Genomic DNA, 49,020 nt, shown 5'->3' on the forward strand with positions numbered 1-49,020 from the left:
AGAATCCGGAACCCATTTCGACTCCACACAATCACCTAACCCATGTCAGGTGTTTCCACGACCACTAGAAATCAAGCATTAGTAAAGCTTCTGTTCTTGCTTCTGCCGGAGCACTCCCTCGGCGTTCTTGCCCTCTCACGTCTTTTCTCATCTCCGATTCCTTCGCGCTCACCAGCGGAACACTATTGTCTTGGCGGTCGCTTTCCCATGAGCGCCAAGGGAGCGGGTTAAGAATTAGCGCGCTTACTCGATATGTCCAATCGTGTCGCGGATGCTTGTCACTCAAACCCGGGAGCAATGAAAAGCACTAACGTCGGTATTCACGAGCCCAGAATGGTTCCATATCGAGTCACACGTGTCCTTGATCCTGTGGAGGTGTTGGTCTGCCGGTTGCTAACCATCAGGAGCTTCCAAGTTGCCAACAAGCCCGGGAAACTCAAACAAACCTGCCAACGGTCAAATATTAAGAACCAGTGAGATTCGACCCGCCGGAAGAATCGGAGTCGCCTTCTTCATGAGCGATGTCGCCACCGGAGGAATTCATCCAGGAGCGTACGACCTTCTCCGCGCTGGAGTCGTCGTTTTCTACCTCTTCGACCATGTCAGAGAGGTCTTTTTGGGTAATGAACTTAGTCAGCGAGGCCACAGCCTGGCGCTCCTCACGGTCGAAAAGATCGTCTTGAAAGAGCACCACAAAATTCTCTGGCAATTCGGGCTCGGCATCCTCGCAGCCGCTAGCACCGGAAGGCTCGACCGTGGTGGTATCCGTGGGCAAGCTCGACATGAGCGCAATGTGGGTGCGGGCCAGGTAGTCCTCCCCGCCGGGCTCGGAAGCTTTCTGTGCCTTCTTGTAATCCTTAGAAATCGCCCGCGCCTCACCGGGGTTGAGGATATTGAGGAACGCGCCGGTGCAGCCTACATAGAAATTGCCGCCCGGATTCATGGAACGCCCACCCTTGGTGTCTTGGAAGATGTCTTCCTTAACAATAGACGCCTCGCGGCCCTGCCCCATCAGCTCCTGGCGGAAGATTTCCGCAAGGACAAGCTGGTCGGTCTCATTGGTATCCACCAAAATGCCAATGGGCTCGCTCTGGGGACTCTCGGCAAAGGGATTGGTATCGAACTGGGAAGAGCAGCCGGAAAGCAGCGTTGCGGACAGCACCACACCGACAATGGCGCGGGCGGGACGGGCAAAGCTGCGCATAGCGATACTCTTCTCCTTTTGGTTAGCGGCGCGTGAGCGTCTAGCTGATTCTACACCGAGGGTGTGTTTACCTCCTGTTGCGGCGTGACTAAGATGGCAAGAGTTATGTCTAGCGTTATTACTGAATCCGCCGTACGCGAGGCACTCTCCCGCGTCGAAGACCCCGAAATCGGCCGCCCCATCACCGAGCTCAACATGGTGAAGTCCGTTACCGTCACCGGTAATGACGTGGCCGTGGAAATTTACCTCACCATCGCTGGCTGCCCCATGAAGTCCACCATCGAGTCCAATACCCGCGCTGCGGTAGAGGATATCGAGGGCGTTGGAAACGTCACGGTGACGATGGAAGCCATGAGCGATGAGCAGCGTCGCGAGCTCAAGAAGAAGCTCCGCGGCGGCCAGGCCGAGCCGGAAATCCCATTTGCAAAGCCGGATTCCACCACTCGCGTTTTCGCGGTGGCCTCCGGCAAGGGCGGCGTAGGCAAATCCTCCATGACCGTCAACCTTGCCGCGGCATTGGTCCAGAAGGGCCTCAAGGTTGGCATCGTGGACGCCGATATCTACGGCCACTCCGTTCCTAACCTTCTGGGCTGCACCGACGGACCGACCGTGCTCGATGATGAGATGCTGCTGCCACCAATCTCTCATGGCATCAAGCACATTTCCATCGGACAGTTTGTGGAGGGCAATGCCCCGGTGGTCTGGCGCGGGCCCATGCTCCACCGCGCCCTTCAGCAATTCCTGGCTGACGTTTTCTGGGGCGACCTCGACGTCCTCCTCTTGGACCTGCCTCCGGGCACTGGCGACGTCGCCTTGTCCGTAGCCCAGCTCATCCCTAACGCAGAGCTGCTCATTGTCACCACTCCGCAGGCCGCGGCGGCCGAGGTGGCAGAGCGTGCCGGTTCCATCTCCCAGCAGACCCGCCAGCGCGTGGCCGGCGTAATTGAGAACATGGGCGCCATGGTGATGCCGGATGGCTCCACCATGGATGTCTTTGGCTCCGGCGGCGGACAGATTGTGGCCGATCGCCTAGGCGTCATCTTGGGCCACGAGGTGCCGCTGCTGGCCTCCGTACCGTTGGATCCCACTTTGCGCAGCGGTGGCGATGCCGGCACGCCGATTGTTCTCGATTCCCCCGAGTCCCCTGCCGCCCAACAGATCCAGGCGGTGGCCGATAAGCTGGCCATCCGCTCCGATTCCCTGGTGGGTAAAAACCTCAACTTGGGCGTGAACTAGCGCCCTAGGTTACATCGCCCCACAAGCCGCCGCCGGTGGATTCTTCCCCACTGCGTGGCGGCTTTTTCTCGGACGCGGGCTGCTCCATCGGCTGGGAGGCTTGGGGATGTTGCTGGGGCTCTGGCTTCGGCTGCTCGGCATAGATCTGGGAGTAGTCGAAGCTGGGGCGCTGCTGCTGCGGTTGGGACTGCGGCTGCTCCTCCGGCTCCTGTGGCGCGGTAGCGGTCTTGACGTTTTCTGCCATTTTCTTGGGGTTGAAATCGTCCCAGGCGGAATCGTCGCCGTCGAAAAGCGCCTTAGTAATAGCACCCTTCGGGCCGAGGCGCGTCCACTGTGCAGCTTGGGTGAGCGGGCCGCGGATATCATCGAATTCCGAGGTAATCGAGCCCATCTCGCCGTTGAGTTCCGCTTTGGCGTTATTGATGGCCTTGCGCGCCGCGTAGATGGCCGCGCGCACGTCCTTAATCACCTCGGGCATGCGCTCCGGGCCGATGACGATGATGCCCAAAACCACGATGACGAAAATCTCGGGCCAACCAATGGAAGAAAACACGGTTAAATACTAGTCCCTCACTCTTAGCCGCGCTGATTGTGCTTGATTGCGCGAACCATCATCTCCACCTTGTCCAAGAAATCCTGCTGCGGCCGGTGCACGGGCGTTGCCGCATCCGGTCCGGGCGCAACCTCTTCGGTGGCAATGCCCGCGAGCTTTGCCAGCAGGGATTGCGGCGCCTTGACCTTAGCGGAATCCGCGCAGTGGCGAACCCACTCTGAGGCATGGCGCTGCTGGTGCACATCCGCGCGGCACTCGGCGCAGTGCACCAGGTGGATGCGGACGCGGTGCATGAATTTCGGCTCCATCTCCCCGTCTACGAAGGCAACGACAGCCTCTGGGCCAAGGTGCCCGATGGTATCGCTGCGCCGCGCCTTAGCTTTCGCCTTATCGCGGGCCTTGGCCTGGGCGGCATCGAATCCGCCGCGCACGCTCAACGTGGATACGGTCCGGCGTCCTCGCAGCGAGTCCATCGACACCCTCCTCCACTAGTTGCTTGGCCTTCAGTGACACGGAAAGTCCCCGCCGGCGGCGGGGACTATGCAGTTTCTTTAGAGTTTAGCGCGCGATGGTTTAACGCGTGCGCAGCAGGATGCGGGTTTCCGCATTGGTTTGCGCTTCTTTTTCGAGCGCCGCACGCAGCTGCGAGCGGCCACGGTGAATGCGGGAGCGCACCGTACCCATCTTGACTCCGAGTGTCTCTGCAATCTCGTCATAGCTCATACCTACGACATCACATAGCACCACGGCCACGCGGAAATCGGGAGCCAGGCCATCGAGCGCGGATTGCAACGCCGGGTCCAGGTTGGCCACGGTATAGGCCTGCTCCGGGGTCATATCCGTGCCGGGCACGCGCTCATAATCCTCCGGCAGGGCCTCCATACGGATCTTGGAGCGATGGCGGACCATATCCAAGAAGAGGTTGGTGGTAATGCGGTGCAACCAGCCTTCAAACGTACCGGCCTGGTATTTATCCAGGGAACGGAAGACACGCATGAAGGTTTCCTGGGTCAGGTCCTCTGCATCGTGCTGGTTGCCGGAGAGGCGATACGCCAAGCGGTAGACGCCATCGGCGTGTTCGGCCACGAGGTCACCCCAGGCTGGCATGTCGGCTTCGCCGGCATCGAACGCCGCGGTACCGGTCAACTCCGCCTCAGGGGTGGCGGGCTGAAGGGATTCGGCATCGCGCTTCGTTGTTGTCATGCATGTCATCTTTCTATACTTCAAGGTGAAACTCCAGCCACAGTGCTGATAATTTCCTGTGAGTCCGTCACATTATCCCCACCCACCACAACCTCGCTGGCTAGGCGCGTTTTTGCCACATCGGCAGCCACTTTTCCCTATGGTTTATTACGTGACTACTACCGCATATGAAGCACTGCGTTCTTATATCGAGACCACCAGCGAGCCCTCCGCTGCCCTGCGTGGCGCGCGCGACCACGCCGAAGAGTACGGTCTGCCCGTTCCAGATGAATCAACGGGCCAGCTGCTCACCACGCTGACGGCCGCCTCGGCCGGCTCTACCGAACGCCCCCAGTCCGTGGCGATCACCCCGGCCGCCAATGTGGTAGGCCTCTACCTGCTTGCCGGCATGCCCGATAATGGCATCTTGACCTGCATCGACCCCGAGGCTGAACACCAGCGCAGCGCCAAGACCGCCTTCCGCGAGGCGGGCTATGCGCCCTCGCGCGGCCGCTTCCTGCCGTCCCGCCCACTCGAGGTCATGGGCCGTCTGGCTAATGACGCCTACCAGGTCATCTACGCCGACGTCGCCGCGCTCGAGCTCCCCGCCATCATCAAGGCCGCGTGGCCACTGCTGCACCAGGGCGGCACCCTGGTCTTGGCTAATTCTTTGCTCGATGGCACGCTTGCCGACGTCTCCCGGACCGACCGCGACACCGCCGCCGCCCGCGAAGCAGACGAGTACCTGCGCGAGCTCGAGGGCGCGAACGTCACCCGCTTGCCGCTGGGGTCCGGGCTCACCCTCGTAACGAAGCTCTAAACCTTCTGGTTTTTGCCGACGACGACCACGCCGCCGTCAGAAACCTTGAAGCGCTCCTCATCGCGCTCGCGGTCCACGCCGATAATTGCGCCATCGCTGACGACGACGTTCTTATCGAGAATCGCGCGGCGCACCACGGCACCCCGTCCGATGCGCACGCCTGGCAGGATGACCGATCCTTCGACCGTGGCGCCATCGGCCACGTGGACGTCAGACGCTAGCACGGAATTGCGCACCGTGCCGCCGGAGACGATGCAGCCCGGCGCCACCATCGAGGACTGCGCGATGCCATTTTGCACGAACTTCGCCGGCGGGAAATTGGAATCATCCGTGGAGTGAATCGGCCAATTCCGGTTATAGAGGTTGAAGATCGGGTGCACCGAAATCATGTCCATGTGCGCTTCATAGAAGGAATCGATGGTGCCCACGTCGCGCCAGTAGCCGTGATCGCGCTCGGTAGATCCCGGCACCTCATTGGCCATGAAGTCATAGACATGCGCCTGCCCGCGCTCCACAAAGTACGGAATAATATCGCCACCCATATCGTGGGCGGAGTCCTCGTTCTTTTCGTCCTCCAAGAGGGCGTCAATAAGCGCCTGCGCCGTAAAGACATAGTTGCCCATCGAGGCATAGCTCATATCCGGGTCATCCGGAGTGGCCGGTGGGTCCGCAGGCTTTTCCACGAACTCCGTGATGGTTCCCATGCCATCGGCCTGGATGCAACCAAAGGCCGTTGCCTCCGCGCGCGGCACGCGAATGCCGGCCACCGAACAATCCAGTCCCGCGGCGATGTGTTCTTCTACCATCTGCGCCGGATCCATGCGGTAAACGTGGTCCGCGCCGAAGACAATGACATAGTCCGGATTTTCGTCATAGATGAGGTTGAGCGACTGCACAATGGCATCCGCCGAGCCGTTGTACCAACGCTTACCGCGGCGCTGCTGGGCAGGCACCGAAGCAATGTATTGCGGCGTCGGCCCCGCCAAATTCCATGCCTGGGAAATGTGGCGGTCCAGGGAGTGGGACTTGTACTGGGTCAGCACCGCAATCTTGAGGTAGCCGGCATTGACCAGATTGGACAGGACAAAGTCAATGAGGCGGTAGGAACCTCCGAAAGGCACGGCGGGTTTGGCGCGGTCTTCGGTCAGGGGAAAAAGGCGCTTTCCCTCGCCGCCGGCGAGGACGATGGCTAGGACATTTGGCAGGCTTCTCACGTTTTCAAACCTATCCGCAAATCCCACATTTCGCAGCAGATATATGCACATTTCTACCCCCATCCCGTATTTCTGCACGCGGCACCAGAGATACGTATTCTGGGTGGGCATGAGAGCCGGAATCTTTTCCAAAGAATACCCGCCGGAAATCTACGGCGGAGCCGGAGTTCACGTAGCTGAACTCACCCGTTTCATGCGCGATATCATCGACGTCTCCGTGCACTGCATGGGCTCCCCGCGCGAAGAAAAGGACGTCTTTGTACACGGCGTAGACCCCGCACTCGAGGGTGCCAATGGCGCGCTTAAGACCTTGTCCACCGGGCTGCGCATGGCCAATGCCGCCTCTGACATCGACATCGCCCATTCCCACACCTGGTACACGGGACTCGCCGGCCACCTCTCCGCCCAGCTCTACGATATTCCGCATGTGGTCACCGCCCACTCGCTGGAGCCGCACCGCCCGTGGAAGCGCGAGCAGCTCGGCGGCGGCTATGACGTTTCCTCTTGGTCTGAGAAGAACGCCATGGAATATGCCGACGCCGTCATCGCCGTCTCTGCCGGCATGAAAGACTCCATCCTGGATGCCTACCCGCGCATCGACGCCTCCAAGGTCCACGTCGTCCTCAACGGCATCGACACCGAGCTGTGGCAGCCGCGAGAGGGGGATGTGTTGGACAAGCTGGGCGTCGATAAGCAACGCCCCATCGTTGCCTTCGTCGGCCGCATTACCCGGCAAAAAGGCGTGAAGCACCTGCTGCAGGCGGCGCAGAAATTCGACCCGGATATCCAGCTGGTGCTGTGTGCCGGCGCGCCCGATACGCCCGAAATCGCGGCGGAGACCGAGGCGCTGGTAGATGAGCTGCGCGCCCAGCGCGATGGCATTTTCTGGGTCAAGGACATGCTCCCGCGCAACGAGGTCCAGCAGATTTACTCCGGCGCAGATGTGTTTGTCTGCCCGTCCATCTACGAGCCGCTCGGCATCGTCAACCTGGAAGCTATGGCCTGCGGCACGGCCGTTGTCGCCTCCAACGTAGGCGGCATTCCAGAGGTTGTGGTCGATGGCGAGACCGGTGTACTGGTGCCTTACGACGCCACCGCTACCGCAGCCTTCGAAGCCGACCTCGCCGCCGCCGTCAATGACGTCGCCGCTGATAAAGAGCGCGCCGCCAATTTTGGCCGCGCCGGCCGCGAGCGCGCCATCCGCGATTTCTCTTGGGCTACCATTGCCGCCCAGACCGTCGATATCTACCGCAGCTTGATTTAAGGAAGGATAGCCGTGACAACTCACCGCCCCGAACTGCATTTTGTCCCCGAAGACGGCGTCCTCGACGCCCCTGCTGGAATCCTGCGCGACGGCGATACCTGGCACCTGTTCTACCAGTACCGCCCCACCGCGGACTCCCCTGCCCGCTGGGGACACACCTACTCCGAAGAGTCTCCCTTTGACTGGTTGGACTGCGACGATGCCCTCGCGCCCGTCGGCGGCGAGCTCTCCCTGCGTGCCGGTTCCGTAGCCCAAGGCCCGGACGATATCCACCTCTATTTCACTTCCGTGACTGCCGCCGGTATCGCGGTTCACCTCGCCCGCTACGCCGATGTGGACGAAATCTGCGAGGTCTCCGATGACCCTCAGGCGCTCGACCCCAATGTCGTCCGTTTTGGCGAGGTCGTAGGCAATACCCGCAACTTTGATCACTTCCGCTCCCCCTCCGTAGTGCCCGATTGGGCCTCCGAGGACCGCGATGACGGCCACGACGGCTGGCTCATGCTCGCGCTCACCGGCCACTCCGACGCCCCAGTTCCCGTCATCCTCGAATCCGCCGATGGCGTGTCTTGGCGCCTGCGCGGCAGCCTCAAGTTCGACGGCGACCCTGGCTTCCTAGAGGGCGAGGTCCCCGCTACCTCACCGATTCCCCCGGTCGTCTCCCCGCGCCTAGTCCGACTGCGCGATGAGGTTGACGGCAATATCTACGACGTCCTCTTTGTCACCTTGGAGCGCGGCGGCCGCGACGTCTCCGGCTACCTCGTCGGCCGCCTGGAAGGCACCACCTTTACCGTGGTCTCCGGCTTCCGCCGCGTGGACTTCGGCCACGATTTCTCCCGCCCGCGCAGTACCAACACCACCACCGGCACGCTCACCCCAGAGCAGCGCTACGAGCGCGCCGTCATCGTCGGCCTCCTCAACGGCAACGGCCGCGGCGACGACGCCACCAAGCACGCCTCTTGGGAGGCCGAAGGCTGGGCCAATGCCCTGTCCCTGCCCCGCCGAGTCACCCTCGAAGGCGGCGTCCTCTACCAAGCACCCGCCCCCGGCTTGCCCGATGCCGTCAAGCTCTCCGATTACGCCCGTTCCTGGACCGGCGTCATGGAGGTCCCTTCCGGTTCCTGCGTGACTGTCACGCTTCTCGACGGCGCCGGTGACCCCGCCGCCACCATCTGCCACTCCGGCGATGACATCAGCCTTGATCGCTCCATGAACAAGGCATTCGACCACTGTTTCGCCGATTCCGAGCCCGCCACCGCCACGCTTGCCGAAGGCGACTCCGATACCCTCACCATCATCCAAGACGGCTCCACCGTCGAGGTATTCGTCGACGGTGGCCTCATCGCGATGGCCTCTCGTGTCTACTTCGAAGGCGGCTGCTCCGGCCTGCGAGTCGAGACCTCCGGCGATGCCGTCATCGAACAGGACTGGCAGCGCTCCGGCTCCAAGCTCTAATCCCCCGGCTCTCAGCGCCGCCTCACCAGACCCCGTCCCTCCCCCGCCCTTCGCGCTCACCGGCGCGGCCGCCCACCGCGGTCCCGCCTCTCCTGGTGAGCGGCAAAGGCGGGGTTGCGCGTTTTCGGCCTCACTCCGCTGGGCCGCGTCTCCCCTCGCTCCCTCACGCGCGCCCTTCGCGCTCACGGGGAGGGGCTGGGGCGTCGGAAAGCGTGTGCCGGTGAGCGGCAAGGTCGAAAACCTCCCCTCGCGCTCACTGGGGAGACGAAAAGAACCGCCCCACGCGCTTCCGGTGAGCGCGAAGGGCGGTGGAGGCGGCTGTGGCCAGCCGGGGAGCTAGACGGCGCGGAGGCGATCCAAGCGGGCGCGGGCGGTGACCGTGAGCGTCGGGGGCAACGCGGCCATGCGCTCGGCGAGTTCGCCGGCACTGATGTGGCGCGCGGACGGGCTCATGCCCACCTGGGCGGCGACGGAGGCCTTATCAAGCTCGATGGGGAACGAGATATCGACCGGATCGGCCGCCTGCTCGAGGAAGCCCTCGGCCTGCTCATACATGCGCTCGACCTTGCCTTCTTCCACGCCGAGGATGCCGAGCGGCTCGCGCAGCTCGTCCAAGTGTCCGGCGCCGGGGGTCAAGACGATGACCTGGCCGCCCGGGGCGAGCACGCGCTGGAATTCGGCGGGATTGCGCGGGGCGAAGACGACGGAGATTGCGTCGACGGACTCATCCTGGATGGGAAGGCGCTCCCACACATCGGCCACGACGGCGCCGACGCGCGGGTGGCACTTAGCCAAGTGCTTCGCGGCGTGCGGGGAAATATCGAGGCCAACGCCACGGGCCTCCGCGATGGAGTCCAGAGTATGGGCCAGGTAGTAGCCGGTGCCGGCGCCCACCTCGAGCAGGGAGGCGGGCGTGGACTCGGCCAGGGAGGCGGAATCCAGTCCGTCCTGGACGGCCCCGGTTACGGCCTCAACGAAGGGCGCGAAGTGGCCCATGGCCAAATAGGTCTCGCGGGCGTTGACCATATCCATGTCATCGCCCTTGTGCTTGAGTCCGGCGCCGGCTGCGAGGGTGACGTAGCCCTGCTTGGCCACATCAAAAGAGTGGCCGGATTCCGAAACGAGGCGAGAGAAATCATCGGCACCAGAAAGCGCGGTGCCATCGTTGGGATCGGCCAGAATGTCGACGATATGAGAAAGCATGTACCTAGACTAGCTAGAAACCTCGGTCAACAGGGAACCGAGCTCGGCGGCCTCGTCCTTGCTCAGCTCGATGACGATGCGACCGCCGCCATCCGAGGGGATGCGCATGACAATTTTGCGGGACTCCTCTACTGCTTCCATTTCTCCGCCCGTCGTGCGCGGCTTCATTGCTGCCATAGTGAGTCTCCTTTAGTTAACTTCTTTTCCTTCCAGCTTAGACCTTTTCTGCGCGGAAGATAGTTGTTCTTCCAGTTGCGCGAGGAGATCGTCTACCTGGTCCTGGCGGTAGCCACGGGGAACTACCTCGAATTTCACCTGGTCAAGGCGGCCTTCGCGGAGGGCGGCGCGGTTATTTTCGCGCACCTTCTGCGGCTCGTCGAGCGGGTGCATGACCTCGCCGCGGCCAAAGATGGAGCCCCATACCCAAGTGCCGATGACGGTCAGGGCGATGAGGACGAGGAGGAGCATAATCCAAGACAGCATGGCTTAAACCTTACCTTTTAGCGGCGGGCGTTGAGCAACGGGCGCGATGACCCCGGCGCGGGCGAGCAGCGTGCGCGCGACTACCTCGGCCATCGGCGCCAGCTCGTGCAGCGGCCGGTTGCGGTGCACCCGCGTGCCCAGGTCTACCTGTGCGATTGTGCCCCGCTTGCCGACGTCCACCATTAGCCCCGCTTCCACCCCATACCCCTCCACGAAGGGCAGTTCTAGGGCGGTGGCGCGGCGCAGGGCGTATTCGCCGCCGAGGGGCTGATCAATGTGGGCGAGCTCGGGAAAGAACTGCTTGATGAGCGGCTTGGCGGTCAGTTCGGTCACGCGGCCACCGCCGGTGGGCTGGCCGTTGAGGCTGCGACGGTAGCGGGCTTTGACCATCTCCACCGCTGGGTCGGCGAAGGGCGCGGCCAAGGCCGAGACCATGCCGGGTGCGGCGGATTCGAGGTCGGCGTCGACAAAGACGACGATGTCTCCCTTCGCTGCGGCAACCCCGCGCCAAAGGGATTCGCCCTTACCGGGGCGCGGTTCCCCTGGGAGGATATCGCGCCAATTGCGCACATCTGCCCCGGCGGCGGCAGCGCGGGAGGCGGTGGCGTCGGTGGAGTCGGCGTCGATGACGAGCACCTCGAGCGGTTCATCGGCCAGGCAGGCGCGCACGACGTCCGCGACGGTGCCCTCCTCGTTGAGCGCTGGAATGATTACGGAGACGCTCATGCAAGGCCTCGCGTGGTCGCTAGCGGGGCGACCTCGCCTTGGATGGCGGCGGTCATGCGGATGACATCGGCGGTCTCGGCCACCTCGTGGACGCGGAAGGCGGCTACGCCGCGGGCGGCGGACCACGCGGTGGCGGCCAGGGTACCGGCCACGCGCTCGCCTACCCCGCGGTCAAGGGTCTCGCCCACGAAGTCCTTATTGGATAGCGCCATGAGCACCGGCCAACCGGTGGCGACGATCTCGTCGATACGCCGCAGGAGCTCGAGCCCATGGAAGGTGTTCTTGCCAAAGTCATGCGTCGGATCGATGAAGGTCAATTCCTCCGGGCAGCCGAGGGAGGCGGCGCGCTCGGCCAGTTGGGTGGTTTCCGCGATGACATCGGCCACCACGTCGTCGAAGTGGACGCGATGCGGCCTGGTGCGTGGGGTGATGCCGCCGGTGTGCGAGCACACGTAGCCCACGCGGTGGTGGCCGGCGACCTCGATGAGCTCGGGGTCCCAACCGGCCCAGGTGTCATTAACCAGGCCGGCGCCGGCTGCGATGGCGGCCTCTGCTACCTCGCTGCGCCAAGTATCGACGGAGATGAGCACGTCCGGGTGGCGCTCGTGCACCTTCTCGATGGTCGGCACCACGCGGTCGATTTCCTCCGCCGCGTCCACGGCCTTGCCGGGGCCAGCCTTCACACCGCCAATATCGACGATCGACGCACCCGCTGCGATCACCTCATCACAACGGCGCAGCGCCGGGTCGAGGTCAAAGGTTGCGCCCTTGTCATAGAAGGAATCCGGGGTGCGATTGACAATCGCCATCACACGCGCGAGGCTCAACGCGGCTCCCTGATGCGCTTATCGCTCATGACTTGGTGGCGCTGGATGATGTGGGAGAGGGCCTCATCGGGGTCGTCGGTAAGCAGGAAAAGCTCCCGGTCGCCCTCGTTGATATAGCCGCTGGCCGCGAGCGTGTTGTCCATCCATTCCAGCAGGCCGGACCAGTACTCAGTGCCCATGAGCACGATGGGGTAATTGGTCACCTTTCCGGTCTGCACCATGCACATGACCTCGAAGAACTCATCCATCGTGCCCATGCCACCAGGTAGGCAAATGAAGGCCTGCGAGTACTTCAAGAACATCGTCTTGCGAGCAAAGAAGTAGCGGAAATTCAGGCCCAGATCCACATACTCGTTAAGCCCCTGCTCGTGGGGCAGCTCGATGCCCAGGCCCACGGAGAGCCCGCCGGCCTCATGGGCGCCGCGGTTGGCTGCCTCCATGATGCCGGGGCCGCCGCCGGTGATGACGGCATAGGAGTGCTCGGCCAGCTTGCGGCCAACCTCGACGCCCAACTGGTAGCTCGCATCCTCCGGCGTGGTGCGCGCGGAGCCGAAGACGGTAACGGCCTTCGGCAGCTTGGAAAGCGCATCGAAGCCAGCGACGAACTCGCCTTGGATGCGCAGGACGCGCCACGGATCAGCATGCTGCCACTCATGGTCCGCGCCGGACTCCAAGAGCCGCTGATCAAAGGTGGAGGCCTGCTCGCCTTCGGTGCGCAGCAACATCGGGCCGCGCAGGGTGCGCATCTGCTCAGGGGTCATGGTCTATCCCTTCAGGTAGTTCAAGAGGGCGGTGGATACTTCGGTGATCTGCGCGGTAGGAACCTGCTCGTCCTTCTTATGCGCAAACCCAGGGTCACCAGCGCCAAAGTTTACGGCCGGGGTGCCCATTTCAGAGAAGCGGGCAACGTCGGTCCAGCCGTACTTGGCGCGAACGTTGCCCCCGACGGCGTCGATAAGCGCCTTGGCCGCCGGCTGGCCCAAACCGGGCTGGGCGGCTGGTGCGATGTCGTCGATCTCGATGGTGACGTCTTCTTCCTCGCCGATGATGGACTTCATGTATTCCAGCGCTTCGTCGCTCGTGCGATCTGGGGCGAAGCGAAAGTTTACAAACATCCATGCCTCATCCGGCAGCGTATTGGTGGCCACGCCGGACTCGAGGTGAACGATATTGAGGCCCTCGCGGTAGGTGCAGCCATCGATGGTGACATCGCGGGACTCATAGGCGGCGATGCGGCTCATGATGGGCGCGAGCTTGTGTGCTGCGTTGGAGCCGAGCCAGGCACGGGCCGAGTGTGCACGGGTGCCGTGGGCGGTCACGCGCAGGCGAATGGAGCCCTGGCAGCCGGCCTCCACCATGGCACCGGAGGGCTCGCCTAACAGGGCGAAGTCGCCCTCGAGCCACTCCGGGTGGTCTTTTTGCAGGTGGCCCAAGCCATTAAATTCAGTGGCCACTTCTTCGCCCTCGTAGGCGATGACGGTGAGGTCATGCTTTAGCTCGTCCGCTTCGTGCAGCTGGGCAAAGGCATTGAGGTAGACGGCCATGCCGGACTTCATGTCCACAGTGCCGCAGCCCCACATAATCTCTACCCCGTCTTCAGAGGTTTCCATGTGATGCGGTACATTTTCTGCCAACGGAACGGTATCAATGTGGCCGGCGAGTACTACTCGGGAATCTAGCCCGCGGTTCGTCCGGGCGCACACGGTATTGCCGTAGCGGGCAACCTCGACGTCCAATCCGCGCAGCGCTTCTTCGATGGCGTCTGCGATGGCCTCCTCATGGTGGGAGGGGCTCGGAATATCCACGAGCGCCTTGGTTAGTTCGATGGGGTCTGCATATAGATCTAAAGTCACAAAGCGCCATGCTAGCGCTCCGCGCAGCTCACCGCATTGTGTAAAGTTCACTTCACTGCAAATAATTCGTCCCCCGTAAGGTGATAACAATGGCCGAAGCCACTCAATTGAAATCCCGTCATCTCACGATGATGGGCCTTGGCTCTGCCGTAGGCGCCGGTCTCTTCCTCGGCGTGGGCCTCGGCATCCAGATTTCCGGCACCTCCGTCCTCATCTCCTATGCCGTAGCCGGCGCGCTCATCGCACTGGTGATGTGGATGCTCGGTGAGATGGCCGCCGCCCGCCCCTCTTTGGGGTCATTTTCCACCTACGCTGGCCAGGCCTACGGCCACTGGGCGCGCTTTACCATGGGGTGGATTTACTGGTTCATGCTGATCATGGTCATGGGCGCCGAAATCACCGGCGCGGCCGCCATCATTTCCAACTGGTTCGATATTGCCCCGTGGATTCCAGCGCTTATCGCCGTGGCCTTCTTCGCGGTGGTCAACTTCGCGGCCGTGGGCGGTTTTGGTGAGTTCGAGTTCTGGTTCGCCATCATCAAGGTCGGAGTCATCGTCGCCTTCCTCGTCATCGGCGCACTTATGGCGCTGGGCATCCTGCCGGGCATGGATGTCTCCTTGGCCGGTAGCAACTTCACCGATAATTTCCTGCCCAATGGCATGCCTGGATTCGCCGCCGGATTGCTGGCCGTCGCCTTTGCCTTTGGCGGCATCGAGCTGGTGACCATCGCGGCGGCCGAGTCCGAGGATCCGGCGCACAACGTCGCCACCGCGGTGCGCGCCATCATCGTGCGCATCATGGTTTTCTACATCGGCTCCATCGTGGTGATCACCATGGCACTGCCGTTTAGCTCCATCCAGGACGCCGATGTCGCGGCCGATTCCCCCTTCACCCTAGTGCTCGCGGCCGCCAAGATTCCCTTCGCGGCCGGCTTCATGGAAGCGATTATCGCCCTAGCACTGCTGTCTGCCTTCAACGCGCAGATTTACGCCACCTCCCGCTTGGTCTTTGACATGGCTAAGGACCACTGCGCCCCGGGATTCTTCCTCAAGCAAAACCGCGCGGGCTCCCCCATCAACGCCGTCATCTTGTCCATGGTCTTCGCCTTCGCTTCGGTGGGCCTGCAGTTCTGGAACCCGCCGGGGCTCCTGGCCTTCCTCTTCAACGCGGTCGGAGGGTGTTTGCTGGTCATCTGGTCCTTCATCGTGGCTTCCTTTATCAAGTTGCACCCCGTCTTGCGCGATAATGGCGAGCTGACCGAGATCCACGTACCCGGCTTCCCCTGGCTGCCGTGGGTCACGGCCGCGGCGCTGGGCGGACTAACCCTGCTCATGCTCTTTGATCCGGCCGCGCGCAACCAGGTCATCTCGGTGCTCATCCTCGCCGCGGTGCTCGTCATCTTGTCCTTTGTGCTTCCCACCGGCCAGCGCGCGGGGGCGCGGAAGTAGTTGCTAAGCTAGCGGGCATGACTTCTGCATCCGCACGTGGCCTAGCAACCATTACCCATGACGGCACCGTCTTGGACGTATGGTTCCCGGCCGTATACACCGATAAGAACGTAGAGACCACCGAGACCAAGCGCTTGGAAGAGGTTCCCCAGCAGTTCTCCGCACTGGCAGGCCCGGACGAGGAGCGTGGCGTGGCCCGCGTTGCCGTTGAGACCTCCATCAAGGATCTGGATGACGCCCCCGTCGATACCTACGATGCTTACCTGCGCTTGCACCTCCTGTCCCACCGCGCGGTCAAGCCGCACGGCCTGAATATGGATGGCATCTTCGGCCACCTCAATAATGTGGTCTGGACCAACTACGGTCCGTGCGCCGTATCCGATTTCCAGATGGTGCGCGGCCGCTTGGCCTCCCGCGGCCCGGTCGTTGTCTACTCCGTGGACAAGTTCCCCCGCATGGTGGACTACGTTGTGCCGTCCGGCGTCCGCATTGGTGACGCAGACCGCGTGCGTCTGGGTGCCCACCTGGCTGAGGGCACTACCGTTATGCACGAGGGCTTCGTCAACTTCAACGCCGGCACCCTGGGTGCCTCCATGGTGGAGGGCCGCATCTCCGCGGGCGTCGTCGTGGGCGATGGCTCCGATATCGGCGGCGGCGCGTCCATCATGGGCACCCTATCCGGCGGCGGCAAGGAGGTCATTTCCATTGGCGAGCGGTGCCTCCTCGGCGCCAACTCCGGCATTGGCATTTCGCTTGGCGACGACGCCGTGGTCGAAGCCGGCCTCTACGTCACCGCCGGCACCAAGGTAACCGTCTTTGGCAAGGTCGCGGAAGCACTGGGCGTCGACAATGGCGAGAACGTCAAGGGTTCTCAGCTCTCCGGTGCCTCCGGCATGCTGCTGCGCCGCAACTCCGTCTCCGGTGCGGTTGAGGCCGTGGAGTGGAAGGCCGAGGCCGTCGCGCTTAACGACGAGCTGCACAAGAATTAACACCCCCGATTCCTATAGCCCAATCGGGCAAAATAAGATGGAGGGGTGACTGATAACTCCTCCACCCTCGGTTCTGGCCTGAAGGTCCGCCACCTGACGATGATGGGGCTAGGCTCCACCATCGGTGCCGGACTTTTCTTGGGCACCGGCGTCGGCATTTCCGCCGCCGGCCCCGCCGTGCTCCTCGCCTACGTCATCGCCGGCTTTCTTGCCATTTTGGTGATGCAGATGCTGGGCGAGATGGGCACCGTTATCCCCGCCTCCGGCTCCTTTTCCGAATACGCCGAACACGGCATCGGCCGCTGGGCAGGCTTTACCCAGGGCTGGATTTATTGGCTAGCCACCGTCGCCGTCCTCGGCGCCGAAATCACCGGCGCGGCCGGCTTCATTGGCTCCTGGTTCAACGTCTCGCCGTGGATCCCCGCTGCCATCTGCGTGGTTCTCTTCGGCATCGTCAACCTGCTGCGCGTGCGCAGCTTCGGCGAATTCGAGTACTGGTTCGCGCTCATCAAGGTCGTTGTCATCGTGGCCTTTCTCATCATCGGCGCGCTGCTCATCCTGGGCCTCCTGCCCGGCCATTCCTTCATCGGTACCTCCGTCTTCCTTGAGGACGGCTTCATGCCCAATGGCCTCGGCGGCGTCGCGGCCGGCCTGCTCGCAGTAGCCTTCGCCTTCGGCGGCATCGAGGTGGTCGCCATCGCCTCTGCCGAATCCGAAGATCCCGAAAAATCCCTGGTCAACGCCGTGCGCTCCACCATCTTGCGCATCTCCGTGTTCTACTTGGGGTCCGTGCTCGTCATCACGTTCCTCCTGCCCTATTCCATCCTGGGCGGTGCCTCCACGGCCGCGGAATCCCCTTTCACCATGGTCCTCGAGCGCGCCGGCATCCCGGGCGCGGCCGGCATCATGGAGGTCGTCATCGTCCTCGCGCTGCTCTCTGCCTTCAACTCGCAGATTTACGCCTCCTCCCGCATGATGCATTCCCTAGCCTCCCGCGGCGGGGCCCCGCGCATCTTCACCACCACCAATAAGGACGGCGTTCCCACCACCGCCATCGCCCTCTCTGTCCTCCTCTCGGCCTTCATGGTGGTGCTCAACTACGCCGATACCGGCTGGCTCCTTACTTTCATGCTTAACGCCGCCGGCGCCTCCCTGCTCATCGTCTGGGTCTTCATCGCCGTCAGCCAGCTGCGCCTGCGCCGCCAGCTCGAGGCGCTCCACCCCCTCCCCATCCGCATGTGGGCCTTCCCCTACCTCACCTGGTTCGCCCTCGCCCTCTTTGCGGCCATCGCGGTGCTCATGCTTACCGACGCCACCGCCCGCACCCAACTCCTCTCCGCAGCCGCCATGTTCGTGGTGCTCGCCATCGCCGGCGTCATCAATTCCAAGGTTCGCGGCATCAACCCGACCTCAACGCTGCCCCTCACCTAGCCCCTCGCCCCTGGAGGCACGGCTCGCCCACTCCCCTTGGCCCCTCCCCGCCCTTCGCGCTCACCGGCACGAGGCGGGGTCTCTCTTTTTCGTCACCTGGTGAGCGCCTACGGCGAGCTCTGCCCACGCCCCTCCCGTCGCGCTCACGGGGAGCACAAATCAGGGCCACCCGAGGCCGCCGGTGAGCGCGAAGGGAAGTTATCCACAGCTATCCAGACCACGCAGCGGAAAATCGCCCCCAACCCCAGGGTTATCCACAGGATGCCGCGACGCGCATAGCTACAGCTCAACACGACCGCTTAGGTTAAGCCCCATGGGGGAATGGACTACCGCGGAACTGCGCGGCCAAGGTTTGAGCAAGGATGCGATTCGTCGCAAGGTTCGCGAGGGGAAGCTCTTTCGCGTGCACAGGGGGATTTATACCGATGAATGGACGCCCTGGGCGGTGGCGCGGGCGCTGGCGCATGGGCTCAGCCGCATCCATTTCACGGGAAAGACGGCGCAGGAGATTTACCTCGGCCGGCAGCTGACATTTCCTCTGGAAGCGGAGGGACCGCGTACTTTGAAGGGAAAGAACTTTCGCGTTTCGCACTCGCGCCTCAGGGCCACACACAAGGTCGATGGCCTACCTGTGGTGCAACCGCTATGGGCTGCACGCAGAATTTCGCGTGCGTGCAGGTCTTTATTGGAAGACTACTACCAAGGAAAGCACGGCCCCGGCCGCCTAGAAGAGGACCAGCGGCGAATGAGGCGCGTCCCGAAGCCTCTAAAAGAGACGATACGACACTCGGCTATAGGCGCAGATAGCCCGCCGGAACGCACACTAAGCAGGCAGCTGCGCGCAGAAGGAATCTACCCCAAGCACAATGTTCTCATCGCCGGCTACCGCTTTGACCTGAAGATTGGCAAGTTGCTGGTGGAAGTTGACGGCTGGGAATACCACAAGCACAGTGTGGCCTTTCAAGCTGACCGCTCCAAACAGAACGCGGCCGTAGCCCATGGTTATACCGTTTTGCGCTTTACTGCCGACGACATCAATTACCACCTCAGCGAAGCCATCCTGCTTATCAAAGCCACTATTGAGGTGCTAAAAGGCCGCAACCCTGAGCTTCCGATCTCAGCAGCTCAGCCCTATTGGAAGTGGCATCTATGTGTGAGACATTTGCCTTAATGACAACTATCCTTTACATTAGGACATGTAAGCAAGACACACAGTAAAGGAGTCCGGATGGCCGACCACCCCAACATGGTCCGCAAGTGGCGCCGCTGGGTCGAATTATCACAAGCCGAACTCGCTGAAAAAGCCGGCGTCTCCCGCCAGACCATTGCCAATATCGAACGGGGAAATTACTCCCCTTCCGTGCACCTCGCGCTGGACATTTGCCACGAACTAGGAAAAACCGTCGAAGAAATTTTTGGAGCTGAACAACATGATTAACGCCATCGCCAATTACTCCCTCAAGGAAATCGATCGCGCAACCCGCGATGAATTCGAACGCGACACGCTCTACAAGGCCTGCGTAATCGGAATGACCCCAATCCCGTTCCTCGAACTCGTCGTCGCCGCAGTTCTGGCCTGGGTCCTTCCGGGCCAGATGTCTATGCTGAGCTTCCTCGCGCTCGTGCCGTCCATCGTGGGCAACTCCATCGGTTCTGCTTGGATGCGCAAGCGCGTGGCCACCCCGCTGGTCAGCCGCAATTGGGCGGCTATCGCCGTCTACCTCATCCCACTAATTGTCATGTTCGCAGGAATTGCCTATAACGCCTATGCGCCTGCCGACGGCCACGACCCCGTTTCCTATCTCATCGGCGCCGCCGTCGGTATCACCACGGTGCTCATCCTCGCCCCCTTCATTCGTCGCCGCCAGCACCGCCGCGACCAAGCTCGCCTCGATGCCGAGCTAGAGGACTAGTCCCACTCCGGCACCTCACCCCGCCCTTCGCGCTCACCGCGGACGGCGGGTTTTCTCTGATTTCGTTCCCCGTGAGCGCGACCGGAAGGTACTGTGCCCTTCGCGCTCACGGGGAGAAAGAAAAATCTCCGCCAGCCTGCGCTGGTGAGCGCGAGGGGCGGAGAGGAAGGAAATACGGGACCTAGCTAGGCTGGCTCGGTTTCTTCGACAAGTTGAGGCGTCTTCGGCTGCGAGCGGAAGGTCCAAAGCTTGTTCAAAATAAAGTTAATCGGCATAGCGACAATGATAGAAATGGCCGATGCCCAGTACACCTTTGTACGCAAACCGGTCGAATCATCCAGAATGTCTGAGGGCAAGTGCAGCGGCGAAGTCGGATTCATTAACAGTGTCGCCACAACTTGACTTACGATAAAAGCTCCAATTCCAGCGAGAAGGAATGGGAAGAAACCGCGCAGCCAAGACACCTTCGCCACCGATCGGAAAGTCCACATGCGATTCAGCTGGTAGTTCCAAGTGTTGGCGACCAAGAACGCAATGGTCAAAAACACATGGTACCAACGGATATGGAAAACAGAGCCGAAGAGATTGATGAAGGGGTCATCCGCCTCGATGCCGCCAGACCACCAAGTAATCTTTCTGCACAAATAGACCACAAAGAGATTAACCGCGGTACCCGAGCCGCCAACAATGCCGAATTTGAGAAACTGCCCAAAATTGGACACAAAGCGCGCGACGCTGAGGTCTGCCATGGGCCGCCTTTCTAGCCAGTGATTAAATAACTACTCGATTGTAGTTCTTAAGGCCTGGGAACTGAAAAATTGACGCTCGGAATGTGATAGAGGATCTATAAAAGTTATAGCCTCATGGAGCAGCGCGAGCGGGGTTCGGAAGTCATAGAGGTCGAGCTTGCGCGGGGTGGGATAGGTATCGTCGCCAAGCAGTGGGTGGCCGAGGTGATTGAGCAGCACGCGCAACTGGTGGGTATGGCCGGTGCGCGGCCACATGGTCACCTCCCGGCCGGCGGCGCGCACATATGTGGAGGTCAGCGTACCTTCGGGGGCCACGAGCACCTGGCGCGACCCGCGGGGCTTGTGCATGCGCAGGGCAATTTCCTGGTCCACGAAAAGCGGCTGCTTGACGACGCCCCGATACTTCTTCACCGCACTCCCTTCCAGGAAGATACGCTGGTAGGCGGCGCGGGTTTCGGGATTGCGGGAGCAGATGACAAGGCCAGCGGTCAGGCGGTCCAAGCGGTGCAGGGGTACGATGTCGTCTTCGCCAAAATCCACGCGCAGGCGGGTTTGCAGCGTTTCGCGCTGGAGGCGACCGTTGGTGGTCGTGGGCAAGAAGTGCGGCTTATCGGCCACGATGAGGTCGCGGTCGGCATAGACCACGGAGTAGTCGAAAGGAATCGTGCGCTCCGGAGGAACGGAGGGGTGGTACCAGGCGGGCACGGGGTGTGAAAGTGCGGCGCCGGGCGGCAGCACCGTGCCGGGCGAAAAGGGAGAGTCGCCGGCACGGGCGGCGAAGTACTCCCCTTCCTCCGGCACGCGGCCGCGCAGGACCGTTTTGCGCGGCGAAATGCCCGCGCGGGCGGGAGGCCTGCCGGAATTAGGCACCGGCGAGGCGGTCGACGGCGGCATCGATGCGCTCATCGGTGCCATTGAGGCCGATACGCACATGCTTCTCGCCGGCCGGGCCGTAGAAGTCACCCGGGGCCGCGAGGATGCCGCGCTCAGCTAGCCAGTCGATGGTCTCGCGGCAATTCTCGCCCCGGGTGGCCCACAGGTACAGGCCGGCATCGGAGTGGTCGATAGTAAAGCCGGCGTCGACAAGCGCGTGCATAAGCACCGCACGGCGGGAGGCGTAGCGGTTGCGCTGGAGGACCTCGGTGTCGTCGTCGTTTAGCGCGGCGACCATGGCGGCCTGGATGGGACCTGGAACGATGAGGCCGGCGTGCTTGCGCAACTGGAGCAGCTCAGCAATGAGCTCGTTATCGCCGGCGAAGAAGCCGGCGCGGTAGGAGGCCATATTCGCGGTCTTGGACAGCGAATGCATGGCGATGAGCCCGGTGTTATCGCCATCGGTCACGCGCGGATCGAGGATGGATACCGGCGGGTTATCGTCGTTCCAGCCCAGGCTCATATAGCACTCGTCGGAGGCGATGATGGCGCCGGTCTCACGCGCCCACGCCACGATGTGGCGCAGCTCCTCCACGCCGAGGACGCGCCCGGTGGGATTGGACGGCGAGTTCAAAAAGACCAGGGAGGCATCCTGGAAATCGGAATCCGCGCGCAGCGGCTTAGCACCGGCGAGCAGGGCGCCCACCTCGTAGGTGGGATAGGCCACCGAAGGGAAGGCGACGGTCTCGCCGCGCATGCCCAAAAGCGTGGGCAGCCAGGCGATGGCCTCCTTGGTGCCGACCACCGGCAGGACGCGGTCCACCTGCATGTTATAGCGGCGGGTGAGCGCGGCGGCGATGGCCTCGCGCAGCTCCGGGGTGCCGGCGGTCTGCGGGTAACCAGGGTTCTGCGCGGCGGCGGTCAACGCGAGCTGCACGCCCGGGGACACAGGGTCAACGGGGTTGCCCACCGAGAGGTCAACGATTCCACCCGGGTGGGCCTGGGCCTTCTTCTTGGCGCCGGCCAGCGAATCCCAGGGGAAGTCTGGAAGCGTCTTTCCTAGCGGTGTGCGTGCCATGTCTTACTCCTGATTCTGTGGTGGAAGCGCGGCAATCATCGGGACGTCAAAGTCCTGTGGGCCGAGGGCCGCCGCGCCGCCTGGGGAGCCCAGGTCATCGAAGAAGGCGGCGTTGGCGTCGTTGTAGTCCAGCCACTCATCGGGCACGTCGTCCTCGTAGAAGATGGCCTCGACCGGGCAAGCCGGCTCGCAGGCGCCGCAGTCCACGCACTCATCCGGGTGGATGTAGAGCATGCGCTTGCCCTCGTAGATGCAGTCAACAGGGCATTCCTCAACGCAGCCGCGGTCCATTACGTCAACGCAAGGCTGTGCGATCGTATAAGTCATGGAGATTCCTTGAAGCTTCCTGATTTCTCGGATTTGGGGTGATTTATAGTATGTCACTTCTGCTTGAAAAATGGCCAAACGCCCCCGCCTATCCCGGCCAAAAGCAGGAGCAGGCTGAGAATATTATTGGCCAAGAGCATGTCTCCTGTCATCGGTACGAGGAGCATGAAGGCGAAAAAGCCCAGGCACCAAACGATGAGCGGGATGGCGCCCACCATCGGCGCGGGGCTCCATAGCCGGGCGGTGCGGGTGAGCACGGAGTTGAACCACCACGCAAGCAGGATGGTGATGGGAAAGGCCACGCTCGCACCGTTAGACAATGGAATGCGCGCGGTGAGGTAGATGACCTCGAGGAAGACCGACAACAACGCGCCGATGGCCAGCCACACTAGCCCGGTGACCTGCTCGCCGCGGCTAAAATCCGTACGCATTACAGGCCGCCCAGCAGATCATCGGCTGGATCGCCTTGGCCCAGCTGGAAGTACTCGGCGCGCAGCAGGGGCATGACCAGCAGGTTGGATAGTCCATAGGCTCCGGGCACGTGCTCGGGTTCGTGCAGCGCGGCCACGGCGGCCTCGGGGTTAGTGCAGGTGGTGGAGCCATCGGCCACCCAGATTTGGGAGGCGTGGGCGCGCATGGCGCAGCGCTTGGCGTCAAGGGCGGCGTCGGAAAGAGCGACGGTGACATCGGCGCCCTCGTTGGTGAAATTGTCCAAGTATTCCTGGCTGGGCTTAGTCCACCCGGCCGGCGCATCGAGGGTGTCCAGGCCGGCATAGTTGGCGGCGCGTTCAAAAATGCCGTACCAAATGCGCGTGCTTGGCGACGCCGCCTTCATCACCGCCTCATGCACCGCAATGTGGTCCGGGTGCCCGTAGCCACCATCGGGCCCGTAGGTCAAGATGGCGTGGGGCTGGATAGCCTCGAGCTCGTCGCTCAGGAAATCGGCAGCCTCCTCGATGCGATTGACCAGCGCACGCGGGTTCTCGTGCGAGGGAGAACCCGCCATACCGGAGTCATGGAAGTGGCCGAAACCGCCCAGCTGGATCCCCTTGACGCCCAGGGCATCGAGGGCATTGGCTAATTCGCGGGCGCGGAAACCGCCGAGCTGATCATGATCGGCCAGACCTTGGTAAGGCTCGCCGATGACCTCGCCGTCCTCGCCCAAGGTAAGCGTAATGACGATAACCTCGGCGCCGCGTGTGGCAAGAGTGGCCAGGGTGCCACCCATAAACAGGGTTTCATCATCCGGGTGGGCGTGCACTGCCACCACGCGGTAGCCGGTTAAGTCCTTAGTCTTCATCTATCCTCCAGCGGGGCGCGGTGATAAGACCCTCGTCCCAATCATCAATGCTTTGGCCGGGGCCTACAATACCCTCCCCGAGCGCGTGGATACGCGTCTCATCCACCAAAGGCACGTAGAGGGCCTCCTTAGAGTTCACATCGCGAATGCGTCCGAGCGCTTCCTTCGGGCTCAGGGCGCCGGACAAAATCTCCTCGCGGATTTCATCCGCGTTCTCCGGGCAGATTCCCGACAGGTCTCCGGCCAGCGGCTGCTTGTCATCACAGCTGAAGATATTTGCCGCGGCCACCGAGTTCAGGGAAATATCCTCCCACGTCACCACGGCATCCACCTCGCCTTCGGGCAGCAGCTTGGAGGTAATCGTGGTCAAGCGCTCGGACACCACCTCGGCGGCGATCCCGTGGGCTTCGAGGACGTCATAAAGCGTATTGGCCGCGGCCAAGGCCGTGGGGCTGGTGGGGTCTACCGCAAAGCGAATCGGCTTCTTACTAGCGCGGGTGCGCAGCGCAGTGAGATCCGTGTCCTTACTTATAGGATTATTCCCCGGCTCAAGGCTGGAAGCGCGGCCGGTGGCCAAGCGCGCGACCTGGTCCGTATCAATCAGCGAGGCCAATCCGCGGCGCGCTTCCTTTTCTTCCAGAGCTCCATCCGCGGTGGACATGTGCAGGCGCAGTTGGCGCGGGCGGGTCAGTGTCTTATCGGAAACATGCCCCAAAAGGCCCAGTGCCTCCTGCGAGGTTTGATCCGGGGTGAAGTCCGCGAAACCAATCTGCCCGGAGCGCAGCATATTAAGCGCCTGGGTGCTATCGTGCACCTCGCGCAGCTGAATGACGTCCACCTGGGCCGGATTAGCGCCCCAGAAGCGGTCGTTCCGGTTCAAGGTAATGACTCCACGGCCGCGGTCCACGCTGTCGACGAGGAAGCGCCCGGCCGATGCCGGAATCTTATCCGCCAAAGCCGAGCCAAAGTTATCGTCCTGCAGCAGGTGGGAAGGCAGCAAATTATGAAAAAGCAGGTGCCAATCTTTCACCTTCTGGGAAAAGTCCACGGTGACTACGCGGCCGCCATCGGAGGTATTGACGGCCGATATGGCGTGGTAGCCGGCGGGATCGCGCACACCGGCGGTGGTGGTCATCTGCTTCCACAGGTAGCTAAAGTCCGCACCGGAAATGGGGGTGCCATCGGACCATTGTGCGGGCGAGGCAATGACGTAGCGCACCCGCTGCGCCACGCCCTTAGGCGCGGTGACCTCAGAGGCGGATTCGAGGATATCGGCGTCCCTTTGCCCGTTGTGGAACGCTGAGGGCAGCACCAGTTCGGCAATCTGGTCGACCAGCTCGGAGTTATTGGCCACCAGATGCGGGTTCAATCCCGCGCGCAAGGGGTCCACGCCCACCGAGATGGTGGGGCGCTTGGCGGAGTCGGCATCCTGCGGCTGCTCTTCTTCCGGGGTAGGCGTGGTGGTGGTCTGATCTTCTTGCAGCACGGAGGCATTTTCCTCCACCACCGGTGGTGGGCCGGGGTTAGCCGCGCAGGCGCTAAGTATTGCAAGGCTGGCGGTGCTGAGTACCGCTGCGATTGCCGACGCCGCGCGCCTTGGTGAAGCCGGATTGTTTTTCATCGCGGACTACTTTAGTCCCTCTACCCCGCCGAAACGAAGATTATTGGCGCTAGACTCGGCCATAGACCGCAACTTTTAAGGAGTCCCCAATGCTCATCTGCCAAGAAATGTTCCTTCTACTGACCAAGGACAACGGCAAGCAGGAAGACTGGGTGTCCAATAATGAGGCCGCTCTGCGCGCCACCGTACTCACGGACCTGCTGCTGGGCGGGCACGTACAGCTCGGTGAGAAAAAGAAGGTAGAGACCACTCCACAGCGCCCAAAGCACCCCGTCTTGGCATGGGCTTGGGAGGAGCTGCAGCAGCACAAGGCCACCCGCATGCAGAGCCTCTTGGAGGCTTCGTGGTTTACCCCGCGGGAAATCATCGCCTTGGATTTCCACGCAAATGGACAGCTCGACGTGGAAAAGGCCAAATGGTGGCAGATAAGCGGCGACCGCTACATCATGACGGACCTAGAGCTAGAAAAGGAACTGCGCGAGCGGTTGGTTGCAGTCCTGGAGGCGCAGCGCCCAGCCACGGTCAATGACGCCATCATTCTAGATATCCTCCGCGAGGTCAGCGGTGCCTATACCCTGCTGAAAAACAATGCGGAGGGAATGAAGCGCCGCGAGATGCGGGCGCGCATTCAGGACATCAAAAAAGAGGTCGAGTACGACAAAACCGCCTCCTCTGCGGTCAAGGCCGTAGTTGAGGAGGCGGCAGCGGTTGCGGCGATGGTGGCCGCGTCAGCGGCAATCACCACCACCTAGGGTGCGGCTTTTTACTTATTCATCTGCTTCTTGCGAGCAGCAGCACGCTTGCGGTCGGTAGCGGAAAGCTCCACCTTGCGCACGCGCAGGACGTCTGGGGCGACCTCGACGCACTCGTCGTTGCCACAGAATTCCAGTGCCTCTTCCAGAGACAGGGTGTGTGCCTTAGCCAGGGTGACCGTGGCATCCGCGGTGGCGGAGCGCATATTGGTCAGCTTCTTTTCCTTGGTGATGTTGATGTCAATATCCTCATCGCGGTTATTGGCACCAACGACCATGCCCTCATAAGCCTCGGCGCCCGGCTCGACGAAGAAGTTGCCGCGGTCAGCCAGCTGCATCAGCGCGTACTGGGTGATCTGGCCGGTGCGGTCAGCCACCAGGGAACCGGTTGGGCGGGACTTGATCTCGCCGGCCCAGACATCCAGGCCGTCAGAAATGGAGTTTGCGATGCCGGCACCGCGGGTCTCCGTCATGAACTGGGTGCGGAAGCCGATGAGGCCGCGGGCAGGAACACGGAAGATCATGCGTACCCAGTCGCCCTCGCGCACGTCCATGGCCTGCATCTGGCCCTTGCGGGAGGCCAGCAGCTGGGTGATAGCACCCTGGTGCTCGGACGGGGCGTCAATGGTGAGGATCTCGTATGGCTCGTAGGTCTTGCCGTCGATTTCCTTGGTCACAACCTGCGGCTTGCCGATGGTCAGCTCAAAGCCTTCGCGGCGCATGGACTCAATAAGCACGGACAGCGCCATCTCGCCACGGCCCTGGACCTCCCAAGCATCGGGACGCTCGGTAGGCAGCACGCGCAGGGAAACGTTACCGATAAGCTCCTGCTCCAGACGGGCCTTGACCATACGTGCGGTGAGCTTATCGCCGCCGCCCTGGCCTGCCATCGGGGAGGTATTAACGCCGATGGTCATGGAGATGGCCGGCTCGTCTACGGTGATGCGCGGCAGGGCCTCTGGGTGCTCTGGATCGGCGATGGTGTCACCAATCATGACGTCAGAGATGCCGGAGATCGCCACGATGTCACCGGCGATGGCCTCCTCGGCCGGCTGGCGCTCGAAGCCGACGGTGCGCAGCAGCTCGGCGACCTTCACGGTCTTGGTGTGCTGGTTGCCATCCTCGTCGTAATGGATCCAGGCCACCTGCTGGCCCTTCTTGATGCGGCCGGCGTAGATGCGCAGCAGCGCGATACGGCCCAGGAAGTCGGAGGCGTCCAGGTTGGTCACGTGCGCCTGCAGTGGGGCGTCGACGGTAGCGGAAGGCTCTGGGAGGACGTTGTAGATGACGTCGAAAAGCGGCTGCAGATCCTCGCCCGCAGGGACGTTGCCATCGCCTGGGTTCTCGGTGGAGGCAACGCCGGCGCGGCCGGAAGCGTAGAGAACCGGAAGGTCCAGCAGCTCCTCGGCGGCGGCCGCAGCTTCCTCGTCCTCCAGGCCGGCGGCGATTTCCAGCAGCAGGTCCTGGGACTCGGAGACAACCTCGTCGATGCGGGCATCCGGGCGGTCAGTCTTGTTCACGCAGATGATAACCGGCAGCTTGGCTTCCAGTGCCTTGGTGAGCACGAAGCGGGTCTGCGGCAGCGGTCCCTCGGAGGCGTCGACGAGCAAGACGACGCCATCCACCATGGAAATACCGCGCTCGACCTCGCCGCCGAAGTCGGCGTGGCCCGGGGTGTCGATAACGTTGATAATCAGGTCTTGGCCGTCCTTGCCCAGGCCCTTGCGGTGGATGGCCGTATTCTTGGCCAGAATGGTAATGCCGCGCTCGCGCTCCTGATCATTGGAGTCCATGACGCGGTCCGTGTGTTCACCGTGGTCACCAAAGGCGCCGGACTGCTCCAGCATGCCGTTGACCAGGGTGGTCTTGCCATGGTCAACGTGCGCGACGATGGCAACATTACGGAACTCGGTATTACTCACTAGTGGGGTTCTCCTTCGGAGGATCTACAGCGCTTGCGCGCGCGAAATTGATCTTGAACGAGCTCCCACGATACCCCCTTAAAGGGCCAAGTGCAGCATTGGGGATGGCTTTACCCCGTAACGCACCGTATAGGGAGAGCGAAAACTCTTATAGATTGCCAAAATACTTGACACCGCCCTTGCCATCACTATCGTTACTGTAGGTAATATTGTTACAAATGTGACAACTGGGGTTTAACTCCCCTTCCCGAGACCGCACCCAAGGAATTGATAACGTGAGCCACGCCCGCACCACCTGGCGCCTGTCCGGCCGCACCGGTTATATCGCCGCTGCCACGGCCGCGCTCATCGGCCTCGCCTCTCCCCTCGTCGCCCCTGCGCAGGCATCCGCACCGGATCTTTCTTCCTTAGTACAGCAGGCATCCTCGCATAGCCCACTGGACGAGCTCGGCCGCCCCAATCAGGAAACCCAGGACCGCATCCGCGCTTTTGCGGCACAACCGTGGATTCCCGAGGATGTACGCAACGCTATCCTCTCGGGCCTCGCGTTCTTCGCCGGCGGCGGCGATGGCAAGGGCGGCGTAGCCATGCCAGAGGGCAATAACCCGAACTTCCGCCAGTTCTACTGGCCCACAGTCTCCGCACACTGCATTGGCGGCACCAGCGATGCCATGGGCTCGGCCATCGCCGTACCCGGCCCCACCGAAATGCCGGCACCGGGCGCAAAGTCCGGCGAAACCGTCTTTCTCTTCACCGCCCTCGGCACCCCACCGGCCGCACGCGAACAAGGCGGGATGAACGTGCAGTGGTTCAACCTTGACACCCTGCGCAGCGGCATCACCCCACTAAATAACAATGGCATCAATCAGGACGGCCCTACCACCTTGTCCGGCACCGCCCAGACTGGCGAGGGCACCGTCATCGCGCTGCTTTCTGGCGGCGTGAACACTCAGGAATCCCGCTGCAATTTTGCCCCCACCGCCGCCTTCCTTGAGGTGAAGTAGATGCCGGTGGATCTCCATCCGGTCAAGCGCGAGACCTTTAATACCGCCGAGTACACCAATACCGATCCCAAGGGATTCCTGCGCGAGGTCGACACGTACACCGAGACGGATTTCGGCCTCTACATGGCTCGCGGCGCCGATCACCCGCGCTTTGGTTACCTGGAATCGTGGCTGCTGCCCGATCTCAACCTGCGCGCCAATATCTTCCATTTCCGCCCCGGTGTAGACGTCCACCAGGACTTTTATATCGACGTGGCCGAAATCCAGCGCGATGGCGCGGTGTGGACCACCCGCGACCTTTATGTGGATCTAGTAGCCACGCGCGGCGAGCCCATTTCCGTGCTCGATATTGATGAACTCTCTGCCGCGACCTCTGCTGGCTTGATTTCCGCCGAGGACGCCGAGAAAGCAATCGACACCACACTTGCCGCGGTCGAGGGCATTACCCGCAGCGGTGATGATGCGATGGCTTGGTTGGCGCATCAGGGGATACACTTAACGTGGTCCGATAACATCACCCTAACCCCAGAAGGATAATTTATGGCCGGTGGCCTTTTTGCCCTGCTTGACGACGTCGCCCTGATCGCCCGCTCCGCTGCCTCCAGCGTTGACGATGTGGCCGCCCTTGCGGGCAAGACCTCCGTGAAGGCCGCAGGTGTGGTCGTCGATGATGCGGCCGTAACCCCGCAATATGTGGAGGGGATTAAGCCCCAGCGCGAGTTGCCGATGATCTGGCGCATCACCAAGGGCTCGCTTATCAATAAGCTCGTCATCATCTTGCCCATCGCGATGATCCTCTCTTGGATCGCGCCGTGGGCGCTTACTCCCATCTTGATGTGCGGCGGTACTTTCTTGTGCTTTGAAGGTGCGGAGAAGATCCTGCACCACGTTCTCCCCCACCGAGAGAAGGAAACTGAATCAGTCCAGGAAAAGGGCGCAGACGCCGAAGATAGCTTGGTCAAGTCCGCAATTACCACTGACCTCATCTTGTCTGCCGAGATCATGGTCATTTCCCTAAATGAGGTCATCAACGAGCCATTCTGGATGCGCCTGGGTGCCCTCATCTTCGTCGGTATCTTGCTGACCCTGGGTGTCTACGGCGCCGTAGGCCTCTTGGTCAAGATGGACGATATTGGCATGGCCCTTAATAAGCGCCACGATGGCAAGTCCACGGTGGGCAACGCCTTGGTCAAGGGCATGCCGATCGTTCTCGATATCATCGGCGTCATTGGTACCGCCGCCATGCTGTGGGTAGGCGGCCATATCGTGGTCAAGGGCCTGCACGAGTTCGGCATGGATCAGCCCCACGAATTCATCGCGTCCACGACCGAGAATATCTCCAATGGCGCCCTGGCATGGCTGGCAGATACCGGCATGTCCATGGTCTGCGGCCTGGTGCTTGGCGTAGTCGTTGCCACCATCGTGATGGCGGTTAAGGCCTCCTTTGGCAAGACTTCGGCCACTTCTGCCGAGCCGGCGGAAGCTTAACGCTCCGTAGCCCGGCTGCATAGCCGGCTACATAAATAGCATCAGCGAAACCGCCATCACGGCCATGCCGGCAATCAAACCGTAGATAGCGTGATGGTGCTCGCCGGTCTCCTCAGCGGTGGGCAATAGCTCATCCAGCGAGATGAAGACCATAATGCCGGCGATGGCGGCGAAACTAATGCCCATCGTCGCCGGCCCAATAACCGGCATGAGAAGGCCAAAGCCGATGAGCGCGCCGAGCGGCTCAGCCAGTCCAGACAAGGTGGCCCACCAAAAGGCCTTCTTGCGGGAGCCAGTGGCCTCGCGCAGCGGAACAGCCACCGCAATGCCTTCCGGAATATTGTGAATGGCGATGGCCACCGCCACCGGCACCGCAACTTCCTTAGATTCCAGACCGGATAAGAAGGTGGCGAATCCCTCAGGGAAATTGTGCAGGCCCAGCGCGCAGGCGGTAAATACGCCAGTTTTCATTAGCTTCTTGCGGCGGGCTTCTTCGGCCGTGGTGGCCGGCTCATGGGGATTAATCTCCTCCGGCACGAGCCGGTCAATGATGGCGATGACGGCGATGCCAGCAAAGAACGCCCCGACGGCGGCCCAGGTGCCGGTGGTTTCCTCGCCGAGGGCGTCGGAAAGCTGCGCAATGCCTTCCGGCAGGATCTCCATAAAGGAGACATACAGCATCACGCCGGCCGAAAGCCCCAGTGCAGCGGCCATAAAAGCCGGCCCCGGCTCGCGCCTTCCCACCGCCAAAGCGCCGCCAATCGAGGTCGATAGACCCGACAGCAGCACCAAGGCGAAGGCAAAGGCAAAGGTACTAAAAGTCATAGCTGGCACCCTACCAGCCAATAATTGTCAAGTATTAATTTTCTTCCTTATCTTCCGGTACCGGAGAGATGAACTCGCCATTCTTGATAGATGGATCGTTGTCCACATACTCGCCTGCCTCATAGTCATAGCCCACGGCGCGGCCCTCTTCGTCCGTGCGCGCGTACCAATCGGTCACCTCTGCTGCAGTGGAGTTAAAGTGCGCGCCCGTTGCGTAGTCGCCGTCTGTCGGCTCGATAGACAGGGCAAAGTTATCGCCATAATCGCGCACGCCCCGCACGATCGCATTAGAGACCGCTTCGTCCTCGTAGAAATGACGGATGGAGGCAGGATCATGGCGCAGCTCGCGCACCAACGCGATGCACATGAGCACGATGATGACCGCGAAGGGCAGGGCCGTCACCGTAATAAGATTCTGCAGGCCCTGCAGCGCATTGCGGCCGCCGGCAAGCAAAATGACCACAGCAATGCCGGCCATACATACCACCCAAAAGACCGTAACCACCGGGTTGGGCTTGGGGTTGCCGCGCTGGGTGAGCTGCGAGTTCACAATGGATGCGGAGTCAGCCGTGGTAATGAAGAAGACCACCAGCATGACGATGACGATGGGCGCCATCCACTCCGCTCCTGGGAAGTGGTCCAAGACCTTGAAGAAGATGTCTTCTGCCGCCGGCATGGAATCGATAGTGCCATCTGGGGCGATATCGCCATCGCGGCGCTGCAGCCAAATGGTGGTACCGCCCAGGATGGTATAAGCGGCAACAATGATGGCCGAGGGAATAAGCAGCACACCGAGCACGAACTGGCGGATGGTTCGCCCGCGCGAAATCTTGGCTACGAAGACGCCCACGAATGGCGACCAGGATACCCACCAGGCCCAGTAGAAGGTGGTCCAGGAGGACAGGAACGCAACCATGTCTTCCCCCTGGCCCATATTGGCAGAGAGCATCTGGGGCATTTCATCGAGATACTCAATCACCACGGCCGGCAGCATATTGGCCAAGAAGGCGGTCGGCCCCACGACGAAGAAGAACAGGGCCAGGGCCATGGCCAGCACCAGGTTGATATTAGAGAGCCACCGAATGCCCTTCGCCACGCCGGAGACGGCCGAGAAGATCGTTCCGATGGACAGGACCACGATGATTACCAGCGCCGCGGTGTTGCCGGTGGTAGACCAGCCGCTGACCAATTCCACGCCGCGGCCGATCTGCAGCGCACCAATACCAAGCGTGGCGGCGGTGCCGAAGAGAGTGGCAATAATGGCTAAGCCATCGATGATGCGCGCGGGCAGGGAATCAGAGGAGCGATTGCCAAAGAGCGGCATCAGGATGGAGCTCATCAGCGGCACGCGGCCGCGGCGGAAGGACACGTAGGCCACGCACAGGCCCACGATGGCATAAATCGCCCACGCATTAAGACCCCAGTGCATGGCTGCCTGCGCCATGGCCCCCAGCACCGCTTCATCGCTCGCGGCCTCATAGGCGCCCGGGCGCGGCGAAAGGTAGTAGCTCAGCGGCTCGAAGGGGCCGAAGAAAATAATGCCGATGCCAATGCCGGCACCAAAGAGCATCGCCGCCCAGCTCACCGTGGAAAATTCCGGCTTCTCCCCATCCAGGCCGAGCGGGATCTTGCCGTACTTTGAAAAGGCCAAGATGATGAGCAAAAACATCAGGAACGTCGCCAGGGCGGTAAAGATCCAGCCCAAGTTACGCATCACCCAATCGAGCGCTGTCGAAGAAGCATCGAAGACCTGCTCGGGCGCAATCACACCCCAGACTACGAAGGCGACGACCAGTCCGCCGACCACAAAGAGGATCGGTTTATCCACGCCGTACTTGACCTTCTGGTCCTCAATGGAGACGCCCGGTACCAGCGCGGGGTGGATATTATGCGGGTACATAATGTCCTTTAAGATGCGCTTGGCATTGCGGGTGCGCTTTTTGCTTTCCTCCGAATTATTCACCCCACGCACAGGGCGGGATGAGGAAGACGATGAAGAAGAGATGGTTCTACTCCTATTCTGTTTTCCGGGTGTCACTTTTAAGAGAGCTGTCTATACATTAATAAAAACTCGCAGGATATAAAGCTGGCGCCAGCCCTTCCCCCATATGCGTAAAATGAGCTACGCATTGTTTACCGGCCTTTAACCTTGGGAGTGACGTTCTATGGCGCTTTACCCGCTCGCGACTAGTTACTTCGGCGTGGAGCATGTTGCGGTCCTCGAGCACCCAGTGCTGGGCACCGCATTGAGTATCCCCGGCGTGGCAGAGCACGCTGCGCTTGTCGACGTCTCCCTAGAACCCGATACCTACACCAACGGCTGGCGCGTCCGCTCGGACTTCGGCTTCTTGGGGTTTCTGGACGAGGTCGAGGCGGCGGAGTATCCCGCCTTGGAGCGTTTAAAGGCCTCCTCCGCACAGCCGCAGACGATCGCCACCGTGGAAGTAGTAGACGGCGAGGTTGAGGTTGCCGTGTCACTGGGCCTGTGGCCGTGGATGGTGCCGGTCAACGACCAAACGCAAGGAACCGCACTGCTCTCCGGTGGGCAAGGCGTGCTCATCGATGCCGCCGCCGGCGACCTATCGCCCGCCCAGCTGGAGAGCATGGGCACGCAGCAATTCTTCGTCACGCTGGAAGACCTTGCCGGCACCGCAGTGGCCACCTGCGACGATATGGTGCTCGGCCCCATCGGCGACATTCCTGCGTTCCCCGGCCTGCGCGCCGCTTTCGCCGCGGCCAGCGGCTCTGGAGCGGGGCTTTCCGCCCGCGCCTATGCGAGCCACGGCATGCTTGCCGTCGATATCCCCGCCGATGAGGCCACCACCGCGGAGCTCTTCTCCCCCGCTGTTCCACCGCTGCGCGTGCCCGCGCCACAACCTGCGATTCCCACTGCTGCGCCCGCAGCCACACCGGCTCAACCCGAGGTCTGGGAGCACACGCTTGCCGGCGAGGCCATCGTGACGGCGCTGCCCACCGGCTCACGCCGCCCGAAAGGGCCACAGGCCCAGCCGCCTGCACCCGCTGAGCCAGATGCGCCAGCTCAGCAGCACAATGAGCAATCACAACAACCGCAGGCCAGCGCCAAGCTGGCGGAGTTGGTCTCTTCCATCCCGGGCGAGCAGAATTTCAGCTGGCGCGCGCTGCCGGTAGCCGAAGAACCGGGCCGCTTTTCCTCCGAATCCGCGCGCGTGCGGGCCCGGCGCGTGGCCCGCGAATCCTCCCACCACCGCGGGGGCAATCACCGCAAATAGGTGCGGCGACGGGCCCCAGGGGCCTTGTTAGCGTAGGGTGCGTTGGCCTCCGTCGCCGCGGCGAGTAATCCGCTGGGCGTCGAGGTATTCCAGCAGCGGGATGGCTACCCGCCGCGTGGTGCCCAGCGCTTTGCGGGCTGCCGAAAGCGTAAAGGGCTGCTCCAGTTCGGCAAGACGCCGGCGCGCTTCCTCCGGCGCCGAGGGCAGGAGAACGATTCCCTGTTTGAGGCGCAGGAGGCGCCCGGCGCGCTCGGCGGCGGCAAGCTCCTTGGGGCCCAAGCCCAGCTCCGTGAGGTCATCTGCCTCGGGAGCCGCAAAGGGTTCTGCCTTAAGCCTTTCTTCGATGGCAGCCACCCCGCGCTCCGCCGCGCCAAGGTCCGCCTGCTGTCCGGGAAGGCGCAGCACTCCCTCGCTGCTTTCCGCTTTCGCAGCGGCGATGGCAAGGCCGAGCAAGCCCTCTTCTTGCAGGCCGAGGGCGTCCATGGCAGCCTTGCGGGGCATTCCCGGTGCCAGGGGATGTGCGGCGGTGTGGGCATGCAGGGCGTCGATAAGCGATTGCTTCCACCGCGTAACTTGGGAGGCGGCAATCCACCAGTCGCGGAAGGCGATAATGCCTTGGGGCGGCGCCGCGGTAGTAAAGCCATCGCGGGCTAGGTCATCCACCCGGGCGAAGCCGACGCGGCGCAGGTAAGAGGCAGGATCGCGGAATGAGTGCTGGGCACTGAGCTCTTCTGCGCGGCGGCGGGCGGCACCGCGCCGGTTAAGCTCCGGCGGCCGCAGATCTACTGCCTCTACCCCAGCGACGACGTGCCGGCCGCCAGGACTGCGCACTACGAAACGATCAAGGAGCCGCAGCGGCAGCGGGTGTGCCAGGCTGATGCGCGCGAAATCGGCAGACAAGGGACGCAGGTGGGCCTCCACCCCGGCGGTACCGGTGTGCACGACGAGGTTATCGGGCAGCCCGTCGAGCTCCGCGCCAAAGGTGCGGCGGACATCGAGGTGGTCCACCAGGCGCCACGCACCCGGGGTAAGCAGCACGTCGCCGCGGTGGATATCGGCGGCATCCACCCCGCGCAGGTTGACGGCCGCACGAGTGACGGGGCCGAGTGCATCCTGCGCGCGATTTTCGCTGTGCAGGCCACGGATCTCCACGGCCCTTTCCCCACCAGCCGTGGCCACCTTAAGGCTATCGCCCACGCGCAGGGTGCCCGCGGCAAGCGTTCCGGTAACCACGGTGCCCGCGCCCTTCACGCTAAAGGCGCGGTCCACCCACAGTCGCACGGGTGCCTGCGCATCGGGAGCGGGCACAGCGGCAAGGACCTCATCGAGCGCCTGCCGCAGCGCCGCAATGCCGTCGCCGGTAGGGGCGGATACGGGGATAATGGGGGCGTCGGCAAGCGGGGTGCCGGCCAGCTGCGTTCGGATTTCTGCGGTGCGGTCCACAGTGGCGCGGTCGCTGCGAGTTAGCGCGATAATGCCGTGCTCTACGCCCAGCGCGCGCAAGGCATCGCGGTGGTCGGTGGACTGGGCCTGCCATCCCTCATCGGCCGCCACAACAAAGAGGACGACCGGGGCCGGGCCCACGCCAGCGAGCATATTGCCTAGGAATTTTTCATGCCCGGGCACATCTACGAAAGCCACATCCGCGCCAGAAGGCAGCGTGGTCCAGGCAAACCCCAGATCAATGGTAAGGCCGCGGCGCTTTTCTTCCTCCCACCGGTCCGGGTCCATCTCCGTAAGAGCCCGCACCAGGGTGGACTTGCCGTGGTCCACATGACCGGCAGTAGCGACGACGTACACCTAGCCCACCGCCTTAATAGCGGCAATAACCGTGGCGTCATGATCGGCAGGAACGCAGCGAATATCCACCAAGCAGCGGCCCTGATGCACGCGGCCTACCACGGGAGGGTCTTGGCGGCGCAGCGCGTCCGCATAGCGCTCGGGCAAGCTCACTGCATAGCCCGGCAGCGGGTACTCGGGCGCCCCGCCGCCGCCCACGCGGCCATCATGAGGCACCACTTCTGCCCCGACTGCCTGCGCGATGGATTCCGTGCGCTCGCGGTGGGTCTGGGGTTCGAGGTGGAGGGCGTCCTGCACCGCATTCGAGGGCGTCGAAATGGCCGCCTCCAGCGCGTTGAGGCGCAGCTTATCTATGCGCACCGCACGCGCCAGCGGGTGCTTCTTCACCGCGGCAATCGCTTCCTTGGTACCGAGTAAGATTCCTGCCTGCGGACCGCCAAGCAGCTTATCGCCAGAGGCAATGACGATATCGGCGCCGGCGCGCAGCTGGGCCTGGATATCTGGTTCTTCTGGCAGCGCCGGGTCATGGGTGAGCAGGCCGGAGCCCAAGTCCACGATGAGTCGCGTATCGTGCTCCACCGCTAGGCGGTGCAGTTCCTCTACCCCGACTGCGGAGGTAAAGCCCTCGATGCGGAAATTGGAAGGATGCACCTTCAAGATGGCACCGGTGTTATCGCTCAGCGCGCGCTCGTAGTCGGCCAGGTGCGTGCGGTTAGTCGCCCCAATTTCTTTAAGGCGCGTGGCCGTGGACTCGATGAGCTCCGGCAGGCGAAAACCAGCTCCTATCTCAATGAGCTCGCCGCGCGAGATGATGACTTCTTTGCCGGGAGCGAGCGCAGCGGTAGCCAGCAGCAAGGCGCTAGCGCCGTTATTGACCACGAGGGCATCTTCTGCACCGGGGCAGGCCGCAAGCAGCGCGGCCGTGGCGCCGGCACCGCGGTTTCTTGATCGCTTGCCCGAGTCCAGGTCCATTTCCACATCGGTATAGGAAGCGGCGGCTTGGAGGGCCTCTACCGCGGCGCTGGGAAGCGGGGCACGCCCTAAGTTCGTATGAATGATGACGCCGGTGGCGTTAATGACCGGCCGCAAGGAATGCGCATTCTTTTGTTCCAGGCGCTGCGCAATTTCTGCGGGTATTTCGCTGACCGGCAGCTGACCGCGGCGCGCTCGGGCGACTGCGCCCTGGAGTATCGCGCGGATGGTGTGCTCGGCTAGGCGCTGGCGCGCAGATTCTACTTCCGGCAGCTGGAGCAGCTCGTCCATGCGGGGAATATTCCTGCGGGGATCCGGGCTGGCAGCAGGCGTGGGCGTGGGCACTGTGGCATTCCTCCTTGCGCGCGGGTGGCGGAGACGGACAGGAATCGAACCTGCCAGACCGAGATGCTCGGCCTCACCGGTTTTGAAGACCGGGGCGCCCACCAGGACACGTACGCCTCCGTATGCTCACCTTACACGGGCATTCCTCGGTACCGAGACACCTACCAGACGCTACATTCACCACGGTGCGCCACGGTGGCTCCTGCGGCGCCCGAGGAGATTCCTTTGCTGCGCACTATTCCCCCGTTAATACGCAGCAAGAAGCTCCCGTAGAACTAGTAAAATAGCCGTATGACCGAAGATATTAAGCTCACCTCTTTCGCGGCCGGTGGCGGCTGCGCCTGCAAGATTCCCGCTGGACAGTTGGAATCCGCCGTCGAAGGCCTCATTGGTAAGGCCGACCCCAACGTGCTGGTCGGCTTGGACGATGGCGACGACGCCGCGGCCGTAAAGATTCAAGATGGCCTGGCGGTCATCTCCACTGCGGACTTTTTTACCCCCATGCTCAATGACCCCTATGACTGGGGACGGGTAGCCGCGGCCAATGCGCTGTCTGACGTTTATGCCATGGGTGGCACCCCAGTTACCGCCATTAACCTGGTGGGCTGGCCGAATGAAAAGCTCGGATTGGACGTGCTGCGCGAGGTCCTGCGCGGCGGCATGGATATAGCCGCCGAGGCCGGCATCTCCGTAACGGGTGGGCACTCCATCACCGCGCCCGAGCCGCTGTACGGCATGGCCGCTACCGGCATCGTGGACCCCGACAAGCTCATGCGCAACGACGCCGCCGAACCCGGCCTGCCCATCACCCTAACCAAGCCCGTTGGCGTGGGCATCCTCAACAACAAGCACAAGGCCACCGGCGAGGTCTCCCAGGCCGCGGTCGATTCCATGACCACCTTGAACCGTGAGGCCGCCCGCGCAGCGGTAGAGGCGGGCGTGCGTGCGGCCACGGATGTCACCGGCTTCGGGTTGCTCGGCCACCTGTACAAGATGTGCCGGGCCTCCGGCATCGCCGCGGAGCTCGACTTTTCCGCCGTGCCCACCATCGAAGGAGCAAAGGAAGCGCTGGCGGAGGGCTTCATCCCCGGCGGTTCTCGCCGCAATCTGGACTGGGTGCGCCCGCACCTCGATACCTCCTTGAGCGAGGAAGAGCTAGTGCTGCTTGCCGACGCCCAAACTTCCGGCGGCCTCCTCCTCATCGGCGAGGTTCCCGGCTACCCCGTCATCGGCCACACCACCGAGCGCACCGGCGATGCGTTCATTAAGGCCTAAGATGCGCCGACGCCTCCCCGCTTTCCTCGCCTCCACCGCCCTTGCCGCAGCAGGGCTGGTGGGGTGCTCATCCGAGGGGGCATCGCCAAGCGGATGCTCCCCTGTTGATATTGCCGCGGTGCGCGAAGCCCTGCCGGATTCGCTCGCTAAGGCCAAGCTCGACCCGCACTCCACCGACGAGGATGAACACTCCTTCTCAGTGCTCTACCGTGCACAGGATAAGGAGCAGGTCAGCCTACTGGGGACGAAGTATGAGGCCGAGGGCGCACCCGTGTGCCCCGATGACCCCAATGAGGCGGCACAGCGCTACTTAGAGCTGCTGCACGACGACCTCGATGCCCAAAACGCCGCCCAGCAGCGCCCCGCCAATGAGTACTCCCCCTTCGAGTTCACCGCCGCTGACAGGCGCTTTTACTGCTCCGCCTGGCCGGTCGAAGAGTCAGTGTCTACCACCTGCGTGACCACCGTGGGCGATGTGGCGCTGAACTACTACCTCCACCGTGATGGCCACGACTCCGCAGCCGAGCAACAACGCATGGAAGACATCGGCGCAGAGCTCGCTCCCGCCCTGCAGGACCTGGACTAGTCCGGGCTCACCACATCGTGGTCGAGGCCCTGCTCGCGCCGGCGCTTTTCCGCCCGGCGCTTCTGCGGCCCGATGGTGGTCTCCGGGTTCTTCACCGCTTCCAGCCCGGCGTTAAGCACGCCAAAGCGCGTGCACGCCGAGCCTGCCAAGAGCGATAGCCCCGCGGCTACCGAGACGGCCCGTGACTTCGTCACCGCAGCCACTGCACTACCGACACCGCCGGCCGCGATGAAGTATTCCGAGGCCTTCATCAACGCGCCCGGCTTGCCCTCGTGCAGCGCCTCGCGCGGCTCCGGCTCCATGCCTTCTTCAAGAACCTTGGTCGCCACCAGATCGCTGGCCGCCGCGGCCATACCCAACGCGCGGGCCGGTCCCGCGTGCTCGACCGGAGTGGTCACCATAGCCAGGCCTGACGACGCCGCGCCCGCCGAGGAAACGAAGACATACGGCAGGTGCTTTTTCATGTCATTCCACACCGGGTTCGAGGTATTAGACAGCAATACCGCGGTATAGCCCGCGAGCGGGCCGCCAAGCACGCCCGCTATCGCGCCCGCCGGCCCGGCCGATTTCTTCAGCGCCGTGCGCACGAACTTCGGCAGCGGCAGCTTGTGGCCAGTCGCCGCATCCACTTCCGCGGCGGCCGGCAGCGCGGCCGCGCTGGCAAATCCCGACAAAATCCACGAGCCCATGGACATTGGCGAGGTCACCTTGAAGACGCGGAACATGTTCAATGCGCGTTCCGGGCGGCCCAAGTCCAGAATCAAAAAGACCGATCCCACGGCCGCCGCGCCAAAGGCAGAGATCCGCGTGGTGCGACGCAGCGGCGCATTGCCCGCGGCCTGTGTACCGGCAGCCAAGAGCCCCGAGCCACCGCTCACGCCGCCCAAGAAGAGGTAGGCGCCGATAGGCCATTCCCACGGCGGAGCCTTCACCACAGGTCGGCCATAGTAAGACGAAAACTCGAAGTCCTGCGCCATGCGCTCCTCTTTGGAGCCATCTTGCGCGCCGGCGCCCGGACGCTTCCGCTTCTTCTTCGGCTTCGTACCGTCGAACTTCCGGTAGCGATTGCGCCGCTCCGGCTGCGGTGGACGGTATTCATCAAAGTTGCTCATTTACGTCCCCCAATCAGGAAGGAACCAGCCACGGCCAGCGCCATGCCGCCGATAGCCTTGGCTGCGGTCTTATACATCTGCGGCAAATCGGCCGTCGGCACGCGCGGGTCCGGCGGCAAACCGTAGACCTCAGGTGAATCTAGAAGCAAGAAGATGGAGCCGGTTCCGCCCACGCCATCGTCTTGGTTGGCACCGTAAAGGCGGGCCTCAGTTAGCCCTTGTTCGTGCAATACGCGCACGCGTCCCTTGGCTGCGGCCAGCATCTCCTCGTACGGGCCGAACTGAATGGAATCAGTAGGACAGGTCTTAGAACATGCTGGCTGTTCGCCCTGCTTCAGGCGGTCGTAGCACATGGTGCACTTTTGGGCCACGCCCAAGTTCTTGATCGGCATCGACTCGCCTGGCGTGTGGTCCGGCCCTTGCGGGGCAAGCTGCTTGAGCTTTTTCAGCACGTTCACGCCGGCATGGGAGTTATCCACGTAATCCACCGTGGCCGTCTTGTCATATTTCAGCGCCACACCGCCGTCATCGCGGCGCTCGATGACGCCAAACGGGCAGCCGGCCACACACGTGCCGCAGCCATTGCACACGTCATCTTGGACCACAACGGTGCCAAACTCGGTGCGGAACAGCGCGCCTGTAGGACACACGTCCAGGCAGCCCGCATGCGTGCAGTGCTTACACACGTCCGAGGACATGAGCCACCGGAACGTATCCGTATCCGGCGGGGTGGTATCCACCTCTGGGGCCTGCGCCCCTACCGAAGGCATGCCTAAGGAAATGAGATTCTTTCCCTCCTCGCGGGCATGCTCGATGCGGTCATTGTTTTGCTCCACAAAGGCCACGTGCCGCCAGGTATTTGCACCCAGTGCGCCGGTGTTGTCATAGGAATCACCCGTGACGTCATAGCCTTCTACCGGGTTGCGGTTCCACTCCTTGCACGCCACCTCACAGGCCTTACACCCGATGCACACGGAAGTGTCGGTGAAAAAGGCCATACGGCGGTACTTGTCATAGCCATGCCGGCTCGCGTTTTCGGTCAGAAGATTGGTCATTTACTTACCTTCTTCGCTTTCCTCGCCCTTCTCGCCGTGTTCATCCGCATCCGCGGGCTGCTGCGGCTCTGGGTTATAGGTGAAGGAATCATCCACGGTGAGCAGATCATTACCAGAATCCAGGTTCAGGTGCGCGCGCTTCTGATACTCCTTGAGCATCTCCACACGAGCCTCACCACGGGGGCGACGCCCCGGCTGGATATCGCAAGCGCCGATCTTGGAATTCTGGATGAATACGTTTGGCTCCAACGTAAGGCCCAGCAGATCATTGGCGCCATCGCCTGCAACGGCCGTGGAATCGGACTCGCCGTAGTGATACGGCAGGCCGATCTGGTGGAACTCCTCACCATTGATCTTCATCATCTGCATGCGGTCAGTGACCAAGACCTGTGCCTCAATGACGCCGCGCGGCGAGATGATCGTGGCCCACTTGCCGTTTTCCAAGCCACGCTTTTCTGCCAAGGCCTTATCGACCTCGCAGAAAAGGCCCGGCTGCAACTCCGCTAGGTACGGCAGGCGGCGCGACATCGCACCCGACGTATACATCTCGGTGAGGCGGTAGGTGGAAAAGACAAACGGGAACACCTCCGAGCCCGGCTCGCCTGGCTCTGGGCGCGACAGGTTGTCTGGGCGCTTAATGGTCAGGCGCGTCGGCGATTGCTGCTGTTTGTACAGCACATTGTGCACCGGAGACTCGTGCGGCTCATAGTGGGTGGGCAATGGGCCGTCGGAAAGCCCCGACGGCGCAAACAGCCAACCGCGGCCATCCGCCTGCATGATGAAGGCATCGGTGCCGTCGAGGGCGTCCGGGCCCACGGCGTCGACCGGAGCCTTGTAGTCCGGGGCCTTGGTAGCCGGGAAGTCCGGCACGTCATCGCCAACCCATTGACCCTGGTCAGCGTCCCACCACACATACTTCTTGCGCTCCGACCACGGAGTGCCGTCCGGCTTCGCCGAAGCACGGTTGTAGAGCAGGCGACGGTTGGCCGGCCATACCCAACCCCACTCGGGAGCTACCTCGTTTTGCTCCGACCCCGGTACCTTGCGCGCGGACTGATTAATGCCGTCCTTAAACACGCCGGTATAGATCCAGCAACCGCCCGAGGTGCTGCCGTCATTCTTCATCTCCACGAAGGCAGGCAAAAGCTCGCCCTTCTTCGGGCCCTCTAGGTAGTAGCCGTTGATCTCCTTGAGGACGTCCTCAGAATTCGGCTCGCCTTCCTCGGTTTCCACATAGTCCCACGTGACCTTCTGCAGAGGAATATCTCGCGGATCGGTGGAATCGCGCAGGCGCTCCTTGATCTTCTTGCCCAGCTGGTAGAAGAACCAGAGGTCACTCTTTGCATCCCCTGGCGGTGGGGCTGCCTGGAAACGCCACTGCAACATGCGCTGCGTCTGGGTAAAGGTTCCTGCCTTTTCCACGTGGGTGGCCGCCGGCATCAGGAAGACCTCGGTGCCGATGTCTTCGGTCTTAAGCTCGCCGTTTTTAATCTCCGGCGAATCCTTCCAGAAGGAGGCGGTCTCAATCTCCTGGAAATCGCGTACGACCAGCCACTTCAGCGCCGCCAAGCCACGGCGTTGCATACCGCCGTTGGACTGTGCCACGGCCGGGTTCTGGCCAAACACAAAGTAGCCTTCCACCTGCTCATCCAGCATGGCCATGAGCGTTTCATAGGTCGAATGCGCACCAGAAATGCGCGGCATGAGGTCATAGCCCCATCCATTGTCCTTGGTTGCCGCATCGCCCCAATAGGACTTCATCAGCGAGACTGCGTAGTTCTCACCAATCTGCCAGAAGCCCTTCTGCGACTCGTTACGGATTCCATCAACAAACTCTGGCCAGCTTTGCTTTTCGACGCTCGGCATCGGCAAATACCCCGGCAGCGAGTGGAACAACGTCGGGATATCGGTAGAACCCTGAATCGAGGCGTGGCCGCGCAGCGCCATAATGCCCGAACCTGGTCGTCCCACATTGCCGGTGAGCAGCTGCAAGATGGCCGCGGTACGAATAAACTGCGCACCCAGAGTGTGCTGGGTAAAGCCCAAGGCATAGGCAAAGCAGGTGGTGCGATCCGGCGTGGAATTCCGCGCGATCGACTCCGCCAAGTAATAGAAGTCCTCCTGCGCAATACCGCAGGTCTCCTCCACTACCTCAGGCGTATAGCGCGCGTAGTGCCGCTTGAGAATCTGGAAGACCGAATTCGGATGCTCTAGCGTCTCATCGCGTTCCACATTCCACGACGCACCCTCCGGCTTCTGCACGTATTGCCACGAATCCGTGACGTACTTACCGGTCTCTGGGTCATAACCAGAGAACAGACCATCCAGATCTTCGGTGTCCTGGTAGTCCTCCGAAATGATCATCGGCGCATTGGTATACGCCACCACGTAGTCATGGAAATACAGGTCATTGTCCAGCAGGTAGTTAATGACTGCGCCCAAAAGCACCACGTCCGTACCGCCGCGAATGCCAATGTGGCGATTCGCAAAGGCAGACGTGCGCGTATAACGCGGATCCACGTGAATGATGCGGGCACCACGCTTCTTGGCTTCCACCACCCACTGGAACCCCACGGGGTGGCATTCGGCCATATTAGAACCCTCAATGACGATGCAGTCCGCATTCGCCATATCCTGCAGCGGTTGGGTTGCGCCGCCGCGGCCAAACGAAGTTCCTAGACTAGGAACAGTGGCGGAGTGTCATATACGCGCCTGGTTCTCGAGCTGAATCGCACCAGCGGCGGTAAATAGCTTCTTGATGAGGTAATTTTCCTCATTATCCAAGGTCGCACCGCCCAAACCGGCGATGCCCATCGTGCGGTTGAGCACACGACCTTCATCGTCCACATCCTGCCAGCCATTGCGGCGGGCCTCCAAGAAACGATCCGCAATCATCTCCATCGCGGTATCTTCATCAAGGTCCTGCCACTCCGTAGAGTGCGGCGCACGATACTTAATCTTGGTAAGGCGCGTAGCGGAGTTGATCAACTGCTCCGACGCGGATCCCTTAGGGCACAGGCGCCCACGGGAAATAGGCGAATCCGGATCGCCCTCCACCTGGATGACGCGGTCATCTTTGACATACACGCGCTGCGAGCAACCAACCGCACAGTACGGGCACACCGACTGCACCACGCGGTCCGCTTCCACGGTGCGCCCATGCTTATCTTTACTCTTTTGAGACTGCGTATTGACGTCCCTTCCGAAGGGATCGCCACTGCGCAGCTGGCGCACAACCGGCCAGTTGAGAGGGCTAAAGCGAGACATGTCCTTTAATCTATATTTCGCCGGTTAAAAAAGCCACAAAGGCTACCCTAACTAGCTTGCACCGCCCAGAGTGCCCGCTTAATCCCCTCGACGATGTCCGCCAGCTCCATCATGGGCTTTTCCGTTTTCTCCTGCTTTGTAATGTACGGAACGTGGACAAATCCTGCGCGCACCTCCGTCGCTGCAAAGTGGTGCAAGAGACCATAAAGTAGCTGGTTACACACGAAAGTCCCTGCCGTGTTCGACAACCGCGCCGGAATATCCTCCATCGCCGCAACCATTTCCTTTACCGGCAGCGTAGAGAAGTATGCCGCCGGGCCGCCTTCCACAACCGGTACATCCACCGGCTGATAACCCGCATTATCAGGAATATCGGCATCCATAACGTTAATCGCGACCCGCTCTGGGGTGATATGCGCCCGCCCACCGGCCTGGCCCAAACATACAATTGCATCGACCGCCGAGCCCTCCGCGGCCTCGATCGCCCGACGCAGCGATTCCCCGAACTTCGTCGGGATCACCAGCTTGATGAGCTCCGCGTCTCCAATGCGATCCGGCAGTTGCTGAAGCGCTCGTTCCGTGGGGTTGATGCTCTCTCCGCCGAAGGCGTCAAATGCGGTTACGAGGATTTTCATGCTGCCAGTATTCCAGATCCCGGGCCCTCCCACCCTTCGCGCTCACCGGCAGCGCTTGGATGGCACTTCCCCTTGGTCCCGGTGAGTGGCAAGGGCGTAGGCCCTAATCCCCGCTCCCCTCGCGCTCACCGGGAGCCATACTCCAAGTACTCAGGGCCCTGCCCGTGAGCGCGAAGGGCGGGGTGCCTAACCGATCTGCTGCTTCGTAGTGCAGTCGATCTTCGCATATGAACGTCCATTCTTATCTACAGACGTCATGGCATAGTTTCCGCCATAAGCTCGGCACCCGGTGTAGTTATCGACCACCGGTGCCGGCCGAGGTGCGGGCTGCTGTTCGGGAGCTTGGTATTCAGCCACCTCGTCGTGCGTTTGTTGCTCCGCTACCTCTACTTCCGGCGCATCGTGCTCCTGCTGACGAATCTCTTCTTTCCGCTCCTCTGCACGGCGGCGTTCTTCTTCCTGGCGCTCCTTCTCGCGCTTCTCTTCCTCCAATTTCTCGATCTCTTCGCGGGCTTGTTTCTCCTTTCCCTCAAGCTCGCGTTCCTTCTTCGCGGCAATCTCCTTGGGAGCATCCGGATACGCTGCTTTCTGGAAGGTGCTTCGAGCATCTTTGTGGCGAGTCAGAACCGCTAATCCGGCCTTCGCAGCTGCTGACTTGTCCAATACATCCTCGTACCCTGCAATATCAGCTTCCCCGGAAGCTGCAAATGCTGCCGCCGCAGCTTCAGCGCCGCTAAGCGCTTCGGCCATGTCCTCATCGCTGGAGACCTTGCACTCGTCCGAGACCCCAAAGATCCCTTCGCCAGCATCTTTAGGGCGGCGTTCGGCGTTGTGCACTTCGTCATAAAACTTGTCGTTTCCACCAAATACGACTGCAGTGGCCAGCCCTTCGGCCGCGACATCCGCGTTAATGAAGTCATCGTCGATAAAGACACCGGCAAGGGTGCGGCCGTACTTGTCGGTCCGCTCGGAGTCATATTCCAACCGAACCTCCGTCCCCTTTGGCAGCCGTCCTTCCAAGTACTGCTTCGCTTCCTCCGCGAGGCACTCACTCGGTTCGCCGTTATGGCCGATTTCCGGCGTATCAATATTAAGTAGCCGGACGCGGGTATTTTCGCCGTCTATGTCGACGTCAATGGTGTCGCCATCGATCACTCGATTGACCACCACTGCATCTTCATCGCCGCCGCCTAAGGCAACGGAAGCCACAGCTCCGACTGCGAAAATGCCAATGAGAGGTTTAACCCAGCCCATGAATGTTCCTCCTGAGAAAGATAGAGAGAGTAGCTACTTAAAGTTAGCAATGGGACACACGTGGTAGTTCAAGCTCCCCTCCCTTCGCGCTCATCGGCGTCGAAAAGCAAGCACAAAACCACCTCTCCGTGAGCGCGAAGGGTGAGGTTGTGGACACAGCAAATATCCCGCGCTTTGTACCTACAGACGTAGAAGGAATAAGCTGAGCGATGTTGAAGTTGAACAGAACAGTATCTGGAAAATAGTCCGATCTGTCCATTTTTATTTTCAAAGGAATCTTAATGTCTCAACAAGAATCTTCGCGCTCCAAGCTTCCAGGCTGGGCCACGGGATTCGGTGCCCAGGTCATCGCGGGCCTTATTATCGGCCTCATCCTAGGCTTCATTGCCTCCGGCATGGATACCGACCCAGACAACCCCGGCTGGTTGACCACCCTACTCACGGGCGTCGGCGGCGCCTACGTCCAGCTACTCAAGGTGATGATCCCGCCACTCATCTTCGCCGCCGTTGTTACCTCCGTTGCAAATCTGCGCAAGGTGGCCAACGCCGCGTCCCTGGCAATCTCCACACTGGTATGGTTTGCCATTACCGCATTCTTCTCCGTCTTGACGGGCATCATTGTCGCCGTCGTGATGAAGCCGGGCATCGGCACAAGCATCGATGCTTCTACCGCGCAGGACCCTTCCCACGTCGGTTCATGGACCGCGTTCTTTGAGCAACTTCTCCCCCAGAACTTCGTGGGCCTTTCTGCCTCGCTTTCCGACGGCGAAGTATCCCTCAGCTTTGGTGCCCTCCAGCTCCTCGTCATCTCGCTAGCCATTGGTATCGCCGCCGTCAAGACTGGTAAGTCTGCTGAGCCTTTCCTGCGCTTTACCGAGTCCTTCCTGAAGGTCATTCAGGTCATCCTGTGGTGGATTATCCGCCTTGCCCCGATTGGCACCGCGGCCCTTATTGGTAAGGCCGTAGCTACCTACGGCTGGGATGCACTGGGCTCGCTGGGCAAGTTCGTCTTGGCCATGTACGTCGGCATGGGCCTAGTATTTGCCGTGGTCTACCCGGCAGTGCTGAAGTTCAACAAGATCCCGGTCATCGGCTTCTACAAGCGCGTATGGCCCGTGACCTCCCTAGGCTTTGTCACCCGTTCTTCGATGGGCGTCATGCCAGCTACCGAGCGATTCAGCGAAAAGGCTATGGGCGTTCCATCCGAGTACGCTTCCTTTGCTATTCCGCTGGGCGCAACTACCAAGATGGATGGCTGCGCTTCCGTATACCCAGCCATCGCTGCCATCTTCGTCTCCCAGTTCTATGGCATCGACCTTGACTTCACCCAGTACCTGCTCATCATCTTCGTGTCCGTTATCGGCTCCGCCGCTACTGCAGGCACCACCGGCGCAACGGTGATGCTCACCCTGACGCTTTCCACGCTCGGACTGCCACTGGCCGGCGTTGGTCTCCTGCTAGCTATCGAGCCGATTATTGACATGGGTCGTACCGCACTCAACGTCACCGGACAGGTGCTGTGCGCCACCATCGTGGCTAAGCGCGCCGGCATCCAGGACAAGGCAACCTGGGATGCTGCCGAGAACGGCGTCAAGGACATTATGGATTCTGACTCGGCCGAGGCCATCGGCGTCAAGGCTTAACCAGTCTCCTAGGCGGATTCTAGGGGTCGTTGCAACGATGATGGTTAGTTTGGTTTGATGCTACCGGTTTGTGTGAGGGCGTTGG

The 49,020-nt window shown here is 61.9% G+C and carries 47 protein-coding genes and 1 tRNA gene; 18 read left to right on the plus strand and 30 right to left on the minus strand.

The genetic code is table 11. From position 1 onward, the window contains the following. Positions 1 to 463 precede the first annotated feature (463 nt). Positions 464 to 1,204 (minus strand): hypothetical protein, encoded by a 741-nt coding sequence (locus tag QP884_RS09890; protein WP_284821900.1) that lies wholly within the window; start codon positions 1,202 to 1,204, stop codon positions 464 to 466. 105 nt (positions 1,205 to 1,309) lie between these two features. Here QP884_RS09890 and QP884_RS09895 point away from each other — a divergent pair, with 105 nt between their 5' ends. Further along, a complete protein-coding gene (locus QP884_RS09895; protein ID WP_040425048.1) occupies positions 1,310 to 2,440 on the plus strand; it encodes an Mrp/NBP35 family ATP-binding protein in 1,131 nt (376 codons plus the stop codon). A 4-nt stretch (positions 2,441 to 2,444) separates the two neighbouring features. Here QP884_RS09895 and QP884_RS09900 read toward each other — a convergent pair whose 3' ends face one another. The 3 genes from QP884_RS09900 to sigE all read right to left on the minus strand — a co-directional run bounded on the left by QP884_RS09900 (position 2,445) and on the right by sigE (position 4,196). Beyond that, positions 2,445 to 2,993, minus strand: a complete 549-nt coding sequence (locus tag QP884_RS09900) for a twin-arginine translocase TatA/TatE family subunit (protein ID WP_284821901.1) — start codon at positions 2,991 to 2,993, stop codon at positions 2,445 to 2,447. Between the two features lie 23 nt (positions 2,994 to 3,016). Continuing rightward, positions 3,017 to 3,466, minus strand: coding sequence for an anti-sigma factor family protein (locus tag QP884_RS09905; RefSeq protein WP_200435144.1), 450 nt, complete (start codon positions 3,464 to 3,466; stop codon positions 3,017 to 3,019). A 100-nt stretch (positions 3,467 to 3,566) separates the two neighbouring features. Beyond that, entirely contained in the window at positions 3,567 to 4,196 is a 630-nt protein-coding gene (sigE, locus tag QP884_RS09910; RefSeq protein ID WP_250413477.1) for an RNA polymerase sigma factor SigE, read from the minus strand. A gap of 151 nt (positions 4,197 to 4,347) precedes the next feature. On the opposite strand from sigE, the gene QP884_RS09915 reads away from it, so the two are divergent. Beyond that, complete coding sequence (locus tag QP884_RS09915) at positions 4,348 to 4,995, plus strand: O-methyltransferase (protein WP_284821902.1); 648 nt, start codon at positions 4,348 to 4,350, stop codon at positions 4,993 to 4,995. Here the strand turns inward: QP884_RS09915 and glgC are convergent. Then, complete coding sequence (gene glgC, locus QP884_RS09920) at positions 4,992 to 6,209, minus strand: glucose-1-phosphate adenylyltransferase (protein WP_284821903.1); 1,218 nt, start codon at positions 6,207 to 6,209, stop codon at positions 4,992 to 4,994. The two genes, QP884_RS09915 and glgC, sit on opposite strands and share 4 nt — an antisense overlap. Before the next feature lie 109 nt (positions 6,210 to 6,318). On the opposite strand from glgC, the gene glgA reads away from it, so the two are divergent. Further along, positions 6,319 to 7,473: a glycogen synthase gene (glgA, locus tag QP884_RS09925; RefSeq protein ID WP_284821904.1), complete on the plus strand. Its 1,155-nt coding sequence runs from the start codon at positions 6,319 to 6,321 to the stop codon at positions 7,471 to 7,473. A gap of 12 nt (positions 7,474 to 7,485) precedes the next feature. Then, the gene (locus QP884_RS09930) at positions 7,486 to 8,928 is read left to right on the plus strand and encodes a GH32 C-terminal domain-containing protein (RefSeq protein WP_179386327.1); all 1,443 of its coding nucleotides are present in this window, start codon (positions 7,486 to 7,488) and stop codon (positions 8,926 to 8,928) included. Positions 8,929 to 9,264: 336 nt separating this feature from the next. On the opposite strand, the gene QP884_RS09935 is transcribed toward QP884_RS09930, so the two are convergent. From QP884_RS09935 to dapE, 7 genes are read right to left on the minus strand one after another with little or no spacing between them, the layout of a single operon-like run. Then, on the minus strand, positions 9,265 to 10,131 hold the full coding sequence (locus tag QP884_RS09935) for a methyltransferase domain-containing protein (protein ID WP_284821905.1): 867 nt from the start codon (positions 10,129 to 10,131) through the stop codon (positions 9,265 to 9,267). Between the two features lie 9 nt (positions 10,132 to 10,140). After that, positions 10,141 to 10,308 carry a DUF3117 domain-containing protein gene (locus QP884_RS09940; RefSeq protein ID WP_005323535.1) on the minus strand — a complete coding sequence of 56 codons (168 nt, stop codon included), beginning with the start codon at positions 10,306 to 10,308 and terminating at the stop codon, positions 10,141 to 10,143. A gap of 12 nt (positions 10,309 to 10,320) precedes the next feature. After that, positions 10,321 to 10,614: a DivIVA domain-containing protein gene (locus tag QP884_RS09945; RefSeq protein ID WP_005327512.1), complete on the minus strand. Its 294-nt coding sequence runs from the start codon at positions 10,612 to 10,614 to the stop codon at positions 10,321 to 10,323. 3 nt (positions 10,615 to 10,617) lie between these two features. After that, complete coding sequence (locus QP884_RS09950; protein ID WP_284821906.1) at positions 10,618 to 11,340, minus strand: glucosyl-3-phosphoglycerate synthase; 723 nt, start codon at positions 11,338 to 11,340, stop codon at positions 10,618 to 10,620. After that, positions 11,337 to 12,149: a dihydropteroate synthase gene (folP, locus tag QP884_RS09955; protein WP_284821928.1), complete on the minus strand. Its 813-nt coding sequence runs from the start codon at positions 12,147 to 12,149 to the stop codon at positions 11,337 to 11,339. Before folP ends, QP884_RS09950 begins: the two co-directional genes overlap by 4 nt. 14 nt (positions 12,150 to 12,163) lie before the next feature. Next, complete coding sequence (locus QP884_RS09960; protein ID WP_198492838.1) at positions 12,164 to 12,928, minus strand: TIGR00730 family Rossman fold protein; 765 nt, start codon at positions 12,926 to 12,928, stop codon at positions 12,164 to 12,166. Between the two features lie 3 nt (positions 12,929 to 12,931). Beyond that, complete coding sequence (dapE, locus tag QP884_RS09965; RefSeq protein WP_150851537.1) at positions 12,932 to 14,020, minus strand: succinyl-diaminopimelate desuccinylase; 1,089 nt, start codon at positions 14,018 to 14,020, stop codon at positions 12,932 to 12,934. A gap of 89 nt (positions 14,021 to 14,109) precedes the next feature. Here dapE and QP884_RS09970 point away from each other — a divergent pair, with 89 nt between their 5' ends. The 6 genes from QP884_RS09970 (at position 14,110) to QP884_RS09995 (ending at position 19,801) form a co-directional block, all read left to right on the plus strand. Further along, complete coding sequence (locus QP884_RS09970; protein ID WP_284821907.1) at positions 14,110 to 15,468, plus strand: amino acid permease; 1,359 nt, start codon at positions 14,110 to 14,112, stop codon at positions 15,466 to 15,468. Positions 15,469 to 15,485: 17 nt separating this feature from the next. Then, positions 15,486 to 16,457: a 2,3,4,5-tetrahydropyridine-2,6-dicarboxylate N-succinyltransferase gene (gene dapD, locus QP884_RS09975; RefSeq protein ID WP_239277886.1), complete on the plus strand. Its 972-nt coding sequence runs from the start codon at positions 15,486 to 15,488 to the stop codon at positions 16,455 to 16,457. Positions 16,458 to 16,556: 99 nt separating this feature from the next. After that, entirely contained in the window at positions 16,557 to 17,888 is a 1,332-nt protein-coding gene (locus QP884_RS09980) for an amino acid permease (RefSeq protein WP_350309253.1), read from the plus strand. Between the two features lie 313 nt (positions 17,889 to 18,201). After that, positions 18,202 to 19,059, plus strand: coding sequence for a type IV toxin-antitoxin system AbiEi family antitoxin domain-containing protein (locus tag QP884_RS09985; protein WP_005323546.1), 858 nt, complete (start codon positions 18,202 to 18,204; stop codon positions 19,057 to 19,059). 57 nt (positions 19,060 to 19,116) lie between these two features. Then, positions 19,117 to 19,326, plus strand: coding sequence for a helix-turn-helix transcriptional regulator (locus QP884_RS09990; protein ID WP_005323547.1), 210 nt, complete (start codon positions 19,117 to 19,119; stop codon positions 19,324 to 19,326). Beyond that, complete coding sequence (locus QP884_RS09995; RefSeq protein WP_179386321.1) at positions 19,319 to 19,801, plus strand: transcriptional regulator; 483 nt, start codon at positions 19,319 to 19,321, stop codon at positions 19,799 to 19,801. The genes QP884_RS09990 and QP884_RS09995 overlap by 8 nt, the downstream gene beginning before the upstream one ends. 185 nt (positions 19,802 to 19,986) lie before the next feature. On the opposite strand, the gene QP884_RS10000 is transcribed toward QP884_RS09995, so the two are convergent. From QP884_RS10000 to QP884_RS10030, 7 genes are read right to left on the minus strand one after another with little or no spacing between them, the layout of a single operon-like run. Next, positions 19,987 to 20,550, minus strand: a complete 564-nt coding sequence (locus QP884_RS10000; RefSeq protein ID WP_005323549.1) for a GtrA family protein — start codon at positions 20,548 to 20,550, stop codon at positions 19,987 to 19,989. Positions 20,551 to 20,580: 30 nt separating this feature from the next. Then, a complete protein-coding gene (locus QP884_RS10005) occupies positions 20,581 to 21,456 on the minus strand; it encodes a pseudouridine synthase (protein WP_284821909.1) in 876 nt (291 codons plus the stop codon). Then, the gene (gene dapC, locus QP884_RS10010; protein ID WP_284821910.1) at positions 21,413 to 22,501 is read right to left on the minus strand and encodes a succinyldiaminopimelate transaminase; all 1,089 of its coding nucleotides are present in this window, start codon (positions 22,499 to 22,501) and stop codon (positions 21,413 to 21,415) included. Before dapC ends, QP884_RS10005 begins: the two co-directional genes overlap by 44 nt. A gap of 3 nt (positions 22,502 to 22,504) precedes the next feature. Then, complete coding sequence (gene fdxA / locus QP884_RS10015) at positions 22,505 to 22,828, minus strand: ferredoxin (RefSeq protein WP_005327491.1); 324 nt, start codon at positions 22,826 to 22,828, stop codon at positions 22,505 to 22,507. Positions 22,829 to 22,881: 53 nt separating this feature from the next. Then, complete coding sequence (locus QP884_RS10020) at positions 22,882 to 23,259, minus strand: hypothetical protein (RefSeq protein ID WP_005327488.1); 378 nt, start codon at positions 23,257 to 23,259, stop codon at positions 22,882 to 22,884. After that, the gene (locus QP884_RS10025) at positions 23,259 to 24,128 is read right to left on the minus strand and encodes a PIG-L family deacetylase (protein WP_284821911.1); all 870 of its coding nucleotides are present in this window, start codon (positions 24,126 to 24,128) and stop codon (positions 23,259 to 23,261) included. Before QP884_RS10025 ends, QP884_RS10020 begins: the two co-directional genes overlap by 1 nt. Then, the gene (locus tag QP884_RS10030; RefSeq protein ID WP_284821912.1) at positions 24,118 to 25,749 is read right to left on the minus strand and encodes an ABC transporter family substrate-binding protein; all 1,632 of its coding nucleotides are present in this window, start codon (positions 25,747 to 25,749) and stop codon (positions 24,118 to 24,120) included. Before QP884_RS10030 ends, QP884_RS10025 begins: the two co-directional genes overlap by 11 nt. Positions 25,750 to 25,838: 89 nt before the next feature. Here QP884_RS10030 and QP884_RS10035 point away from each other — a divergent pair, with 89 nt between their 5' ends. Then, positions 25,839 to 26,501 (plus strand): GOLPH3/VPS74 family protein, encoded by a 663-nt coding sequence (locus QP884_RS10035; protein WP_284821913.1) that lies wholly within the window; start codon positions 25,839 to 25,841, stop codon positions 26,499 to 26,501. An 11-nt stretch (positions 26,502 to 26,512) separates the two neighbouring features. Here QP884_RS10035 and typA read toward each other — a convergent pair whose 3' ends face one another. Further along, positions 26,513 to 28,423, minus strand: coding sequence for a translational GTPase TypA (gene typA / locus QP884_RS10040; protein ID WP_284821914.1), 1,911 nt, complete (start codon positions 28,421 to 28,423; stop codon positions 26,513 to 26,515). Between the two features lie 275 nt (positions 28,424 to 28,698). Here typA and QP884_RS10045 point away from each other — a divergent pair, with 275 nt between their 5' ends. Genes QP884_RS10045 through QP884_RS10055 form a run of 3 tightly spaced genes read left to right on the plus strand, consistent with a single transcriptional unit; the run spans position 28,699 to position 30,915 of the window. Then, a complete protein-coding gene (locus QP884_RS10045) occupies positions 28,699 to 29,427 on the plus strand; it encodes an Rv1157c family protein (RefSeq protein WP_284821915.1) in 729 nt (242 codons plus the stop codon). After that, entirely contained in the window at positions 29,428 to 29,964 is a 537-nt protein-coding gene (locus QP884_RS10050; protein ID WP_284821916.1) for a DUF402 domain-containing protein, read from the plus strand. 3 nt (positions 29,965 to 29,967) lie between these two features. After that, positions 29,968 to 30,915 (plus strand): DUF808 domain-containing protein, encoded by a 948-nt coding sequence (locus QP884_RS10055; protein WP_239192536.1) that lies wholly within the window; start codon positions 29,968 to 29,970, stop codon positions 30,913 to 30,915. A 27-nt stretch (positions 30,916 to 30,942) separates the two neighbouring features. Here the strand turns inward: QP884_RS10055 and zupT are convergent, their stop codons facing one another. Both zupT and QP884_RS10065 read right to left on the minus strand, forming a co-directional pair. Next, positions 30,943 to 31,740: a zinc transporter ZupT gene (zupT, locus tag QP884_RS10060; RefSeq protein WP_179386311.1), complete on the minus strand. Its 798-nt coding sequence runs from the start codon at positions 31,738 to 31,740 to the stop codon at positions 30,943 to 30,945. 34 nt (positions 31,741 to 31,774) lie between these two features. Then, on the minus strand, positions 31,775 to 33,712 hold the full coding sequence (locus QP884_RS10065) for a BCCT family transporter (RefSeq protein ID WP_284821917.1): 1,938 nt from the start codon (positions 33,710 to 33,712) through the stop codon (positions 31,775 to 31,777). Between the two features lie 193 nt (positions 33,713 to 33,905). Here QP884_RS10065 and QP884_RS10070 point away from each other — a divergent pair, with 193 nt between their 5' ends. Next, on the plus strand, positions 33,906 to 34,991 hold the full coding sequence (locus tag QP884_RS10070) for a hypothetical protein (RefSeq protein WP_284821918.1): 1,086 nt from the start codon (positions 33,906 to 33,908) through the stop codon (positions 34,989 to 34,991). 27 nt (positions 34,992 to 35,018) lie between these two features. On the opposite strand, the gene selB is transcribed toward QP884_RS10070, so the two are convergent. The 3 genes from selB to QP884_RS10085 form a co-directional block, all read right to left on the minus strand. Then, a complete protein-coding gene (gene selB, locus QP884_RS10075) occupies positions 35,019 to 36,791 on the minus strand; it encodes a selenocysteine-specific translation elongation factor (RefSeq protein WP_284821919.1) in 1,773 nt (590 codons plus the stop codon). Further along, on the minus strand, positions 36,792 to 38,108 hold the full coding sequence (gene selA / locus QP884_RS10080; RefSeq protein WP_284821920.1) for an L-seryl-tRNA(Sec) selenium transferase: 1,317 nt from the start codon (positions 38,106 to 38,108) through the stop codon (positions 36,792 to 36,794). A gap of 25 nt (positions 38,109 to 38,133) precedes the next feature. Then, positions 38,134 to 38,228: transfer RNA gene (locus QP884_RS10085), tRNA-Sec, on the minus strand. Between the two features lie 171 nt (positions 38,229 to 38,399). Between QP884_RS10085 and selD the strand changes: the two genes are divergently transcribed. Both selD and QP884_RS10095 read left to right on the plus strand, forming a co-directional pair. Then, positions 38,400 to 39,383 (plus strand): selenide, water dikinase SelD, encoded by a 984-nt coding sequence (selD, locus tag QP884_RS10090; RefSeq protein ID WP_200435122.1) that lies wholly within the window; start codon positions 38,400 to 38,402, stop codon positions 39,381 to 39,383. Between the two features lies 1 nt (position 39,384). Further along, positions 39,385 to 39,969, plus strand: a complete 585-nt coding sequence (locus QP884_RS10095; protein ID WP_284821921.1) for a hypothetical protein — start codon at positions 39,385 to 39,387, stop codon at positions 39,967 to 39,969. Here QP884_RS10095 and nrfD read toward each other — a convergent pair. The 5 genes from nrfD to QP884_RS10120 all read right to left on the minus strand — a co-directional run bounded on the left by nrfD (position 39,966) and on the right by QP884_RS10120 (position 47,247). Continuing rightward, on the minus strand, positions 39,966 to 41,081 hold the full coding sequence (gene nrfD / locus QP884_RS10100) for an NrfD/PsrC family molybdoenzyme membrane anchor subunit (RefSeq protein ID WP_284821922.1): 1,116 nt from the start codon (positions 41,079 to 41,081) through the stop codon (positions 39,966 to 39,968). The genes QP884_RS10095 and nrfD overlap by 4 nt on opposite strands. Further along, the gene (locus QP884_RS10105) at positions 41,078 to 42,136 is read right to left on the minus strand and encodes a 4Fe-4S dicluster domain-containing protein (protein ID WP_284821923.1); all 1,059 of its coding nucleotides are present in this window, start codon (positions 42,134 to 42,136) and stop codon (positions 41,078 to 41,080) included. Before QP884_RS10105 ends, nrfD begins: the two co-directional genes overlap by 4 nt. Beyond that, positions 42,137 to 45,403 carry a formate dehydrogenase-N subunit alpha gene (gene fdnG, locus QP884_RS10110; protein ID WP_284821924.1) on the minus strand — a complete coding sequence of 1,089 codons (3,267 nt, stop codon included), beginning with the start codon at positions 45,401 to 45,403 and terminating at the stop codon, positions 42,137 to 42,139. 47 nt (positions 45,404 to 45,450) lie between these two features. Beyond that, complete coding sequence (gene pcp / locus QP884_RS10115; protein ID WP_284821925.1) at positions 45,451 to 46,038, minus strand: pyroglutamyl-peptidase I; 588 nt, start codon at positions 46,036 to 46,038, stop codon at positions 45,451 to 45,453. Positions 46,039 to 46,224: 186 nt separating this feature from the next. Beyond that, a complete protein-coding gene (locus tag QP884_RS10120; protein WP_284821926.1) occupies positions 46,225 to 47,247 on the minus strand; it encodes a thermonuclease family protein in 1,023 nt (340 codons plus the stop codon). Positions 47,248 to 47,573: 326 nt separating this feature from the next. Here QP884_RS10120 and QP884_RS10125 point away from each other — a divergent pair, with 326 nt between their 5' ends. Continuing rightward, a complete protein-coding gene (locus QP884_RS10125; protein ID WP_284821927.1) occupies positions 47,574 to 48,935 on the plus strand; it encodes a dicarboxylate/amino acid:cation symporter in 1,362 nt (453 codons plus the stop codon). Positions 48,936 to 49,020 lie beyond the last annotated feature (85 nt).

The organism is Corynebacterium tuberculostearicum, from assembly GCF_030229345.1.
Taxonomy (GTDB): Bacteria; Actinomycetota; Actinomycetes; order Mycobacteriales; family Mycobacteriaceae; genus Corynebacterium; species Corynebacterium tuberculostearicum_G.

Coding starts and splice junctions, on each gene's coding strand:
- QP884_RS09890 (WP_284821900.1), bottom strand. CDS start 1,204: ATGCGCAGCTTTGCCCGTCCCGCCCGCGCCATTGTCGGTGTGGTGCTG.
- QP884_RS09895 (WP_040425048.1), top strand. CDS start 1,310: ATGTCTAGCGTTATTACTGAATCCGCCGTACGCGAGGCACTCTCCCGC.
- QP884_RS09905 (WP_200435144.1), bottom strand. CDS start 3,466: ATGGACTCGCTGCGAGGACGCCGGACCGTATCCACGTTGAGCGTGCGC.
- sigE (WP_250413477.1), bottom strand. CDS start 4,196: ATGACAACAACGAAGCGCGATGCCGAATCCCTTCAGCCCGCCACCCCT.
- glgA (WP_284821904.1), top strand. CDS start 6,319: ATGAGAGCCGGAATCTTTTCCAAAGAATACCCGCCGGAAATCTACGGC.
- QP884_RS09935 (WP_284821905.1), bottom strand. CDS start 10,131: ATGCTTTCTCATATCGTCGACATTCTGGCCGATCCCAACGATGGCACC.
- QP884_RS09940 (WP_005323535.1), bottom strand. CDS start 10,308: ATGGCAGCAATGAAGCCGCGCACGACGGGCGGAGAAATGGAAGCAGTA.
- QP884_RS09945 (WP_005327512.1), bottom strand. CDS start 10,614: ATGCTGTCTTGGATTATGCTCCTCCTCGTCCTCATCGCCCTGACCGTC.
- QP884_RS09950 (WP_284821906.1), bottom strand. CDS start 11,340: ATGAGCGTCTCCGTAATCATTCCAGCGCTCAACGAGGAGGGCACCGTC.
- folP (WP_284821928.1), bottom strand. CDS start 12,149: ATGGCGATTGTCAATCGCACCCCGGATTCCTTCTATGACAAGGGCGCA.
- QP884_RS09960 (WP_198492838.1), bottom strand. CDS start 12,928: ATGACCCCTGAGCAGATGCGCACCCTGCGCGGCCCGATGTTGCTGCGC.
- QP884_RS09970 (WP_284821907.1), top strand. CDS start 14,110: ATGGCCGAAGCCACTCAATTGAAATCCCGTCATCTCACGATGATGGGC.
- dapD (WP_239277886.1), top strand. CDS start 15,486: ATGACTTCTGCATCCGCACGTGGCCTAGCAACCATTACCCATGACGGC.
- QP884_RS09980 (WP_350309253.1), top strand. CDS start 16,557: ATGATGGGGCTAGGCTCCACCATCGGTGCCGGACTTTTCTTGGGCACC.
- QP884_RS09985 (WP_005323546.1), top strand. CDS start 18,202: ATGGGGGAATGGACTACCGCGGAACTGCGCGGCCAAGGTTTGAGCAAG.
- QP884_RS09990 (WP_005323547.1), top strand. CDS start 19,117: ATGGCCGACCACCCCAACATGGTCCGCAAGTGGCGCCGCTGGGTCGAA.
- QP884_RS09995 (WP_179386321.1), top strand. CDS start 19,319: ATGATTAACGCCATCGCCAATTACTCCCTCAAGGAAATCGATCGCGCA.
- QP884_RS10000 (WP_005323549.1), bottom strand. CDS start 20,550: ATGGCAGACCTCAGCGTCGCGCGCTTTGTGTCCAATTTTGGGCAGTTT.
- QP884_RS10005 (WP_284821909.1), bottom strand. CDS start 21,456: ATGAGCGCATCGATGCCGCCGTCGACCGCCTCGCCGGTGCCTAATTCC.
- dapC (WP_284821910.1), bottom strand. CDS start 22,501: ATGGCACGCACACCGCTAGGAAAGACGCTTCCAGACTTCCCCTGGGAT.
- fdxA (WP_005327491.1), bottom strand. CDS start 22,828: ATGACTTATACGATCGCACAGCCTTGCGTTGACGTAATGGACCGCGGC.
- QP884_RS10020 (WP_005327488.1), bottom strand. CDS start 23,259: ATGCGTACGGATTTTAGCCGCGGCGAGCAGGTCACCGGGCTAGTGTGG.
- QP884_RS10025 (WP_284821911.1), bottom strand. CDS start 24,128: ATGAAGACTAAGGACTTAACCGGCTACCGCGTGGTGGCAGTGCACGCC.
- QP884_RS10030 (WP_284821912.1), bottom strand. CDS start 25,749: ATGAAAAACAATCCGGCTTCACCAAGGCGCGCGGCGTCGGCAATCGCA.
- QP884_RS10035 (WP_284821913.1), top strand. CDS start 25,839: ATGCTCATCTGCCAAGAAATGTTCCTTCTACTGACCAAGGACAACGGC.
- QP884_RS10050 (WP_284821916.1), top strand. CDS start 29,428: ATGCCGGTGGATCTCCATCCGGTCAAGCGCGAGACCTTTAATACCGCC.
- QP884_RS10055 (WP_239192536.1), top strand. CDS start 29,968: ATGGCCGGTGGCCTTTTTGCCCTGCTTGACGACGTCGCCCTGATCGCC.
- zupT (WP_179386311.1), bottom strand. CDS start 31,740: ATGACTTTTAGTACCTTTGCCTTTGCCTTCGCCTTGGTGCTGCTGTCG.
- QP884_RS10070 (WP_284821918.1), top strand. CDS start 33,906: ATGGCGCTTTACCCGCTCGCGACTAGTTACTTCGGCGTGGAGCATGTT.
- selD (WP_200435122.1), top strand. CDS start 38,400: ATGACCGAAGATATTAAGCTCACCTCTTTCGCGGCCGGTGGCGGCTGC.
- QP884_RS10095 (WP_284821921.1), top strand. CDS start 39,385: ATGCGCCGACGCCTCCCCGCTTTCCTCGCCTCCACCGCCCTTGCCGCA.
- nrfD (WP_284821922.1), bottom strand. CDS start 41,081: ATGAGCAACTTTGATGAATACCGTCCACCGCAGCCGGAGCGGCGCAAT.
- QP884_RS10105 (WP_284821923.1), bottom strand. CDS start 42,136: ATGACCAATCTTCTGACCGAAAACGCGAGCCGGCATGGCTATGACAAG.
- pcp (WP_284821925.1), bottom strand. CDS start 46,038: ATGAAAATCCTCGTAACCGCATTTGACGCCTTCGGCGGAGAGAGCATC.
- QP884_RS10125 (WP_284821927.1), top strand. CDS start 47,574: ATGTCTCAACAAGAATCTTCGCGCTCCAAGCTTCCAGGCTGGGCCACG.